The organism is Lysinibacillus sp. K60 (assembly GCF_019731275.1).
Classification (GTDB): domain Bacteria; phylum Bacillota; class Bacilli; order Bacillales_A; family Planococcaceae; genus Lysinibacillus; species Lysinibacillus capsici.
This window is the reverse complement of the sequence record NZ_JAASJR010000011.1, coordinates 1-57,671: the sequence shown is the minus strand read 5'-3', so window position 1 is coordinate 57,671 and position 57,671 is coordinate 1. Positions and strand designations below refer to the sequence as shown.

The 57,671-nt window shown below is 38.1% G+C and carries 52 protein-coding genes, 1 rRNA gene and 2 riboswitches (1 of these 55 running past the window's edge); of the genes, 6 read left to right on the top strand and 47 right to left on the bottom strand.

Annotated features, from left to right (window positions below):
* From HCH28_RS20065 to HCH28_RS20055, 3 genes are all read right to left on the bottom strand, one after another.
* Window positions 1–1,359, bottom strand: the 5' portion of a protein-coding gene (locus HCH28_RS20065; protein WP_221682802.1) for a SpoVR family protein. It extends 45 nt beyond the left edge of the window; only the first 1,359 of its 1,404 coding nucleotides appear in the window; its start codon is at window positions 1,357–1,359; the stop codon falls past the left edge of the window.
* 44 nt (window positions 1,360–1,403) lie between these two features.
* Window positions 1,404–2,561, bottom strand: a complete 1,158-nt coding sequence (yhbH, locus tag HCH28_RS20060) for a sporulation protein YhbH (RefSeq protein ID WP_221682801.1) — start codon at window positions 2,559–2,561, stop codon at window positions 1,404–1,406.
* 282 nt (window positions 2,562–2,843) lie between these two features.
* Window positions 2,844–4,739 (bottom strand): PrkA family serine protein kinase, encoded by a 1,896-nt coding sequence (locus HCH28_RS20055; RefSeq protein ID WP_039884612.1) that lies wholly within the window; start codon window positions 4,737–4,739, stop codon window positions 2,844–2,846.
* Between the two features lie 212 nt (window positions 4,740–4,951).
* Here HCH28_RS20055 and HCH28_RS20050 point away from each other — a divergent pair, with 212 nt between their 5' ends.
* Window positions 4,952–5,947: a M23 family metallopeptidase gene (locus tag HCH28_RS20050; RefSeq protein ID WP_221682800.1), complete on the top strand. Its 996-nt coding sequence runs from the start codon at window positions 4,952–4,954 to the stop codon at window positions 5,945–5,947.
* Between the two features lie 262 nt (window positions 5,948–6,209).
* Window positions 6,210–7,904, top strand: coding sequence for a methyl-accepting chemotaxis protein (locus tag HCH28_RS20045; RefSeq protein WP_221682799.1), 1,695 nt, complete (start codon window positions 6,210–6,212; stop codon window positions 7,902–7,904).
* Between the two features lie 56 nt (window positions 7,905–7,960).
* On the opposite strand, the gene HCH28_RS20040 is transcribed toward HCH28_RS20045, so the two are convergent.
* The 6 genes from HCH28_RS20040 to HCH28_RS20015 form a co-directional block, all read right to left on the bottom strand.
* Complete coding sequence (locus tag HCH28_RS20040; protein ID WP_221682798.1) at window positions 7,961–8,635, bottom strand: hypothetical protein; 675 nt, start codon at window positions 8,633–8,635, stop codon at window positions 7,961–7,963.
* 137 nt (window positions 8,636–8,772) lie between these two features.
* Window positions 8,773–10,263 carry a sodium:solute symporter family protein gene (locus HCH28_RS20035; protein ID WP_221682797.1) on the bottom strand — a complete coding sequence of 497 codons (1,491 nt, stop codon included), beginning with the start codon at window positions 10,261–10,263 and terminating at the stop codon, window positions 8,773–8,775.
* Window positions 10,264–10,283: 20 nt separating this feature from the next.
* On the bottom strand, window positions 10,284–11,036 hold the full coding sequence (locus tag HCH28_RS20030) for an SDR family NAD(P)-dependent oxidoreductase (protein WP_221682796.1): 753 nt from the start codon (window positions 11,034–11,036) through the stop codon (window positions 10,284–10,286).
* A complete protein-coding gene (locus tag HCH28_RS20025) occupies window positions 11,026–12,777 on the bottom strand; it encodes a methyl-accepting chemotaxis protein (protein WP_221682795.1) in 1,752 nt (583 codons plus the stop codon). Before HCH28_RS20025 ends, HCH28_RS20030 begins: the two co-directional genes overlap by 11 nt.
* Window positions 12,778–12,882: 105 nt before the next feature.
* A riboswitch (cyclic di-GMP riboswitch) is annotated at window positions 12,883–12,968 on the bottom strand.
* A 194-nt stretch (window positions 12,969–13,162) separates the two neighbouring features.
* Window positions 13,163–13,357 carry a hypothetical protein gene (locus HCH28_RS20020; RefSeq protein WP_221682794.1) on the bottom strand — a complete coding sequence of 65 codons (195 nt, stop codon included), beginning with the start codon at window positions 13,355–13,357 and terminating at the stop codon, window positions 13,163–13,165.
* A gap of 131 nt (window positions 13,358–13,488) precedes the next feature.
* Window positions 13,489–13,983: a YehS family protein gene (locus HCH28_RS20015; protein ID WP_103118849.1), complete on the bottom strand. Its 495-nt coding sequence runs from the start codon at window positions 13,981–13,983 to the stop codon at window positions 13,489–13,491.
* A 185-nt stretch (window positions 13,984–14,168) separates the two neighbouring features.
* Here HCH28_RS20015 and HCH28_RS20010 point away from each other — a divergent pair, with 185 nt between their 5' ends.
* Window positions 14,169–14,372 (top strand): alpha/beta-type small acid-soluble spore protein, encoded by a 204-nt coding sequence (locus HCH28_RS20010; RefSeq protein ID WP_004225662.1) that lies wholly within the window; start codon window positions 14,169–14,171, stop codon window positions 14,370–14,372.
* Window positions 14,373–14,442: 70 nt separating this feature from the next.
* Here HCH28_RS20010 and HCH28_RS20005 read toward each other — a convergent pair whose 3' ends face one another.
* Both HCH28_RS20005 and HCH28_RS20000 read right to left on the bottom strand, forming a co-directional pair.
* Complete coding sequence (locus tag HCH28_RS20005; RefSeq protein WP_221682793.1) at window positions 14,443–15,639, bottom strand: MFS transporter; 1,197 nt, start codon at window positions 15,637–15,639, stop codon at window positions 14,443–14,445.
* Between the two features lie 303 nt (window positions 15,640–15,942).
* Entirely contained in the window at window positions 15,943–17,280 is a 1,338-nt protein-coding gene (locus tag HCH28_RS20000) for a trypsin-like peptidase domain-containing protein (RefSeq protein ID WP_221682792.1), read from the bottom strand.
* A gap of 293 nt (window positions 17,281–17,573) precedes the next feature.
* Between HCH28_RS20000 and HCH28_RS19995 the strand changes: the two genes are divergently transcribed.
* The gene (locus HCH28_RS19995) at window positions 17,574–17,894 is read left to right on the top strand and encodes a YflT domain-containing protein (RefSeq protein WP_221682791.1); all 321 of its coding nucleotides are present in this window, start codon (window positions 17,574–17,576) and stop codon (window positions 17,892–17,894) included.
* Window positions 17,895–18,133: 239 nt separating this feature from the next.
* Here HCH28_RS19995 and HCH28_RS19990 read toward each other — a convergent pair whose 3' ends face one another.
* From HCH28_RS19990 to HCH28_RS19975, 4 genes are all read right to left on the bottom strand, one after another.
* Window positions 18,134–18,289, bottom strand: a complete 156-nt coding sequence (locus tag HCH28_RS19990) for a hypothetical protein (RefSeq protein WP_162832712.1) — start codon at window positions 18,287–18,289, stop codon at window positions 18,134–18,136.
* Between the two features lie 312 nt (window positions 18,290–18,601).
* Complete coding sequence (locus HCH28_RS19985) at window positions 18,602–19,570, bottom strand: tRNA dihydrouridine synthase (protein ID WP_221682790.1); 969 nt, start codon at window positions 19,568–19,570, stop codon at window positions 18,602–18,604.
* Between the two features lie 306 nt (window positions 19,571–19,876).
* The gene (locus HCH28_RS19980; RefSeq protein ID WP_221682789.1) at window positions 19,877–20,860 is read right to left on the bottom strand and encodes a bile acid:sodium symporter family protein; all 984 of its coding nucleotides are present in this window, start codon (window positions 20,858–20,860) and stop codon (window positions 19,877–19,879) included.
* Window positions 20,861–20,871: 11 nt separating this feature from the next.
* On the bottom strand, window positions 20,872–22,257 hold the full coding sequence (locus tag HCH28_RS19975) for an FAD-binding oxidoreductase (RefSeq protein WP_009374261.1): 1,386 nt from the start codon (window positions 22,255–22,257) through the stop codon (window positions 20,872–20,874).
* Window positions 22,258–22,482: 225 nt separating this feature from the next.
* Between HCH28_RS19975 and HCH28_RS19970 the strand changes: the two genes are divergently transcribed.
* Entirely contained in the window at window positions 22,483–23,208 is a 726-nt protein-coding gene (locus tag HCH28_RS19970; protein ID WP_221682788.1) for a FadR/GntR family transcriptional regulator, read from the top strand.
* A gap of 172 nt (window positions 23,209–23,380) precedes the next feature.
* On the opposite strand, the gene rlmD is transcribed toward HCH28_RS19970, so the two are convergent.
* The 17 genes from rlmD to HCH28_RS19890 form a co-directional block, all read right to left on the bottom strand.
* Entirely contained in the window at window positions 23,381–24,748 is a 1,368-nt protein-coding gene (gene rlmD / locus HCH28_RS19965) for a 23S rRNA (uracil(1939)-C(5))-methyltransferase RlmD (RefSeq protein WP_221682853.1), read from the bottom strand.
* Between the two features lie 109 nt (window positions 24,749–24,857).
* Window positions 24,858–24,980: a cytochrome bd oxidase small subunit CydS family protein gene (cydS, locus tag HCH28_RS25175; RefSeq protein ID WP_004225690.1), complete on the bottom strand. Its 123-nt coding sequence runs from the start codon at window positions 24,978–24,980 to the stop codon at window positions 24,858–24,860.
* 13 nt (window positions 24,981–24,993) lie between these two features.
* Complete coding sequence (locus tag HCH28_RS19960) at window positions 24,994–26,019, bottom strand: cytochrome d ubiquinol oxidase subunit II (protein WP_221682787.1); 1,026 nt, start codon at window positions 26,017–26,019, stop codon at window positions 24,994–24,996.
* A complete protein-coding gene (locus HCH28_RS19955) occupies window positions 26,016–27,362 on the bottom strand; it encodes a cytochrome ubiquinol oxidase subunit I (RefSeq protein WP_016995190.1) in 1,347 nt (448 codons plus the stop codon). Before HCH28_RS19955 ends, HCH28_RS19960 begins: the two co-directional genes overlap by 4 nt.
* Before the next feature lie 218 nt (window positions 27,363–27,580).
* Window positions 27,581–27,823: a hypothetical protein gene (locus HCH28_RS19950; protein ID WP_221682786.1), complete on the bottom strand. Its 243-nt coding sequence runs from the start codon at window positions 27,821–27,823 to the stop codon at window positions 27,581–27,583.
* A gap of 187 nt (window positions 27,824–28,010) precedes the next feature.
* A complete protein-coding gene (locus tag HCH28_RS19945; RefSeq protein ID WP_004225701.1) occupies window positions 28,011–28,925 on the bottom strand; it encodes a diacylglycerol kinase in 915 nt (304 codons plus the stop codon).
* 72 nt (window positions 28,926–28,997) lie between these two features.
* Complete coding sequence (locus tag HCH28_RS19940; protein WP_004225703.1) at window positions 28,998–29,561, bottom strand: thioredoxin family protein; 564 nt, start codon at window positions 29,559–29,561, stop codon at window positions 28,998–29,000.
* Window positions 29,562–29,718: 157 nt separating this feature from the next.
* Window positions 29,719–31,146, bottom strand: a complete 1,428-nt coding sequence (gene gatB, locus HCH28_RS19935; RefSeq protein WP_221682785.1) for an Asp-tRNA(Asn)/Glu-tRNA(Gln) amidotransferase subunit GatB — start codon at window positions 31,144–31,146, stop codon at window positions 29,719–29,721.
* 1 nt (window position 31,147) lies between these two features.
* A complete protein-coding gene (gene gatA, locus HCH28_RS19930) occupies window positions 31,148–32,611 on the bottom strand; it encodes an Asp-tRNA(Asn)/Glu-tRNA(Gln) amidotransferase subunit GatA (RefSeq protein WP_221682784.1) in 1,464 nt (487 codons plus the stop codon).
* Between the two features lie 24 nt (window positions 32,612–32,635).
* Window positions 32,636–32,923, bottom strand: coding sequence for an Asp-tRNA(Asn)/Glu-tRNA(Gln) amidotransferase subunit GatC (gene gatC, locus HCH28_RS19925; RefSeq protein ID WP_004225708.1), 288 nt, complete (start codon window positions 32,921–32,923; stop codon window positions 32,636–32,638).
* 233 nt (window positions 32,924–33,156) lie between these two features.
* Window positions 33,157–34,296 carry a CamS family sex pheromone protein gene (locus tag HCH28_RS19920; protein WP_004225709.1) on the bottom strand — a complete coding sequence of 380 codons (1,140 nt, stop codon included), beginning with the start codon at window positions 34,294–34,296 and terminating at the stop codon, window positions 33,157–33,159.
* A gap of 122 nt (window positions 34,297–34,418) precedes the next feature.
* A complete protein-coding gene (gene ligA, locus HCH28_RS19915; protein ID WP_004225711.1) occupies window positions 34,419–36,422 on the bottom strand; it encodes an NAD-dependent DNA ligase LigA in 2,004 nt (667 codons plus the stop codon).
* Window positions 36,423–36,436: 14 nt separating this feature from the next.
* The gene (gene pcrA / locus HCH28_RS19910) at window positions 36,437–38,689 is read right to left on the bottom strand and encodes a DNA helicase PcrA (RefSeq protein ID WP_221682783.1); all 2,253 of its coding nucleotides are present in this window, start codon (window positions 38,687–38,689) and stop codon (window positions 36,437–36,439) included.
* A 32-nt stretch (window positions 38,690–38,721) separates the two neighbouring features.
* Window positions 38,722–39,411: a heptaprenylglyceryl phosphate synthase gene (gene pcrB / locus HCH28_RS19905; RefSeq protein ID WP_221682782.1), complete on the bottom strand. Its 690-nt coding sequence runs from the start codon at window positions 39,409–39,411 to the stop codon at window positions 38,722–38,724.
* Between the two features lie 111 nt (window positions 39,412–39,522).
* Window positions 39,523–39,843: a YerC/YecD family TrpR-related protein gene (locus HCH28_RS19900; RefSeq protein WP_004225717.1), complete on the bottom strand. Its 321-nt coding sequence runs from the start codon at window positions 39,841–39,843 to the stop codon at window positions 39,523–39,525.
* Between the two features lie 15 nt (window positions 39,844–39,858).
* On the bottom strand, window positions 39,859–40,914 hold the full coding sequence (locus tag HCH28_RS19895; RefSeq protein ID WP_221682781.1) for a DUF3048 domain-containing protein: 1,056 nt from the start codon (window positions 40,912–40,914) through the stop codon (window positions 39,859–39,861).
* A gap of 69 nt (window positions 40,915–40,983) precedes the next feature.
* A complete protein-coding gene (locus HCH28_RS19890) occupies window positions 40,984–42,705 on the bottom strand; it encodes an adenine deaminase C-terminal domain-containing protein (protein ID WP_221682780.1) in 1,722 nt (573 codons plus the stop codon).
* 199 nt (window positions 42,706–42,904) lie between these two features.
* Here HCH28_RS19890 and HCH28_RS19885 point away from each other — a divergent pair, with 199 nt between their 5' ends.
* Window positions 42,905–43,330 (top strand): YgaP-like transmembrane domain, encoded by a 426-nt coding sequence (locus HCH28_RS19885; protein WP_255601702.1) that lies wholly within the window; start codon window positions 42,905–42,907, stop codon window positions 43,328–43,330.
* Between the two features lie 106 nt (window positions 43,331–43,436).
* On the opposite strand, the gene purD is transcribed toward HCH28_RS19885, so the two are convergent.
* From purD to rrf, 15 genes are all read right to left on the bottom strand, one after another.
* Window positions 43,437–44,693, bottom strand: coding sequence for a phosphoribosylamine--glycine ligase (gene purD, locus HCH28_RS19880; RefSeq protein ID WP_221682778.1), 1,257 nt, complete (start codon window positions 44,691–44,693; stop codon window positions 43,437–43,439).
* Between the two features lie 81 nt (window positions 44,694–44,774).
* Window positions 44,775–46,301 (bottom strand): bifunctional phosphoribosylaminoimidazolecarboxamide formyltransferase/IMP cyclohydrolase, encoded by a 1,527-nt coding sequence (gene purH, locus HCH28_RS19875; protein WP_221682777.1) that lies wholly within the window; start codon window positions 46,299–46,301, stop codon window positions 44,775–44,777.
* Between the two features lie 113 nt (window positions 46,302–46,414).
* Window positions 46,415–46,984, bottom strand: a complete 570-nt coding sequence (purN, locus tag HCH28_RS19870) for a phosphoribosylglycinamide formyltransferase (protein ID WP_221682776.1) — start codon at window positions 46,982–46,984, stop codon at window positions 46,415–46,417.
* Complete coding sequence (purM, locus tag HCH28_RS19865; RefSeq protein ID WP_221682775.1) at window positions 46,984–48,039, bottom strand: phosphoribosylformylglycinamidine cyclo-ligase; 1,056 nt, start codon at window positions 48,037–48,039, stop codon at window positions 46,984–46,986. Before purM ends, purN begins: the two co-directional genes overlap by 1 nt.
* 84 nt (window positions 48,040–48,123) lie before the next feature.
* Complete coding sequence (gene purF, locus HCH28_RS19860; protein ID WP_004225733.1) at window positions 48,124–49,548, bottom strand: amidophosphoribosyltransferase; 1,425 nt, start codon at window positions 49,546–49,548, stop codon at window positions 48,124–48,126.
* Window positions 49,524–51,758, bottom strand: a complete 2,235-nt coding sequence (gene purL, locus HCH28_RS19855; RefSeq protein WP_221682774.1) for a phosphoribosylformylglycinamidine synthase subunit PurL — start codon at window positions 51,756–51,758, stop codon at window positions 49,524–49,526. The genes purF and purL overlap by 25 nt, the downstream gene beginning before the upstream one ends.
* Window positions 51,745–52,428, bottom strand: a complete 684-nt coding sequence (gene purQ / locus HCH28_RS19850; protein WP_048394895.1) for a phosphoribosylformylglycinamidine synthase subunit PurQ — start codon at window positions 52,426–52,428, stop codon at window positions 51,745–51,747. The genes purL and purQ overlap by 14 nt, the downstream gene beginning before the upstream one ends.
* Window positions 52,429–52,430: 2 nt before the next feature.
* The gene (gene purS, locus HCH28_RS19845; RefSeq protein WP_016992383.1) at window positions 52,431–52,679 is read right to left on the bottom strand and encodes a phosphoribosylformylglycinamidine synthase subunit PurS; all 249 of its coding nucleotides are present in this window, start codon (window positions 52,677–52,679) and stop codon (window positions 52,431–52,433) included.
* A 2-nt stretch (window positions 52,680–52,681) separates the two neighbouring features.
* A complete protein-coding gene (gene purC, locus HCH28_RS19840) occupies window positions 52,682–53,392 on the bottom strand; it encodes a phosphoribosylaminoimidazolesuccinocarboxamide synthase (protein WP_221682773.1) in 711 nt (236 codons plus the stop codon).
* 129 nt (window positions 53,393–53,521) lie between these two features.
* Complete coding sequence (gene purB / locus HCH28_RS19835) at window positions 53,522–54,817, bottom strand: adenylosuccinate lyase (protein ID WP_016992384.1); 1,296 nt, start codon at window positions 54,815–54,817, stop codon at window positions 53,522–53,524.
* Between the two features lie 13 nt (window positions 54,818–54,830).
* A complete protein-coding gene (purK, locus tag HCH28_RS19830) occupies window positions 54,831–55,955 on the bottom strand; it encodes a 5-(carboxyamino)imidazole ribonucleotide synthase (protein ID WP_004225748.1) in 1,125 nt (374 codons plus the stop codon).
* On the bottom strand, window positions 55,952–56,440 hold the full coding sequence (purE, locus tag HCH28_RS19825; protein WP_221682772.1) for a 5-(carboxyamino)imidazole ribonucleotide mutase: 489 nt from the start codon (window positions 56,438–56,440) through the stop codon (window positions 55,952–55,954). Before purE ends, purK begins: the two co-directional genes overlap by 4 nt.
* Window positions 56,441–56,654: 214 nt before the next feature.
* Window positions 56,655–56,753: riboswitch (purine riboswitch) on the bottom strand.
* Window positions 56,754–56,846: 93 nt separating this feature from the next.
* A complete protein-coding gene (locus tag HCH28_RS19820; protein ID WP_036076850.1) occupies window positions 56,847–57,041 on the bottom strand; it encodes an NETI motif-containing protein in 195 nt (64 codons plus the stop codon).
* A gap of 139 nt (window positions 57,042–57,180) precedes the next feature.
* Window positions 57,181–57,447, bottom strand: a complete 267-nt coding sequence (locus HCH28_RS19815) for a hypothetical protein (protein WP_221682771.1) — start codon at window positions 57,445–57,447, stop codon at window positions 57,181–57,183.
* A gap of 149 nt (window positions 57,448–57,596) precedes the next feature.
* Window positions 57,597–57,671: ribosomal RNA gene (gene rrf, locus HCH28_RS25555) — 5S ribosomal RNA — on the bottom strand; the annotation flags it as partial.

Here is a 57,671-nt window from a genome sequence, read left to right as displayed (position 1 = left end):
CATCGGCTTTTTATCCACATAGGTTTCTAAATGAACAGGACGTCCCCACAGCTGGTAAATATAAGGCAATACATTTTCTAAATAGTGTGGATCTAACTCCATCCCTTCATAGCCATGAACTAAATATAGCTCGCCATTCCTCAAATAATCACCATTTTTTACTACAATGTATGGGAAGCCACCGTTTACACGCATGGATACAAGTTGATCGCGAACCATCTCGTGATCCTTATCCGTTATACGATATTCATTCCCTTTCTTTTGGAATAAGTACAAATCTTCACGCTTCGCTAAATTCTTTGTTAAATAGTTTCGAATAAAGGAAATATCTGATTCTACTTCTCTTACCTCAAAAATCTTTTCACGTCCCGTATTTGGCAAAACACCTAACCGTTTCATTTCCTCAGTAGGGTTATTATAGCGATTTTCAATATCCTCGAAAATTTTAATCCCAAGATAATATGGATTAATCGATGTTTTGGAGGGCTGCACAACCCCCGCATTTAATTTGGCATATTCGATAGTTTCAGCAGTAGTTAACTTTAGCTCCCGCATGATTCGTTGATGCCAGAAAGAGGCCCACCCCTCATTCATTATTTTAGTTTCTAATTGAGGCCAAAAATAAAGCATTTCCTCTCGCATCATTGTTAATATATCTCGTTGCCAGTCTTCCAATTCACGGCTATGCTCCTCTAAGAATAACAACAGGTCCTTTTCTGGCTGAGGAGGAAATTGCTTTAATCTGCGTCGGATGGGTTTATAAACTTTTTCTTTTTCTTCTATACTCCATAAATCATCATACGGTGATTTTGTTGGTGGTTTTTCCTCCTCAAGCTCATCCTCCTCACTCCAGGATAGCTTCGGTCTTAAAATGGATGGATCAATATGTTCTTGAATAGCTAAAACAGCATCTAAAAACTTCTCCACCTCATCTTTGCCATATTCTCTCTCATAGCCAGCTATTCGCTCAGCAGTTGCGGTCATACTTTCTACCATATCTCTTCTTGTATTAGAAAAACGTATATTATTTTTGAAGAAATCGCAGTGTGCTAGAACATGGGCAATAATCAATTTATTTTGGGTTAAAGTATTAGTATCGAGTAAAAATGCATAGCAAGGATTTGAATTAATGACAAGCTCATAAATCTGACTAAGTCCTAAATCATATTGAAGCTTCATTTTATGAAATTGTTTTCCAAAGCTCCAATGGGAAAAGCGCGTGGGCATACCGTAGGCGCCAAATGTATAAATAATATCCGCTGGACAAATTTCATAACGCATTGGATAAAAATCTAAGCCAAAGCTTGAGGCAATTTCGGTAATTTCATCTATTGCTCGATGAAGCTCTTTTGTGTTCATTTTACGCCCCCTCCTTTGAACGTGGTGCTGAGGATACTTCCATGTTACTCTTCACTTTTCTTGAAAAAGCTCTTTAAGGCGTCATACACATCGCCTTTTTTTCTCAAAATATGGTATCTGAATTTAGGATCATCAATTTTTTTATACGTATACATAAGCGTAGAGAATCGGTTATGCTGATTGACCTCACCATAGCCAAACATGCTGGATACGTCCATTAACTCCCCTACTAGCTTCAGGCACTTTTCATTGTCCATCGATATATTTTCACCGTCTGAAAAATGGACAGGATAAATATTGTAGCGAGACGGATGATATTTATCCTGAATTAATTCCAATGCCTTTTTATAAGCTGAAGAACAAATAGTGCCACCACTTTCGCCCTTTGTAAAAAACTCCTCTTCTGTGACAACCTTTGCCTCAGTATGATGGGCAATAAATTCAATTTCTACTGTTTCATATTTTGACCGTAAAAACTTCGTCATCCAAAAGAAGAAGCTTCTCGCACAATATTTTTCAAATGCTCCCATTGAGCCACTTGTATCCATCATGGCGAGCACTACTGCTTTGGATTCTGGTTTCTCCACTTCATCCCATGTTTTAAAACGTAAATCGTCATTGTGGATTGGCGTTATCTCTGCTTTCCCATGCATCGCATTGCGCTTTAATGCATTTAAAATGGTACGCTTTTTATCGACATTACCCATGAGACCTTTTTTTCGAATATCATTAAACTCTATTTTTTCTGTTTTAATATCTGCCTTTTCTTTCTGCTGTAAATTTGGTAATTCTAGTTCATGAAATAAAACATTTTGAATTTCCTCCATACTGACTTCTGCTTCATAATAATCTTGGCCAGGCTTGTCACCCGCTTCTTTTCCTTTACCGGGAGCCTGATTGGCCTTACTGCCATCGCGCGCCACTACATCTCCAACACTACTATCCCCTTGTCCCTGCCCTACATGCTTAGAGTTATCATAGTTATATCGTATTTTATATTCATCAAGTGACCGAATTGGTATCTTAATAACCTCGCGACCATTGGACATCACAATACTTTCTTCGCTAACTAAATCAGGTAAATTATTTTTAATCGCATCTTTCACTTTTTCCATATGGCGTTGTTGGTCCTGGTGCCCTTTACGATGGAGGGACCAATTTTCCTGAGAAATGACAAAGCGTTTATTTTCGTGTTCAGTCATTTTTATCCTCACCCATCTATCAAATTCGCTTTTTCTATACTATGCTTGTGAGCCAAATTTTTGAACTTTTTTCATAAAATCAATTGTATATCTATTAATCACACCTCAATGCGTCCAGCTTTTATTGTCCATGCTCGAAAGTTTCTCTTCAAAGTCTCGGACATCCTCTGGGGCTTTTTGTTTATTCCGTCAAATCATAAATCTCTCCTCCTGATAATAAAAGGAGTGCCCTAAAATTGGGACACTCCTATCTGACTTGGAACAATGAACATCAAGTTATCGTTATCGATTTAGCAAACTTCCTACATACTGTAGCAACTCATTTGCTGATGTTGTATTATAGCCATGTTCATCAACAAGCCTTGCCACAACCTCATTAATCTTCTTCAGTTGCGATTCATCTGGCATTTTAGAAGAAGTAGTAATTTTCACGATATCTTTCAAATCTGCAAATAATTTCTTCTGAATGGCTTCTCGCAATCTTTCATGAGAATTATAATCAAAACGTTTACCTTTTCGTGCATAGGCAGAAATTCGAATGAGAATTTCTTCACGGAATGCCTTTTTAGCATTTTCTGAAATGCCAATTTGCTCCTCAATCGAGCGCATTAATTTTTCATCTGGGTTCATTTCTTCCCCAGTAAGTGGATCATAAATTTTATTTTTATTACAAAATGCCTCTACATTATCGAGGTAGTTGTTCATTAATGTTTTTGCCGATTCCTCATAGGAATACACAAAAGCCTTTTGTACTTCGTTTTTAGCAATTTCATCATATTCTCTACGAGCAACCGCAATGTAATTCATGTATTTTTCACGATCCTCTTGAGAAATAGATGCATGCTGATCTAGCCCATCCTTCAATGCTCGTAAAACATCTAATGCATTTATCGATGGTATCTCTTTGCGGATAATAGCAGAAGAAATACGGTTAATAATATAGCGTGGATCAATACCGTTCATGCCTTCATTCGGGAACTCTTTCTTCAGCTCCTCTAAGTCAACGGAATTAAATCCCTCCACATTTTCTCCGTCGTACAAGCGCATTTTTTTAATTAGATCCACACCTTGTTTTTTCGGAACTTCCAAACGAGTGAGAACCGAAAAGATTGCTGCGGCCTTTAAAGCATGCGGTGCAATATGGACATGGGACATATCGCTCTCTTTTATCATCTTTTCATAAATATGCTCTTCCTGACTAACTTTGAGGTTGTAGGGAATTGGCATAACGATAATTCGAGAATGTAATGCCTCATTCTTTTTGTTGGAAATAAATGAACGATACTCTGTTTCATTTGTATGAGCAACGATTAACTCATCTGCACTAATTAAAGCAAATCTTCCTGCTTTGAAATTTCCTTCCTGTGTTAGCGATAATAAATTCCATAAGAATTTTTCATCTAATTTTAGCATCTCTTGGAATTCCATCATTCCTCTATTGGCCTTATTCAACTCCCCATCAAAGCGGTAAGCACGAGGATCCGACTCTGAACCAAATTCACCTATTGTAGAAAAATCAATACTTCCTGTTAAATCTGCAATATCCTGTGATTTAGGGTCTGATGGTGTAAATGTCCCAATGCCCACACGTTTATCTTCTGAAAAAGTAATACGTTCAATCATTACATTTTCAATGCGTCCATCGTATTCCTTTTCAAGACGCATTGTATTTAAAGGCGATAAACTTCCTTCAATTCTAATCCCATATTCCTCAAAGAACTCATTACGCAAATGATGTGGAATTAAATGGAGCGGATCTTCATGCATTGGACATCCCTTAATTGCGTAAACTGCACCTTCATCTGTTCGCGAATATTGCTCTAATCCGCGTTTTAGTAAAGTAACGATAGTTGATTTACCACCACTAACTGGTCCCATTAATAATAAAATACGTTTTCTAACATCTAACCTGCGTGCTGCTGGATGGAAATATTCCTCCACCAGTCTTTCAATTGCTGTTTCAAGCCCAAAAATTTCTTGTCCGAAAAATTTGTACATTTTTTGCCCATCGCGTTCCTCTACACCAGAACTTTTTATCATATTGTAGACGCGTGAATGGGCTGTTTGAGCAACTTCAGGTCTTTCCCTAATGATGTTTAAATAATCTGCAAATGTCCCTTCCCACTTCAGCCTGTTTTCTTCTTCGCGATAGTTTTTCACTTTATCTAAAATGTTAATAGCCTTCCCTCCATTCAGGGCTTGATTTATAACATAGTATGAAGTTAATGGCATGATGATACCATTACTTTTTCTTTGATGAAGTTTCTTCTTATTATTTCTATTTTTTGGGGCAAAAAAATTGCGGATATATCAACTGTTTTCATACATAGAACCTTACTGAATGAAGATAAAAATTTCGGTTATTCTAACGTTAGAAAGGAGGTCCATCATTGCATCGCCATTTTATATTTCTTTTCACATTTTTATTTTTAGGGATTATGCTGTACCCTTCTGCCTCTTTTGCAAAGGAGGATCTTACAGAAGAAGAAATTTTACAGCAGCGTATGTCCTATTATGTACAATTCGATGAATTACTCATTCCATGGCATTTTTTAGCTGCTATCGATCAGTATGAGAGAAACCTACAATCAGTTCGTAAAGACATCCCTAAACGAGAAGGCTATTTGGCTATCCAATTTTCTGATGAATACTGGTCAGGTGCATTAAATCCTGTAAAGGAAGACACTTCTCCTGAGACAATTAGCTATTTCGGAGGAATGGGCCTTGACGGTAATCATGATGGAATCGCTAGTCCAAAGGATGATGAGGATGTCATCTTTTCGATGGCTAGTTATTTAGGGAAATTTGGAACGACTGATGAGGATTTTAAATTAGCTTTATGGGAATATTACGGAAGCGAAGAAGCAGTCAATCAAATATTTACCATCTCCACATTGTACAGACATTTTAAAACCATTGAACTTGATGCACATACCTTCCCGCTAAATATCCGCTCTGATTACAGTTACCGGGGCACTTGGGGCGCCAATCGCGGTTGGGGTGGACGCCGTATTCATGAGGGAACTGATATTTTTGCCAGCTATGGAACACCTGTATTATCTACCTCTTTTGGAGTTGTTGAGGTAAAAGGATGGAATCAATTTGGTGGCTGGCGTATTGGTATTCGCGACAATCATAATTCCTACCACTATTATGCCCACCTCGGTAGCTATCATAAGGAAATTGAAGTAGGTACAATTGTAAAACCTGGTACTGTTCTTGGCTATGTTGGAAGCTCTGGCTATGGAAAAGAAGGTACATCTGGTAAATTCCCTCCACATCTTCATTATGGTATTTATAAATTTAATGGAAGAACCGAATGGGCTTTTGACCCTTATCCTTCCCTTCTACAGTGGGAGCGCACGGCGAAAAAACAAAAAGAATAGAGAATCCTTTACTTATGGCACTTGAAGCAATTTGCTTCAGGTGTATTTTCTTTCTACATAGGAAATTATACACAAATATATAAATTAGTTGTTAGACATCTATATATATTTAACCATCAATAAAAGGAAAATAATTATATCATTGTACTAAAAAACTATTTTTAAATATTTCTATCGAAAGGCTTATTAATACGCATAATTAGTTATAAAATAATACTTGTGTTGAAAAAATTTCTCAATGAGATAGTAAAGGGATGGGAAAATGAAAGGCATTATCAAGTTTAAAACACTTAAAACTCGAATTTTAAGTGCATTTATTCTTTTGTTAGTTTTAGTAGTTAGCTTTACAACCTACACTTACAATTCCAATACAAATATGGAAAAACAGGCAAAAGATTTAGTAAAAGAAGATTTAGTTGTTTTAAATGCAAGTAAAAATTTAGCACTCTCTATGAGTGTCCGCCTATCTGCAGCGTTAAATTATGTGTTGACAGGTGACGAAAAATACAAAGAATCATTTGATGAGTATCGCAAAATGGCTGAGAAAAATAACGCTATTCTAGACAAATATGAAAAATCAGATGAACGCGATCAACTTGTAGCAATCGCCCGTGATTGGAGTACCCTTGTTAATACAGAGGTATTTGATATCTATCAAAAGGGCAATAAAGAATTAGCTTTAGAAAATTTAATGGATACACATGAACTCGTAACGAAAGTGCGAGATGGTTACGAAAAACTGGCAGATGAACGTGCTAAAGCCATTACAGATGTTGGTAACGATGTTGTATCAACTAGCTCGGAGAATCGAACAATTGGTATCGCCTTTAGCTTGATTCTAACGATAGCTGGTATTCTAATTGCCATTATCACAGCCAGTACGATTTCTAAACCTGTTACAGTCGTAGCTGACCGAATGAAAGAATTAGCAGATGGAAATTTGCAACTAGAGCCTCTACCTGTAAAAACACGAGATGAAATTGGAACGTTAATGGTAGCTGCCAATGACATGAACGAAAAATTAAAACAAACGATCCATTCTATCTACACGGTTTCTGAAACAGTAGCAGCTAGTAGTGAAGAACTTGCTCAATCATCGAATGAGGTACAAGCAGGTACTGAGCAAATTACAGTAACGATGCAAGAGCTTGCATCAGGTACAGAAACACAAGCATCTACCACAGGTGATTTGGCAGAAACAATGACAGCATTTAAGCGTAGCATTCATGAAACTACACAAGAGGGCATTGAATTAAGCGAACATTCTAGTCATGTTCAAAAATTAACGGTTTCAGGGAAAAGTTTAATGGTTCAATCTACCAAACAAATGGCTACAATAAATGAAATTGTATTAGACTCTGTGAAAAAGGTGGAAAATTTAAATGAACAGTCTGCTGAAATATCCAAGCTTGTGTCAGTTATCGATGATATTTCAAACCAAACAAATTTACTTGCATTAAATGCAGCAATCGAAGCAGCACGAGCAGGTGAGCATGGCAAGGGCTTTGCTGTTGTGGCAGATGAAGTCCGAAAGCTTGCTGAGCAAGTACAATTCTCTGTCACAGATATTGCAACAATTGTCCATCGTATTCAAGGTGAGACTGGCAATGTAACATCTGCCCTTCAGACTGGCTATGAGGAAGTAAAAAGAGGAACAACACAACTAGATGAAACAAATGAAACATTTGAAAAAATTTCTGATGCTGTTGGAGATATGATTGATAATATTTCAACCATTTCAACGAATTTAAATCAGCTTGCTCAAAATTCGGAAACCATTAATGCTTCTATTGATGATATGGCCTCCATTTCACAGGAATCCGCTGCTGGCGTTGAGCAAACAACAGCAACTGTTGAGGAAACCGCCGCTACAATGGACGAAATCGCTAGAAGTGCAAATCAGCTTGCTGGAATGGCAGAGGAGTTAAATACGCAGCTACAGCAATTTAAAATTTAATCATCTAAACAACAAAGGCTATCTCAAATTTTTCTATTTTGAGATAGCCTTTTCTCTTATTGCCAATGACTTATGGGCACGCGTTCCAATTCATGACGTTTAATAATAACACTTATCTTTTGAAACCATTTCTCACAAAGCTCCATGGCTTCTTTATAGTCATCTTCCTCTTTTGATATGGGATCTTCACTATTATCCATGAACATATATTCTTGAATAGGCTCTGATAAATGATCTACTACTAGCTTTAACGATAGCTGTGAGATTGTATCTTCTTCTACCTCCTCTTCTTCTACTTCCTCTGCTTCAGCAAGTAAGGAACCACTCATTAGATGATTCTTTGTTCTAACCGTAAATACTTCATCTTCCATGATGGCAACCTCATATATTCTGTTAAATGGAACCTCTATTATTTTTAGTTCTTCGTCTAAAGCTTCTCTTCGTGCGAAAATAAGCGTGTTTGTGTGTTCATTTAACAATAAAGCATTTAAAGCATCATTGGAAACTGTACAATGTGTATGAGGAATAGCCTTTATCTCCTCCTCACTAGCTTCCGTCATGGCTGTCAAAGTTTGTATGGCAATATAACGCTCTTTTAAATAACGGATACACCCTAGACCGACTAAAGCCAGCCCAATTAAAAAAAATAGTTGCTTAATAATGACTAATTCAATGGCATTTGCTAGATAAAGATAGACAATCCCTAATAAAATGAAGAAAATATTTTTCATTCAATTCCCGCCTTTATCAAGATAATCACTAGAAAAATTCAGATGATGTACTAGCAATAGTATTCTTGATTCTATCTTTTCATTCTAATAAAAAACACGAATTCATTGAACTTTACAATGAATCCGTGCTTTTGCTTTTAACGACCAATTAGCTCTTCTTTACTACTTACGTCGTCTAATGTTTTATCTTTTTCTATTTTGTGCATCTCAAGAACATGCTCAGATGGCGGAACGAGTAAGCTCACCACGACAATTGTGATACCAGTTATAACAACACCCGAAAATACAGGAGCCTGCCATAATTCATTTAATAGACCTATGAAGCCTTCTGATTGGATTGTCAGACTAGGTACGAATGTTAGTGATGTCACAATGTAATAAACTAAGCCAACGGAAATACTTGCCCAAACTGCTGGTGTACTGACACGTTTCCAAAATGGTCCTAAAACGATTGGCCAGAATATTGTTACGAATATAATATCCCAAGCTAAATAAGCTAAATCAATTACTTTTTGGAAGCTTACAGCTAGCACTAAACCTAATAAAGCACTGGCTAGAATAATAGATCGTGAAAATCTTAATAGCTTCTTAGGATCAGGATTACGATTAATAAAATCTAAATAAATATTCTTTGTCACAATTCCTGAAGTCGCTACATAACATGCAGCTACTGTAGACATCCCCATGGCTGCCATGGCTGTTAAGAAAATAGCTGCTAATAAAGGCGGAAAATAACCTTGTGCAAAGGTAAGCATCAATGTTTCCGGGTTTGTGCTCTCAGGATAAATAGACTTAAAGGCTTCCCCTAGCATCCCTGGAATCCAGCTAATTGCAATGACAATAATACCAGCAATAATCATACTTCGTTGTGCCACTCGCGGACTTTTCGCAGCAGCTACCCGCTGCCCAAGGTCAACTGCAGGGATATCTCCAAGTGCTAGTACAAGATACAAAGTCCAGAATTCTGCTCCTGCCTTCTCAAATAATGTACTGATATTCCACCACTCAGGATTAAATGTAACGTCTGGATAGTAAAACAAAATAAAAATGGTAATACCCAAAATACCTGCCACTGCAAGCGCACCTTGTACGATTTCAGTATAGGCAACTGCCCATAAACCACCAATAACTGAATAAATAGCCGTTAGTGATACAAATAGAAGCGCCGCAGGTATAAAATCAATTTGCAACAATTGCTGAATAATATAAGTTCCACCAACTGTTAACGCCGCTGCATTAAAAACACCAAAAGCAATTGCCATAACAACCCCTGTATAGGCTCCTAGCTTTTTACTGCCATAGCGTAAACCGTAGTAATCTGCTAATGTCCAGCCCTTTAGACGTCTTAATGGCTTTGTCCAAATGAGTGCTCCAAGAATCATACAAGTCCCTAGACCACCCATTGTTGCCGAACCTTCAAAGCCACCACTTGTATAGCCAGAGCCTACCGCTGCAAAAAAGAAGGGAGCTGCTAATAATGCAGCGACTAAACTACCCGTTACAACGGATAAAGGCATGCTCCAGCCAGCAACAATTAAATCCTCGGCTGTGTTGACACGCTTATAGCCTTTATAGCCAATATAATAGATAAATAATAAGTATAAGCAAAAGATAAAAATATTTAACATTATTTACTCCTCGTTTTCCATTATCCGTTCATTACGACCCCACCATTTGGCGTTAATATTTGACCTGTATAGAAGTCAGCATGATTAGAGGCTAAAAATAATACACTTTTCGCAATCTCTTCTGGTTGAGCTAAACGTTTTAATGGATATTTTGCGGATTCTTCCTCCACATAGTTATCGCCAAACTCTTGTAGAATGTCCGTAAATGTTCCACTAGGAGCAACTGCATTGACAAGTATAGAAGGTGCTAATTCTCTTGCTAAAGCCTTTGTAAAAGCATTGATAGCACCCTTCGCAGCTGAATAATGCGTGAATTCTTCACAACCCAAGCTACCAATATCAGATGAAATATTGATGATTTTTCCTGAATTACGTTCCTTCATTCTTTTAGCTGCTTCACGGCAATTATAGAAACAGCCATATAAATGAACTTTAATCATACGATCCCACTGCTCATCCGTTAATTCTGTAATGCTGGAACCCTGTGCAAATCCAGCGTTATTTACAAGAATATCAAGTTCCCCGAGATGCTCGTCCATAAATTGATGCATCGCCTGTACTTCTTGTGAATTAGAAACATCAGCATGGAATATTAAAGCTTTCCCACCAAACTTTTCTGCTTCTGCACGTACAGCTTCTGCCTCTTGCTCATCCCCAATATAATTAATTAAAATATTGGCTCCATGTTGTGCAAAGCCTAATGCAATGGCTTTACCGATTCCTTTACTAGAACCTGTAATTAAAACATTTTTCCCTGTAAAATTAATGTCCATTATGATCATTCTCCAATTTGAATTTTGCCACAAGACCTTGCAACTCTTCTGCTGTTTTGCCCAGTGATGAAGAGGCATCCTTTACTTCCTGCATGGTAGATAATTGCTCTTGTGTAGATTTCGAGACATTTGAAGAAAACTCTGCTGACTGCTCTGCAGATTGTTTAATATTATTTACAGATGCCGCCACTTCTTCTGAGGATGCAGAAATTTGTTGTGAAGCAGCGGAAATTTCACGTATTTGGCTAGCTACTTCTTCTGATGAAGTAAGAATTTCTTTAAAGATTTCGCCTACTTCATTAGTAAATGCCATCCCTACCTTAACATCCTCTTTGCCTTTTTCCATAACCGTGATAGAAGCGTTTGAATCAGATTGAATAGAACTAATTAAATTGTAAATTTCTGTTGCTGATTGAGAGGATTGTTCAGCTAAGCGTCTCACCTCATCCGCAACAACGGCAAAGCCTTTACCATGTTCACCTGCTCGTGCCGCTTCGATGGCAGCATTTAATGCTAATAGATTTGTTTGATCGGCAATAGCAGTAATTAAGCTAACAATTTCACTTATTTTTTTCGTATTAACATGTAGTCCATTAATGGTTGTCCCTATTTGTTCAACAGAATCATTAATTAACTCCATTTGAGCAATAACTTGTTGGACAACTTCATTGCCTCGTTCAGAAGCCTGTGATGCTGAAATAGAGGATTCCGCAGCTACATTTGCAGAATCAGCAATTTGCTGAATACCTGTTGCAGTTTCTTCCATAGCAGCGGCTGTTTCCTCTGTCATGGTCATCGAGGCCTCAGCATTTTGAGTAATTTGATTCATGTCTAGTGCAATATTTGTTGAGCTGTTATAAGTTTCACCAGCATGCACCGTTAATTGATTGGCTGCTGAAGAAACGTGATTGGATGTATTGCGTATGTTTAAAATAATATGTTGCAAATTAGCCACCATTGTACGAATGGATTCAGATAATTTACCAATTTCATCCTTCGATGTCTCTAAATCAACATCTATTAATTCACCATTTGCCACTTGATTGGCAACGTTCACTACTTTTTTCAGTGGCTTTAATAGTCGATCTATAATTATGTAAACTAAAACTAATAAAATTAAAATGCCGATAATGGCAATGACAATTTGCTTAATCACACTTGTTTTAATAATCGTATTGATATAATCAGCAGAGTAATCAATCCCTAATAGGGCAATCAGTTGGCCATTATCATCTTTAATAGGACTAAAAACCGTTCTCCAAGAACCAAAAGGATCCTCGAAAATAGCAGTTACCTCTGTACTATTATTTTCAATAGCTAATTTTGCTGTTTCTACATGTTCATCCGCTAAATCAGTAAAAATTTCACCAGCTTCATATACTTCATTTAGATTAGAGGTATAGCCAATTGGATTGACGCCACCCTCATCCTTGACATCCCAAATATAACTCCAGCTCATAATACCTTGCTGGTCCTGAATCATATCAAGTTGCTTTTGGATCTTTGTAAACTTTGCGTTTGTTTCCCCTTTTTCGGACAGCAAATCTTTTACTTCATCACTGTCTAAGTTCATAGCTGTTAATAAACCAACACTTTTTAATTCTTGCTCCAAATCTACATTCATCCGATTATTCAATTCACTAATACTTTGCGTCGTAATAATGGCGATAAGCAGTAATACAACGATAGAGACTGTTAGTAAAAGCTTATTTTTTAATGATGTGTTTTTTAACAACGTCATTTCCCCTTTTCCTCCTTTGAACTTTACTTGCAAAAAAATGCCTATTTCAAAAGAAATAGGCATAAAAGAACAAAAACTAGAATGAGAATGATACAACTAGCACTCTTTTGCAACCCAGCCGTCATAGCATTTATTGCCTTAGACCTGTAGCTTTGCGTCTCTACTTTTCAGTAAATTTGCCTATATTTCCCTACCAAAATTAACACAGTAGGTAAAAGTAGTCAATGCTCTCTAGTTAAAACATACATATTTTATACTAGCTGTTCCTTCATTATTAATTATAGAAATTTTATTCATCTATTGAACAAACTAAAAACAGCTACAACCTCAATTAGCGTTGTAGCTGTCAACTTTCATTTCACTTACCCCTAAGTGTTTGAATAAATTATACGTTTTGTGTGACAAGTAATACGGATGGTATAAAGGATAATGCAAACATAGCGATATACCATACGGAAGTACGACGTAATGAAAAGCGCACTTTTTTCCGTTCCGCATAAAAAATATCTAACATAACTGCAACAATAAAAGGCATTGTAATACATGCAATAGCTACTAATAAGATGTCAATATAAATCATACAAGCACCCCTTTGTCTGTGAACAATTTTCATCTTTTTTGTGAACATTTTGTGATAAATTTATTGTACACAATTTCGTCACAAATTGTCAACGAGTTTCAAAGAAAAAAATGGCACTTTATGATTGTGCATTATGCTCTATATTTATATGTTAAGCCCCTTAAAAAATTTCGTACGAATGAATCGCCACACTCTTTATAATTACGATGACTTGGATTTCTTAAAATAGCACCTAATTCACCTTTTGTTACTTTAATGCCTCCGTCATATAAAATTTCAAGCATCTCCTCAGTTGTTAAAGCTAAAGCAATTTTTACTTTCTTTAGTAGCATATTATTTGGGCTTTCTTTACCTGACACAGGTAACGGTCCAACAGCCTGTCCTTCCCTTGGTTTCTGAGGCCCGCGTTTAAAAGTAATTAATCCATTTAAAAATGCCTCTAACATTTTATTATTACATTTGATGTATTCTTCTGGCGCTTCTTCCTCATCATTAATCTTAATTAGCATATTTAATACTTCTTCCTTTGTATAATCCATGCCACCAAGTTTGAAAATTTCTACCATATCTACATTTTTTATATCGAACGCATAGCGTAAACGAATTAAGATATCATTATTCGTCATTATATGTTCCTCCTTTAATTAACCTTATATAGTAAAGAGCCAGGCTTAATTATAACAGAGAGTTTGCTGATTATTGCTAGCTTTCCACAAGTTGTTGTTGTTAGCAAATAGCGTGTGCATTTCCTACTTTTTAAATGTATGAAAAATTTAATCGCAACCATTCTAAGGTCAAGGAGGTGAGAACAATGGCTAACAATAACCGCAGTTCAAATAAACTTCTAGTACCTGGTGTACATGAGGCAGTCAATCAAATGAAATATGAAATTGCACAAGAGTTTGGCGTTCAGCTTGGGCCAGAAGCATCTTCTCGCGCAAATGGTTCCGTTGGAGGAGAGATTACAAAGCGCCTTGTTGAAATCGCTGAAAAACGTTCAAAAGGTTTATTATAATTAAATACTAATAAGAAAAGAACGAATCCCATTTGCAGAAGTGGAATTCGTTCTTTCGTGCTCGATAAAATTATGCTGTTTGCAATCCCTTACCTGAGCTCTTAAGCGTTAGCATGACGATAAAGGAAATACAATACAGCGCTGCTAAGTAAATCATAACGACAGTCATATCGTAGCTTTGTAAAATAAAGCCGACAAAGATTGGTGAGAATCCACCTATAGCTCGTCCAAAATTAAAAATGGTGTTTGTTGCTGTACTGCGAATTTGTACTGGATAAAAGCTACTAATTAATGCACCATACCCTGCAAACATTCCATTAGAAAAGAATCCTACAACCGCACCGCCTACTAATATCGCTACTGCACCTGTTGCAAACGAGTAAAGGAATACAGCACCTGCAGAGGCTACTAAGAAGATACCGAAAGTTCGCTTTGCTCCAAAACGATCCATAAATCTACCAAACGTCAGCATTCCAATAATCATGCCAACTGCGGTACTAATTGTCCACAATGCTGAACTTGAAACCGATAAACCTTGCGATTTCTGTAACATCGAAGGTAGCCAAATCATCAGACCATTATAGCCTGCAATTTGAACAGTAGCCATTAGAATTAGGGAAAGTGTTGTCATGGTGATACGAGGTGAAGCAAATAATTGTGCTAATTTCCCGTTCTCTTTCTTATTATTTTGTTGTTTCTGCGCAGCTAACCATTCTGGTGACTCATCAATATTTTTACGTACGATAAAGGCGAAAATAACTGGTAGTAATCCTACAAAAAATAATGCACGCCACCCTAAAGTTGGTAAAATAATAGCACTTAATAAAGCAGCTAAAATTACCCCATATTGTGCACCTACACTGACATAAGAGGATGCTCTGCCTTGTTTATTCTTTGGCCAAGCCTCCGCCACAAGCGCCATCCCAATACCATATTCTCCGCCAGCACCTAAACCAGCGATAAATCTATAAACATAAACTTGTTCAATACTTGTTGCTACTCCTGTTAAGGCCGTTCCTATGGCAAACAGAATAATCGTATACGTAAATACTTTTACTCGACCATATTTATCTGCTAACACACCGAAAACAATACCACCCAGTAGCATCCCAATATTCGTGATGGATGAAATCAATCCACCTGTTGCAAGATCAATATTAAATTCTGCAATAATCATTGTCATAGCAAAGGAAATGAACATAATATCCATTCCTTCTAACGTTAGCCCTGCTACTGAAGCGACCACGGTTTTTTTACGATAATCCATTCTTTTTAGCCTCCAATTTTCTAGTTGTCGATCTCTTTTAGTGAATGGATTATAGCTGTCTTGTCCATTCTCTTTTGAAGCCTCACAGGACTCCCTTTAAAAGAGGAGTATGGAACAATAATAAAAGCCCTTCCGTCACAGAGGACAAAAGGGCATGACAAAGCAAAGATATTAGCTTAAAAATATCACATAGCCCTTTTCAGCCTCTCTGGACCGTATTAAAGGATTTATATATCGTTCATTTATACCGTTCTACATTCTATAAGATTACCAAATAAAAAGCAATGGTGGAATAGTGGAAATTCAACTCGGTATTTCTATAAAGTTTTGAGCAAACTGATAAATTAGATTGGCAGGTACAGCCAAATTAAGGTTTTGACCATCATCGAAGCCTGCAGTAATCAGACCAACCAATTGACCATACATATCCAATAAGGCCCCACCCGAACTGCCATTTGATATAGCAGCTGTAAATTGAATCATAGACATTTGCCGTATATCACGAAAACCAGAAACAATCCCATCAGAAACCGAGTTAAACAATCCTAAAGGACTGCCAATCGCCACAATTTTTTGCCCTCGAACTAATTGTCCATCCATTTTAACAGGTAAAGGGTGGCTTCTTCTGTCTACCTTCAAAATAGCCAAATCATGCATATCATGATATTTCACAAATTGATGGGTTATATACTCGTTGGTATCATTTTCATAGAGCACAGAATAATATTTTCCACCACCCACAACATGCAAGTTTGTTAAAATATATCCATCTTGGTGGAGAATAACACCAGAGCCATAGCATAAAACCTTATCATCCTCCCCGAAGGTCTTAATCATCACAACAGATGTGGCTAAGGAGGCTAATTGCTCATAGCTCCACTCTTCTGTTACATTCGTTTTTTGAACAGGGATGTTCAATTGTCTTGAAGTACTTTTAATAGGCAATGTTATTTCCTTTTCATAGAAATGACGACACATATGTAAGGTAGATGACGCTTCTATTATAGGGTATAAATTGGCAATATCTCCTTTAGGATTCATGTAACAAATATCGCACCCCAGTGACGATAAGAAATATAAAAATAGTAATTCATGCTGCGTAATGTCACCTATAAAAACAATTTTTTGGGACATTGGATTTTCCTCAGAAAAAATTTGTGGTAAATAATAATCCATCCAATACAAAAATTTAACTGCAAAATTTTTTAACAACGTTTCATTAGGATAAGGCTGATTTTCTTTAAATAGTTGAATCATCTGTTTAAAGCTTAGCTTTTTTGTCCATTCAAGTTGATCACTCGCTAATTTACTGCACAAAGATAGCTTATACAGTAATTGCGGGTTTTCAGCAGCAGTCTGCCACCTTCTCCAACTTTCTGACAATCTATCTACATCTTCCTTATTACGAATGACCTCAAGCTTATGCAGTCGTAAATAAAATACGCTTTGCTTGGAGAAATACTCCTCCATTTGTAAAATCTCATCTTTATAAAAATCTACCGAATCAGGTATACCGATATAGCGTAGAAAAACAACTTCCTTCGTAAGGGAATGATTGTTGTGATGAATTTGCATAAACTCCTGAAAAGTATTTACTGATTTATTATATTTAATTTTTAACGGTCTAGTTGTCACAATCATCTTCATACAACTCCTATAAGCTCGTCATTACATATAATGGTACTCACTATACAATTCTCTGATGTTTCTCTAAATCCTCTATTGATGCAAACAAAAAAGTCCTACTCTATAAAGAATTGGACGTAGCTTTAGAATAAAGATTTAGAATAACAACTTCCATTGTTTTCGAGTTGTTCATTAGTATTCCATTAGTTGTTCATGCCACTCTAACATAATTAAAAACAAAAAAGATGTTTTATTCATTTAATTTAGTGGAATAGATTGAATGTGAACATATATAGGAGGGATCATTAATGACAGTCAAATTGACAGTAGAAAACGTAGTACAGGCGAAAAAAGAAGTGGAGAAATTAGAAGCGCAAGGGTATCTTCGAGATAACATTTACATCTTTGCGCACTATGAAGAACGTGAAGATGATATTAACGAAGCACTTGGGACTGAAGAAGCTGGTATTAGCGAGCAAGGGTTCCTGACTTCGATGAAGAACCTGGTGAATTCCCGTGGAGATGAACTCCGCAACAAGTTAGCTTCTGTCGGATTAAGTGAATCGGAAGCTGCTCAATTCGAAAAGGAACTGGATACAGGTAAATTGGTCATAGTTGCCAATAAGTAAAAACAAACCCAGGAAACCAATCCTGGGTTTGTTTTTCATTTTACAAGTCCTCCTCGTATTTCATCGACTCTGTATTCCACAAAGCCTTTCAACCAAGTCAGCATAAAAACCTATCCTTCTTTATTGTCAATAATCTGCTCGAGGAAATTATCATCTTCTTCATTAAAGAGTCTTCTTCAACAATATGGTCCTATTCATAAAGAATTAGAGCCACAGTTTAATGACTCTAATTTTTATGTCTATTCTTTACAAAAATCGACAAATTTTTTTGCCTGTATTAAGGACATATCTGTTTGTTCTCTCACAAACTTCACCGCTTTAATTTCACCGACGGACTTTATTTTTTCTTTTACTAAGGCAATCAGTTCCTCATTATAGATTTTAGTATAATCCATTTTTCCGACCTCCTCTAATCTATAATACCTTATACGACTATTTTAACCATTTAGTTTCAATATATATTAATACCACTAAAAGGGATTTGTAAAAATAAGGATAAATCAATTATGAGGGTTCATATTACTAGATAAAAACTACATTTAAACAGAAGCGCATAAAAACAAGAGCCCTCCCCCTAGCATTTGAAGCCAAAACCTCCATAGCGATAAATTGAAAGGAGCAAAGAAAGGGAAATCTCATCCCAAAATCTTTGCTCCTACTTCTACTGTTATTTACTTGACTTTATTGGTGGTTTCATCATTTCATTGTCATTCAATATTGTTTGATTCAAAGTTGTCTAGCAATACACGCACTTCATCCGTTGATTTTGTGTTCATCAATTGACTTCTTAATTCACCAGCTCCTCTGAATCCTTTGACATAAATTTTGAAGAAGCGATGAAGCCCTGTGATGGAACGTGGTAGTTCTTCCGAGTATTGATCTTGAAGATCGAGCTGCAGTCTTAAAAGATTAAGATATTCTTTACTGCTATGCTCTTTTGGCTCTTTTTCAAAAGCAAAAGGATTTTTAAAAATACCTCGTCCAATCATCACGCCATCAATACCGTATTGTTCAGCTAGCTGCAGTCCCGTTTGACGGTCAGGAATATCTCCATTGATCGTGAGTAGCGTATTAGGTGCAATACGATCACGTAACTTTTTGATTTCTGGAATGAGCTCCCAATGCGCATTTACTAGGCTCATTTCCTTTCTTGTTCGTAGATGAATCGAAAGGTTCGCTATATCCTGCTTTAAAATATGCGTTAGCCACTCTTCCCACTCATTTACATCCTTGTAGCCAAGTCGCGTTTTCACGCTAACAGGCAGTCCGCCCGCTTTTGCTGCTTGAATCAATTCTGCCGCAACATCTGGTCGGAGAATTAGGCCACTCCCCTTCCCTCTTGATGCTACATTTGGTACAGGGCAGCCCATGTTAATATCAATACCTTTAAATCCTAGCTCTGCCATGCCAATACTCATTTCACGGAAATACTCGGGATTATCTCCCCAAATATGTGCCACCATTGGCTGCTCATCTTCTGTAAAGAGCAAACGGCCACGCACACTTTTCTTTCCCTCTGGATGACAGTAGCTATCCGAATTTGTAAACTCAGTAAAAAACACATCTGGTCGACCTGCTTCACTTACAACGTGACGAAATACAACATCTGTCACATCTTCCATCGGTGCCAATACAAAAAATGGCCGTGGTAAATCACGCCAAAAATTATCGTTCATGTTATTTCCAATTCCTCTCACTATGGACATATTGATACATTTGCCTCATTACCTAATAGAGGTAGAAGTATTCTTTATCAAGAATTAATGTAAAAATCAACAATGTTTATTTTAACGAAAATCCGTCCTAAATGATATTTTAAAAAATAAAAAAGCAGATGGATAGCTTGTTTCTATCTCATCTACTTTTATTATACCTAATTTTCATTTCTATATTTTTTCGAATGGATCAATTTGTGAGGTGGATTTAAACAAAATAGATAATATGACTGCAATACAAGCCGTAGACATCGAATATTTACTCTCCTATATTTGAGTTCTGCCGTTATCTTCTTGTATCTGTTTAGTATGTTGTACCTTTAGTATCTCTGGTTTTTTTGACCAATAGGTAGCGAGAATTGGACCAGAAATATTATGCCAAACAGCCCCAAGTACACTAGGTAAGGCCGCTAAGGGACCGAAGTGGGCAGTGGCTAGCGCTACACCTAGACCAGAGTTCTGCATTCCAACTTCTATTGAAATAGCTCTTCGATTACTTTCATCGAGGCCTAATAGACGAGCTGTTATATAACCAAATAACAATCCGAATGCATTATGAAGCACTACAGCTGCAAAAATAATGGAGCCTGCCGAAGCGATGGTATCAACATTACCAGCAACAACAGCGGATACAATAATCATAATAGCAACTACTGAAATAAGAGGAATCACATTAATACTTTTTTCTACGATTTGAGGAACAACTCTTCTTATAACAATCCCTAGGATAATAGGGAAAATAATTACTTGAATAATTGAAGTAAACATTGCTATTGGATCAACTGGCATCCATTTACCTGCAAGTAATAATAGGATGAGTGGTGTGGCAATTGGAGCTAATAATGTCGAAAAGGATGTCATTGTGATGGACAAAGGTACATTTCCTTTAGCTAAATACACCATGACGTTTGAAGCAGTTCCACCAGGTACAGATCCAAGAAGGACTAGCCCTGCAGCTAATTCTGCCGGCAAGTTCATTATATAAGCAATTAAAAAAGCGGCAAGTGGCATGATAACATATTGAGCACATACACCAATAATGACTGGTACTGGATTCGTTATAACCAATTTAAAATCAACTGCTTTTAACGTTAGACCCATGCCAAACATAACAATGCCTAGCAAAATCGTGATATACCCTCCAAATATTAAAAAGGGCTCCGAAGCTATAAAAGCAATAACAGCAATACAAATAACCCAGATGGCGAAATATTTTCCAGCTATCGTACTAATCGCTTCTAAAATTTTCATAATTCCACTCCCTATATTTTTATTTTCAATATTTTATTCGGATTGAAAAGTGTGTCAGGGTCAAGTGCTTGTTTAATCTTTTCCATCACTAGAAGTGCTTTACCGTGTTCTTTCTCTTGATATTTCTGCTTACCAATGCCCACACCATGTTCTCCTGTACAAGTTCCTCCTCGTTCAAGTGCATACATCACAATCAATTCATTCAATTCATCAGCTTTCTTTATTTCTTTTGGATCATTCATATCAATCATTAATAGTACATGGAAATTGCCATCACCAACATGTCCAACAACCCCACCTGTAAGCGCTAACATATCAAGTGCTTCTCTTGCATGTTCTATAGCACCTGCTAATTCGGATATCGGTAAGCAAACATCGGTTACCATTAGTTTTTTTCCTGGGTGTCCATGGACATAGGCGTAAGCTAAATTATGGCGAGCTTCCCATAGCTGATTTCGGGCTGCATTATCCATCTCAAATTCAATATTTTCACAATTATGAGCCGCTACAATCTCTTTCATAAATTCTACATCTTGCCTTAAGCCAGCCTCATTCCCCTCAAACTCTAAAAATAAGGTTGGTTGTTCCTCATAAGCTGTTTGACTATACAAGTTCACTTGCTTCATTGAGGGTTCATCTACAAGTTCGACTCTTGCAATGGGAATTGCCGCTTGTAGAATACTCACCACTCCTTCCACAGCATCATTCACTGTTTTGAAGGACGCTCTAGCAGCCATTACACATTCAGGAATACCATAGACTCTTAACGTCAATTCAGTAAAACAACCAAGTGTTCCCTCAGACCCAACGAAAAGCCCATTTAAATGATAGCCTGATGAAGATTTTTCTGCTAAATTTCCTGTATGAATCACTGTTCCATCTGAGAGAACAACTTCTAAATCTCGAACTTGATCGCGCATAGTTCCATATTTAACAGATGTTGTCCCACTAGCATTTGTTGCCGCCATTCCTCCAATTGTTGCATCTGCTCCTGGGTCTACAGTGAAAAATAATCCATATTTCTTCAATTCTTTATTTAACTGAGAACGCGTTACCCCTGGTTGAACTTTCACAAGAAAGTCCTTCTCTCTAACTTCTACTATTCTGTTCATAAGTGAAAAATCAATCGTTATCCCATGATTATAAGGGATGACATGTCCTTCTAAGCTTGTTCCTCTTCCAAATGGCACTATCGGTACTTTGTATTGATTTGCTATGTTAATTATTTTACTCACTTCTTCTGTCTTTGTCGGAAACACCACAATATCAGGAAGACTGGCGCTATGATAGGATTCATCACTGCTATGCTGTTCTAAAATCGTTTGATTGATTGTCACTTCAATTTCTGGAAGAACACTTCGTAGAGCCATCACTAATTCTTCATTTGTAGTAATCATTTTTTCCTTCCCCTTTTACTCTCATAGTATTTTGAGTGTTTAATTGATAAATTTATATGTCATACCAATTTTCTATATTCTTTTAATTGGTCCAACCTTTTTACATTGTACTAAATATTCAGAAAATATCAACTATTAATTTTTTTCTTAAATTGATAAACATGCTGTATTTCTGTATGATTAAAGCGTTTATAGTACTATGTATTTAAGGTGGTGAGATAGGTAATGCCTCAACCAAAGAAAAAAGCATATCAAGTTATCGTTGATCAAATAAAGGAATATTTTTTAAATGGTGAATTACAGCCTGGGGATAAACTCCCGACAGAAAGAGAATTAGCAAGTCGTTTTAATGTCAGTCGAACATCGGTGAGAGAGGCACTTCGAAAACTTGAAATAAAAGGATTTATTGAAATTAAACAAGGCAGTGGTAGCTTTATTAAAACTGCTGAATCCCATACTTTAAGCGAAGAGCTTTCCTCTACAATAATAAATACTGAAAAAAAATTAATTTATGAAATGTTGGAACTTCGCCAAGCACTTGAAGTAGAGTGTGCCTTTTTAGCTTCACGACGAGCTACTTCTGTAGACTTAGAACGAATTAGCAAAGCATTAGACATGATGGATCAAGGTAAAAATGATGTAGAATTAGGAATTCAAGCAGACCTAAGTTTCCATCTTAATATTGTACTTGCTTCACATAACTCAATATTTTTACAATTATTTCAAACCCTTAGTGAGCATATGCAAGATACAATCCGAGCTACCCGTAGACAACGCTTGGAAGATTCGGAACGAACGCAAGAGACCATCGATGAACATAAAAGAATTTACTTAGCCATCGCTTCTGGAGATGCGAACCAAGCTAAGCAACTCATGGAAAACCATATCACGCAAATAAGACGAGAATTGACAGAGTCTCTTTTAAGTCATATTGGAGAAAAAAACAATTAAAACCCTAGATACGCATAGATGATATGTAGCATATTGAAATTAATGAAAAAAACTCGGATTCGTATTTGATCGAATCCGAGTTTTTATTGATAAACAAATAAAAAAGATTATTTTAACTGAAATCCGTCCTAAAACGATAATTTTTTATTGTGTAGGTGAGTTTAGTAATGTGTTAGTCGTTTAACTTCAACCATGCTACTGCTTCACAATGCGTCGAATGCGGGAACATATCCACTGGCTGGATTTCCTGTGTGTGATAGCCGCCATCCTCTAAAATGCGAAGATCGCGTGCTAGTGTGGCTGGATTACAGGATACGTAGACCACTCGTTTTGGTCGTTGCTCTAGAATAGTAGTTAGCAGTGCTTCATCGCAACCTTTGCGCGGTGGATCAACTACTAGTACGTCTGCTTCCTTGCCTTCTTTATACCATCTTGGGATAACTTCCTCTGCTGGGCCTGCTTCAAAATAAGTATTTGTAAAGCCATTAAGCAGTGCGTTGCGTTTGGCATCTTCAATCGCTTGTGGGACAATTTCCACGCCCATGACGGCCTTTGCTTTTTGAGCAAGGAATAAAGAAATCGTACCAATTCCACAATACGCATCAATGACACGTTCATCTCCCTGCAAGCCAGCATAATCTAGTGCTTGCTTGTAGAGGACCTCTGTTTGCTCTGGGTTGACTTGATAGAAGGAACGAGCAGAGATTTCAAAACGTACGTCACCAATTGTATCAATAATAACGTCTTTACCCCAAAGGTTGATTGTGTCATCACCAAAAATCACATTGGTTTTCTCACTATTCACATTTTGCATAATCGATGTAACGTTTGGCACTAGCTTTTGGATTACTGCAATAGCTGCCTCTTTTTGTGGAAACTTTTTCCTTTTAGTTACAAGGACAACCATGACTTCGCCTGTTGCTTGTGCTTTACGGATAACGACATGACGCAACATCCCATCATGTGTATGCTCATTGTAAGAGCTAATGCCTAAAGTTGCTAATTCCTTTTTCAAGCCTGCAAGAATTGCATCTGCTTCTCCTGTTTGAATTAAACAGCGATCCATATCCACAATGCTATGCGTTTTTGTTTTATAAAAGCCTGCAATCGCTTGTCCTGCTTCATTTTCAGAGAAAGGAATTTGGGCTTTATTACGGTAGTGCCAAGGTTCTTTCATACCTTTTACTGGGTGAACAGGTGCATTAATTTTACCAATCCGCTGCATCACATTGCGCACCATATTTTCTTTCCATTTTAGCTGTCCCTCATAGGATAAATGCTGTAATTGGCAGCCGCCACACTGCTTGAAGTAATCACATGGAGCTTCAACACGGTCTGGAGATGGCTTGATAATATCTATTACCTTTGCAAAGCCATAGTTTTTTAATGTTTTTAACACATGGATTTCGGCCGTTTCGTTTGGCAGTGCGCCTTGTATGAATAGTGGATAACCTTCAACCTTTGCGACACCATTGCCATCATGCGTTAGATCTTCTATATAAACTGAAAGTCGTTCATTTTTTTTCACGGGTGCTGACATTCGTACATCCTCCATTTCAATCTCCTTATTGTAGCATGTGTTGGCGAATGAAAAAAGAACAAGACTTGGCTGTTGCGTGTCTCTGCTAATCAACTTGAAAAAAGAGTCGCTATTCGCGACTCTTTTCCTGCTCTTTTGTAATATGATAATCCCTTGGTGCCCACCAAAATGCACACAAGATCCCAAGAATGACGACAATAAAAGGTGCATAAAAAATTAAAAAACTTTGCATATGTGCTTTCCTCCTATGCGTGATTGTCTTCTTTTCCTGTCACATATTTTTTATTGAATAAGAATAGTTTCATCAATAAATAAAGTGAAGGAAGAAGAAGACACAGTCCTAAAATAAATGCGATAACTAAAGCGATCGCCATTTGTGTGCTTGTAAAGCTATCGTAAATGGTTAAATACGGGTACAGTAGGTATGGATATTGAGCTATTCCATAAGCAAAGAAGGCTACGGCAAATTGAGCAATCAGAAGCCCAACTGCAAGTCCGTACTTTTTACGCATGGCAATGAGTACGACTGTGACAATAAATAAGACAGCTGAAATCGCAAACATCCACCATAAATTTACCATATGACTGTAGCTCTCTGGATTGATGGATTTCATTTCATACATAATGCCTAGCGCACTAATCATTAGCGGTGCTGCCCACACAAGAGCATATTTTCTCATCAGTTTCGTTGCTTCGATATCATTTGCTTTATGCGCGTACCATGTTAAGAATACGGCTGAAATATACAATACAGCAGCGATACTTAGTACCACAATGCTCCAAGCAAATGGACTTGTATATAAAGTCCAGTAGTTCAGCACAGGCTGCCCATCAATTACATCAACATAGCCTCCACCAGCAATAGCAAAGACAACGGATAAAGAAGCGGGAATTAATAAACCTGCTACACCATATGTCAGTGTATATCCGATATGGCCTCGTGTACCATACGATTCAAAGGCATAGTAGGAGCCTCGAATTGCCAATAGTACAAGCGAAATACTAACGGGCACAAGTAAAATCGTTCCGTAATAAAAAGCGGTTTGCGGGAAAAATCCTACTATTCCTACAAAGAAGAATACTAAAAAGACATTGGTAACTTCCCAAACAGGCGATAAATAACGTTTAATAATATTTGTTAAAATATGATTTTTTCCAATAAGTAGGCTGTATGCATTAAAGAAGCCAGCACCAAAATCGATCGATGCGACAATGACATAGCCAAATAGGAATATCCATAATACTGAAATACCTAAAATCTCTAACGTCATAGGATGTCACCGCCTTTTTCAGAGTGGCGATCTTCAATCTCGCGTTCGATTGGGTTCTTTTTAAACATTCTTACCAATACGACAATACTTCCCACTGCTAATACTGCATAGACGCCTGCGAATAAAAGCAGCATTAAATCCACATGGTCGCTCGTCGTAGCTCCCTCAGGTGTACGCATTAATCCATAAAGTATCCATGGTTGACGTCCAACTTCGGCAAGCCACCAACCTGCTTCAATCGCGATAATTGATAGTGGTCCTCCCGCTACGATTATCCATCTATACCATCGTGAATGAATAAACTGCCAGCCCCGTGCTTTCCCTACAACATAAAGTAATGAAACTAGCACCATAAACATACCAATGGAAACCATGATATCAAAGAGATAGTGAATATAGAGTGGCGGTAGATCCTCTTCCTCAAATTGATCTAAGCCGATTACCTCTGCATTAGGATTAAAATGTGCAAGAATGCTTAAAGCATACGGAATTTTAATAGCATATTTAACTTCTTCTCCATCTAAGACACCAAATAATACAAGTGAAGCCTTACCTTCTGTTTCAAAATGCCATTCTGCTGCGGCTAGTTTTTCGGGTTGATATTCGGCTAAGTATTTTCCTGAAAAATCTCCAATCACAGCGGCTGCAATGGAGAAAATCAAGCCAATTTTCATTAATAAAAGTAGTGATTTTTTATGGTATACATGCTTCGAACCTTTTAACATCCTAAATCCTGCAATAGCTGCTAGCACGAATGCCGATGTCATGTACGCTGTCACAAGTACATGTGCAACCTTTGTTGGCATGGCAGGGTTAAACATTGCAAGAAAAGGTTGAATATTAACAAGTTCTCCATCTACGATATCAAATCCTCTTGGTGCGTTCATAAAAGCGTTAACGATTGTGATAAAGACTGCCGACATCGATGCTCCTACAGCAACAGGGATTAACAGAAGCATATGCTTTTTCTGACTATCAAAGCGATCCCAAGTATATAAATAGATGCCCAAGAATATCGCCTCAAAGAAAAATGCAAACGTTTCCATAAAAAGTGGTAACGCAATTGTTTGACCAGCGAGTTGCATAAAATTAGGCCACAATAATGATAGTTGTAAGCCGATTGCGGTTCCAGTTACCACACCGACTGCTACAGTAATGACAAAACCACGGGCCCAACGTCTTGCCATTAAGATATAATGTTCATCATTCTTTTTATACCCAGTCCATTGAGCAATCATAATCATTAACGGGACACCCACACCAATTGTTGCATAAATAATATGGAACGATAATGTTAACTCCGTTAATGCTCGGCTCCAATAGACCGCTGATTCATTAATCATCTCATTGCCCCCTTAACTTCCAAATATTCTTCCAAGAATAGAAAGTAGCATAATGATTGCAACACCAAAGCTTAGCCATATAAGCTTCTTTTCTTGTGACTTATACAAAGGCAACACTTCCTTTCCCTTATCCATACCCCCATTTTCCACTATTCCAACGAAAAAAACCTTAATAACGGACCGAAATTTCAGTCTATTATTAAGGTTTCAAATTTTGTTCAAGTAATATACGCACATTTGCCAAACATTTTTCTAATTTCATTCACAATCTTACTTCTAAAGCTTATTTTATGGAATTTAGCCAGTTTTATTCTAGTGATGGAATTTTCGTTAAGAGGATTTGGAGTGGTATCCTTACCTTTTAGAGCGCTTTTTACTTCCTTTGGAGCGGCTTCCTCATCTTTTTGATCACTTTTCACTTCATTTGGAGCGGCTTCCTCATCTTTTTGATCACTTTTCACTTCATTTGGAGCGGCTTTCTCACCTTTATGAGCACTTCAATCGCCTTCTCTAGAGGAGTCCTCACCTTTTGAAGTGTTCTAACTAGACATCTTTTCGAGTGACGTCACCTAACTTCAAGCAACCAATCATATAGAAATACAAAATAAAGCTCATCCTCAATAAAATCGGATGAGCTTTTCGGGTTCATTAAATACGGTCTTCCTCTCGAATATCTGCGAGTGGAACAAAGATTTCGATGTGACGCTTTAGGTTTTCAAATGTAGCGGGAGCGTCTCCGCCATATTCGCCATCGAGATTAAGGTGGACCTCATTTTCTGTAGTAACTTTGACAACGCTAGCTTTTTTGTAGATGACACGATCATCATTTAAATGTTCGCCTCTTAATGCCATAGCAGCTAGTTGAATAAATTCAGGAAGACTTACCTTCTTTAGCACTATTAAAGTAAAGTAACCATCATTAATGCTTGCATCAGGAGCTAGTTTTTCAAAGCCGCCTACTGAATTCGTTAACCCACATAGGAACATCATAGCGTCGCCATCAAATACTTCGCCATCATATTCAATGCGCATATGTGAGGCTTTGATGGATGGAATCATCTCAACTGCCTTTACATAATAGGCTAACTGACCAAGCATTGTTTTCATTTTGCTTGGTACTTCGTAAGTTAGCTCTGTAATACGTCCGCCAGCAGCAATATTGATGAAATAGCGTTCCCCATTTAAGAGACCAACATCCACTGGTAATGTGTCGCCTTGAATAATAATGTCTACTGCCTCTTCAATATTTCGAGGGATATGCACGGCACGGGCAAAATCATTTGTAGTGCCCATTGGAATTAGACCAACTTTCGGACGGTTTTCAAATGGACTTACACCTGAAACAACTTCATTTAATGTGCCATCTCCACCAACTGCGATGATGATATCAAAACCGCGTTCTACCGCATTTTTTGCTGCAAGCGTTGCATCACCTTCACATGTTGTTGCGTGACAGGATGTCTCATAGCCTGCTACCTCTAGTTTTTCCAACACCTCTGGTAGATGTTTCTTAAACACTTCGCGTCCAGATGTAGGATTATAAATGATTCTTGCTCGTTTCATAACATACCTTCCTGCTTCATAAGATTCTACTTCATTCAACGATTTATAGGTTGAAATGTTGCAATACTCTTGTTATTTTTGTAATGCTTCTGTTACTTGCTTCTTAAAGTCCTCATAAACATATGTCCAATATGTTTGATTGGATATATTTTCCTCACGAATTTCTGCATAAAGAGTCTTTTGTGCCTCTTCAAAGGTTGGATCTTCTTTATCTGGTAAGCTTGCTCGTTTCGTTACGACGAACTCTTGTAATTCTGGTGCACGTGGTCCCCATTTTCCAATCACATCTCCTGCATCATCTAACAATAGATAAATCGGAATTGCACGGCCACCGTTTGTTAAATAACGATCAATTAGCTCTGTATCAGCATCACGGAAAACGGTACGCATATCTAATCCTGCTGCTTCAGCAATACGACGAATAATTGGATTATTTAACATTGCGTCTCCGCACCAATCCTCTGTAATTGTTAAAATTTTAGGTTGTTTTTCTTTTAATAACCCGATAAAACCATCGTTTGTTGGTACTTCAAAGCCATCATAAATACGAAAGCTTTCTTCTTTTAACGTCGTCATGTTCTCCATATATTGTTGTATTGATATAGCTTCATTAAAATACTGTTGTTCTGTTTTCATTGGCTCGTCCCCCTTATTATTGTCTATTCTATATTTTGCTATGAATACTCTTTTTAAACAACTATTAAGTTTCGTAAAATGCAAATTTGTTACATTTTTGAAAATTAATAGCCGAGGGAGCAATGAAGCTCTCTCGGCTATTATGTTACAACGAGTATTATCGTTTGGCAATTTCTTGTTGTAATAATTTATTAACCATTGGTGGGTTAGCTTGACCTTTTGTTGCCTTCATAATTTGACCAACTAAGAAGCCAATCGCACGGTCTTTACCATTTTTGAAGTCCTCGATAGATTGAACATTGTTATCTAAAACTTCTGTTACGATTGCTAGTAATGCACCTTCATCAGAAATTTGCACTAAGCCTTTTGCTTTCACAATATCCTGCGCAGAGCCGCCATTTTCTACTAATTCAGCAAATAATTTTTTACCGATCTTAGAAGAAATTGTACCGTCCGTGATTAATTTCACCATTTCAGCAAGGTTTTCTGGTGTTAATGCAGTATCTTTTAGATCTTTTTGCTCTGCGTTTAAATAAGCAGAAACATCACCCATTAACCAGTTAGCAGAAAGCTTAGCATCTGCCCCCTTTGCTACCATTGCCTCAAAGAAGTCTGAGATCTCTTTAGAGATAACAAGAACTCCAGCATCATAAGGTGTTAAGCCTAGTTCTTCAACATAGCGTTTTTTACGAGCATCTGGAAGCTCTGGAATTTCAGATTTCACACGCTCTAACCATGCATCATCAATTGAAAGACGAACTAAGTCTGGCTCTGGGAAGTAACGGTAGTCATCTGTTCCCTCTTTAACACGCATTAAAATTGTTTTACCTGTTTTTTCATCAAAACGACGTGTTTCTTGCTCAATCACGCCACCAGATAATAATACATCTGCTTGACGTAATTCTTCATGCTCTAAACCACGACGAACATAGTTGAAGGAGTTCAGGTTTTTAAGCTCTGTTTTTGTACCAAATTCTTCTTGACCATAAGGGCGAAGAGAAATATTGGCATCACAACGTAGTGAGCCTTCTTCCATCTTACAATCAGATACGTCAGTATATTGAATAATCGATTTTAATTTTTCAAGATATGCATATGCTTCGTTTGGTGTACGAATATCTGGCTCAGAAACGATTTCAACAAGCGGTGTTCCTTGACGGTTAAAGTCAACTAGTGAATGGTCACCAGCATGTGAAAGTTTACCAGCGTCTTCTTCCATATGAAGACGCGTGATACCGATACGTTTTGTATAGCCGTCTACTTCAATATCGATCCAGCCGTTTTTACCGATTGGTTTATCGAATTGTGAAATTTGATAAGCTTTCGGATTATCTGGATAGAAGTAGTTTTTACGGTCAAACTTTGTTTCTTGCTCGATTTCCATATTGAGTGCCAGTGCTGCACGCATAGCGAAATCTACTACATTTTTGTTCAGGACTGGTAGGACCCCAGGATAGCCTAAATCGATTACTGTTGTATTTGTATTTGGTTCAGCACCAAAGTGAGCTGGTGCTGGTGAGAAGATTTTTGAGTTTGTCTTCAACTCAACGTGTACTTCTAAACCAATGACTGTTTCAAAGTTCATGTTATTTTCCCTCCCACATTTGAGGAACTTCTTTATGGAACTCAGTAGCTTGTTCAAAAGCATGAGCCACACGGTAAATAGTTGCTTCATCGAAATATTTACCAATTATTTGTAAACCTAGTGGTAGACCGTTTTCAAAGCCACAAGGAATTGAAATTGCTGGTACACCTGCTAAGTTCATCGGGATTGTTAAAATATCGTTTGCATACATTGTCATTGGATCATCAACATTTTCACCAATCTTGAATGCTGGTGTTGGAGCTGTTGGTCCAATGATAACATCAAAGTCTTCAAATACTTTATCGTAGTCTGCTTTGATCAGTGTACGTGCTTGTTGTGCTTTTTTGTAGTACGCATCATACGTACCTGCACTTAGTGAGTAAGTACCTAACATGATACGTCGTTTTACTTCATCACCAAAGCCTTGAGCACGTGTTTCTTTATAAAGGTCCATTAAATTTGTCACGTTTTCTGCACGGAAACCATAGCGGATACCATCGAAACGAGATAGGTTAGAAGACGCTTCAGAAGAAGAAAGGATATAGTACGCAGCTAGTGCATATTTTGAGTGAGGAAGTGATACCTCTTCTACAGTAGCGCCTAAGCCTTTTAATACCTCTAATGCTGCAAGCACTGATTGACGAGCTGCTTCACCAACGCCTTCACCAAGGAATTCTTTTGGCACAGCAATACGTAAGCCCTTAACATCACCAGTAAGAGCTGAAGCGTAATTTGGCACCTCAACATTCGCAGAAGTCGAATCATTTGGATCTAATCCAGCGATAGCTTCTAGTAATAGCGCATTATCTTCAACATTGCGTGTAATTGGTCCAATTTGATCTAGAGAAGATGCGAATGCAACGAGACCAAAACGAGATACACGACCATATGTAGGTTTCATCCCTACAACACCACAGTAAGCTGCAGGTTGACGGATTGAACCACCTGTATCTGATCCAAGAGAGAATGGTACTTCACCAGCTGCTACAGCTGCTGCAGATGCACCTGAAGAACCTCCTGGTACGTGGTTTAAGTTCCATGGATTTTTTGTTGTTTTATAGTATGAGTTTTCGTTTGAAGAACCCATTGCAAATTCATCCATGTTTAATTTACCAACTGTAATCATGCCAGCTTCACGTAGCTTGTTGACAACAGTTGCATCATAGATTGGCATAAAGCCTTCTAGAATTTTAGAGGCACATGTTGTTTCTAAGCCTTCTGTTACGATGTTGTCTTTCACACCGATCGGTAGACCGAATAATGGTCCACGCTTTTCAAATGGTACTTTATCCATTTCAGCAGCTTGAGCAGTTGCTTTTTCTTCGTTTGAAGCAAGGAATGCTTGTACATCGCCATCAAGCTTTGCAATACGCTCGTATGCTTCTTTCGTTAAGTCAGCGATTGATAGGTTACCCGCTTTAATTTCTGCTTGTAACTCCTTAGCTGAACGTTCAAATAGCGTCATGAGGAATCCTCCTATGTTTTAGTATTACATGATAGCTGGTACTTTTACTTGACCATCTTCTTGTTCTTTTACGTTTAACATCATTACTTCTCGGTCTAAACCTTTTACTGCTACATCTTCACGCATTACGTTCACTAATGGTAAAACGTGCGTTGTTGGTTCAACATTTGTTGTATCCAGTTCATTTAACTGCTCCGCAAAGTCTGTAATTTTGCCAAGCTGTTCAGCAAATTTCTCTGCTTCTTCTTCTGTAATTGCAAGACGTGCTAAATTTGCCACGTGCTTTACTTCTTCTTTTGTTAATTTAGCCATTTTTCACACCTCCGAATACTTGTTCAATTCATTGTTTTTATTGATAACAATAGGGTTGAATAAAGTTAACCATGCCAATAATCATAACATTTTTCATTTTAAAAATCACAACTTTCACTAAAAATATAGAAACTTTCACTACTATAACAAAGTGTTGTCTCTATCATACTGTTGTGTTCCTCTATTTCAATCCATTACCATAAAAAATATAGTCAGCTCAAAGGCTGACTATATTAATCATAGATATGCACGTAAGGGTCCTTGTCATTGGCCTTTTTGATGATTAATGCCTCAGGACCATTCACTGAAGTAACACTCACTTCCACATGAATATTATCAAATTGATTGATTAAAATCCCTGTTAAATATTGTGTAAATCCTATTATCTCTGCTTTGCCGAAAAATTGGATTGGGATTTCAATCGAAAGATTTTGTATTTGTTTATTACGATAGAAACCAGTACCGATCACACTTGTATAGTTAGAAAAATATTTATCAACATCTTGTTTGAAGTTCTTGAAGTTATTATTGACATCTCGGTATACATCTTGTGAATCATCTGTTGGGAACAAGACGTAATTTTCATCTATACCTTCCCAATCAGCGATGCTGTTCTGCCCAGCTTTTGCTACACCATAGCTAAAGTATGTCCCTGGAATAATTTGATTACGGGCTTGCTGCTTAAACAAACCGACCACAATCGGTACATCCTTTAACTCTTCACGTGAACGTAAACGAGAAACGATTTCAGCAGCCATTTTTTTGCCTTGCTCAATAAGAGTAGACTCTGAAATTGGTTCCTCGTAATATTCCCCATACTGTTCTTTTTGATAATAATAGATAGAATTTAAGGCAAGACCGATTGAAATCCCACCTAGTTTCACTTTATTATCCTTCGTTTTTGTTAAGTAGTTTTGCTCTACAATATGGGATAAATAAACTGGAGCCTTTGTTGCTCGCTCCTCAGGTGTCATTGTGTCTGTTGTCGGTGGATTTAATCCATCCTCTGTTTGTGAACTACGAGCAAGCCAAGAGCTTACTGTACTTTCAGCTAAATATTGACCTTCTTGGAAGTAGTAGTTTTCTGTGTCGAACTCATTTTGAGATAAACGCATTAAACCTGATTCAACTTCCTTCATATCATATTTCGTATAAATGTTAGAAACCACTAGACCTCTACTTGCACTCTCTTTATAAGGGATAAGCGTCTTATAATAAGATTCATCAATTTGTATGCTTGGAATAATTGTTGTTTCAGCTTTTTCTTTCTGTTGCGTTTCCTGTGTAAGCTCTGTCTCCTTCTTGTCAGAAGGCACACAGCCGACTAGCATTGCAGCAGCTACGATTGCTGGAATGAGTCGAAAAGACTTCATTATTTAGTGCTCCTTTACTAATAGTCAATTTTAGGTCGACGAAACTACTCGACGCCTTGATGTAACGATTGTGCACCAGATATCGCTTCCTATTCATAAAAAGGGAGGATATCATGCACTTATTAGATGAGGTTAAGTTGTTCAATTAAGTTATCTTCAGTCCAAACTTCGATACCCAATTGCTCAGCCTTTGTTAGTTTAGAGCCTGCATCCGCACCTGCGATCACTAGATCTGTTTTTTTGCTGACACTACCCGTGACTGTACCACCTAACTCTTCTATTTTCGCTTTTGCTTCGTTGCGTGTCAATTGCTCAAGTTTACCAGTTAAGACAATTGTTTTACCTGCAAAAGGACTATCACCTATCGCCACTTCTACTTTTTTACCTTTGTATGTCATATTCACGCCTGCATCAGCAAGACGCTCAATGACTGCTCGTGCATCTTCATTTGAGAAATACTCCACTAACGATGAAGCCATTTTATCTCCAATTTCATAAATTGCCACAAGCTGCTCCTCTGTTGCAGCCATCACGGCTTCCATTGAACCAAATTCCTCTGATACGATTTTGGCTGCTTTTTCACCAACATGACGAATTCCTAGTCCAATTAACAAACGCTCCATCGAATTTTCCTTCGATGCTTGAATAGCATTTACTAAATTAGTTGCTGATTTTTCGCCCATACGTTCCAATTCCACAAGTTGCTCCACCGTTAAATGATACAGGTCAGAAACATCATGTATTAAATCTGCACGCAATAATTGCTCCACTACTTTATCCCCAAGACCGTCAATATTCATCGCGTTTCGAGAAACAAAATATTTTATGCTTTCTGCGATTTGCGCAAAGCAGGCAGGATTTACACAGCGCAAGGCAACTTCGCCTTCAATACGAATCAATTCACTATCACAAACAGGGCAATTTTTTGGCATGACAAAAGGGACTGAATCCTCAGGACGTTGTTCTATAAGCACACCTACAACTTGGGGAATAATGTCACCAGCTTTTCGAATAATAACTGTATCTCCAAGACGAATATCCTTATCTCGAATTAAATCTTCATTGTGTAAAGAAGCACGTTGAACCGTCGTTCCAGCTACTTGTACGGGGGTTAAAATCGCTGTAGGCGTAACAACACCTGTACGACCTACTGTTAAATCAATATCAAGTAACGTTGTAACAACTTCCTCTGCTGGAAATTTGTAGGCAATTGCCCAGCGTGGACTCTTTGCTGTATAACCTAGTTCATCTTGCTGAGCATAACGGTCAACTTTAATAACAATTCCGTCAATCTCGTAAGCTAATTTTGGACGGTTTTCTGTCCAATGTTCTATAAAGGCCATTACCTCTTCAATCGTAGAGCATCGTTGGCGTTCTTTATTTGAAGGGAAGCCTAGGCCTTCTAAATAATCAAGCATTTCTGCATGACCGTCGATACCATATACTTCACCGTCTCCACCAATGGCATAGATAAACGTTGATAATTGGCGACTGGCCGCAATTTTAGGGTCTAATTGACGTAATGAGCCAGCAGCAGCATTACGAGGATTAGCAAACAACTCCTCACCATTGTCAGCACGTTGGGCATTTAAGTTTTCAAAAGATTTTTTCGGCATATATGCCTCACCACGTACTTCAATCGTAATGGGTTCCTTTAAACGAAGGGGAATCGCACGGATTGTCTTTAAATTGGCGGTAATATCTTCTCCTACCACACCATCTCCTCTTGTAGCCCCTTGTACAAACATGCCATTTTCATATTTTAATGAAATAGCCAAACCATCTATTTTCAGCTCACATACATAAGAAAATTGATCTCCGATAGCCTGACGTACTTTACGATCGAATTCTCGTAAATCCGCTTCATTAAAAGCATTTGAAAGACTAAGCATCGGGTAATCATGCGTCACTTTTTTAAAGCCCTCTACCACTGCTCCACCAACACGCTGCGTAGGAGAATCGGGGTAAATAAGGGATGGGTTTGCTTCTTCTAATGCAATCAGTTCCTGTAATAGCTGGTCATAGACACTATCTGCTACGACAGGTTTATCTAACACATAATACGCATAACCATATTCATGCAATAATTTATTTAACTCCGCTATACGCTGTTCTATTTCGTTCATTTACGTTCCTCCGCTTACGCTTTTTCAATAGGTGCAAATTGAGCAAGTAATCGCTTTATACCAATTGGTTGTGGGAATGCGATATCGAGCTCTGTACTATCACCTTCACCTTTTACACTAACAACCATACCTGTTCCCCATTTTTTATGAATCGCCTTATCTCCAGCCTTCCATCCAAATTGATCTCCGCCCGTTGCTTGTAAACGTGCTGTGGCAGGTTGTGTTTGCTGAATAGCACCAAGTGTACGCTTTTGATGGCCACCGGTTGAACGATTGTTAGTAGCAAATGGTACTGTTGATGTTGTCCCTGCCTTAGAAATTGACTCTGTAATATCTTGAGAAATTTCACCTAAAAATCGGGAGGCATTATTAAAGCTTGAACGACCAAAAATCGTACGGCTTTGGGCACAGGTTAAATATAGACGTTCCTCAGCACGGGTCACACCTACGTACATAAGGCGGCGTTCCTCTTCCATTTCATCTTGATCGTCTAGTGAGCGGGAATGTGGGAAAATGTTTTCCTCCATACCGATTATAAAGACAACTGGGAACTCTAAGCCTTTAGCTGCATGCATCGTCATTAAAATAATATTGCCTTTGGATGCATCCTCTTTGTCGAGTGCATCAATATCAGCTATAAGGGCTAAATCTGTTAAAAAGGCAATTAAGCTTTTATCATCACTGCGCTCTTCAAAAGCCTTTGTGACAGATAAAAACTCTTCAATATTTTCTAAACGGCTTTCTGCTTCAATTGTTTTTTCGTTTTGTAACATTGCTCGATAACCCGATTTATCAATAACTTGCTCCACAATTTCAGTGACAGACAGATATTCCTGCATTTGTGTAAAGCCTTTAATCATGGCATAAAATTGCTCAGCCGAATTTGCTGCTTTCCCTGATAGTCCCATGAAAACAAGATCATTCATCGCGTCAAAAATCGAACGATCCTGATCTATTGCATAACGTGCCATTTTTTCAAAGGAAGTTGCACCAATACTGCGCTTTGGCTCATTAATAATACGTGCTAGTGATAAATCATCATCATTATTAGCAATAAGTCGTAGATATGCTAGTAAGTCCTTTATCTCTTTTCGATCATAGAACTTTGTTCCGCCTACTATTTGATAGGCCATATTGGACTTAACAAGTACTTCCTCCATTACACGAGATTGAGCGTTTGTACGATATAAAATAGCAAAGTCATCAAAGGAACGATTTTCTTTTTCAATTAACTGTTGAATCGTTTGTACAACAAATTGCGCTTCCTCCTGCTCGTTATAAGCTTTATATAGTGCAATCTTTTCACCTTCTGAATTTTCTGTGCGTAATTCTTTTGGGTAACGTGTTGTATTATTTTGAATGACGTCATTGGCTGCTTGTAGGATGCGTTTAGTTGAACGATAATTTTGCTCTAGCATAATCACCTTTGCAGTAGGATAATCCTTTTCGAAGGATAGGATATTCCCAATATCTGCACCACGCCAACGATAAATAGACTGATCGGAATCACCTACAACACAGATATTTTTAAATTTCTTTGCTAGTAACTGTACAAGTAAATACTGAGATTTATTGGTATCTTGATATTCATCGACATGAATATATTGAAATTTATTTTGATAATATTCAAGCACTTCAGGTACACGTTTAAACAACGTAATCGTCGTCATTATTAAATCATCAAAATCAAGGGATTGGTTGCGGCGTAATCTTTTCTCATAGCCTTTATAGACACGTGCAACTGTTTGTTCATAAGGGTTTTTATCATTCATTTGTCCAGCGTAATCATCCGCTGCTATACACTCGTTTTTTGCCGCACTAATAGCATTTAAAATTGCTCGTGGCTCAAAACGTTTTGGGTCAATATTTTCTTCCTTCATCACATTTTTGATGACTGAAAGCTGATCCGTAGAATCTAAAATAGAGAAATTACGAGAAATGCCTAGTTGATCGATATTACGACGTAAAATCCTTACACACATGGAGTGGAAAGTCGATACCCACATACTATCGCCAGTACCATTGCCAAGAATGCCATCAATACGATCACGCATTTCTCGTGCTGCTTTATTTGTAAATGTAATCGCTAAAATTTTAGAAGGATATACTTCCTTTTCGATAACTAGGTAAGCAATTCGATGTGTTAAAACTCGCGTTTTTCCTGACCCAGCACCTGCCATAATGAGTAATGGTCCTTCAGTTGTTTTAACTGCTCTTTCTTGTTCAGGATTCATGCCTGCTAGTAAATTTTTTGTTAACTGTTCCATTTCGCACCGCCTTACAAACATTTGTTCTAAAATTATAACGTATTTTTAACAGCCTTAACAGTCGCAAGTGCAGCTTTTAAATCTTCGTAGATAATATTTCCAACTACTACCGTATCAGCAACGCGTGCCATTTCCTCTGCTTGCTTTGCAGATTTTATGCCACCACCGTAAAAGAGTTTGGTATGCTTCAGTTCGTTTTTCACAGCACTGACTACCTCTAGATTGCCATACATTCCACTGTACTCTAAATAAAAAACAGGTAGTTTAAAGAAATTCTCTGCCATGCGTGCATAAGCTACCACATCATCAATCGTTAAATCTGTTTTCGCACCCGTTACATGGGCTACTTTACAATCAGGATTTAAAATACAATATCCTTCCGCTACTAATTCATCCCATACCATAATATCGCCGTATTCTTTAATAGCCTCATGATGTAAATTTTTAATCCATTTTGGATCATCACTATTTAATACCGTTGGGATGAAATAATAGTCGTAACCTGGTGTTACCGCATCGATCGTAGAAATTTCAAGCGCTATCGGCACCTCAAAACGACGCACTCGAACAAGTAAATCTAATACCCCATCCAACGTTACATTATCAGTTCCCCCAACTAAAATAACATCTGTCCCAGACTCGCAAATTTTTTCTAATGCTTCATCGGAAATGTCCTTCGCTGGATCTAGCTTGAACACATGTCTCCATTCCAAATAATCCATCTATGTTTACCACCTATCATTTTCTATCTATTCGTTTACAAGTATAGCTTATGATTCACGACAAAAAAATGAAAAAGACCGAGTAGAACTTCTACTCAGCCTTTTTTCTGACTATTCTTTTGGTGCTTGGAATGGTTTTTCATCAGGATACAAACGACCTAACATTTCATCATATGTATCATTCCCATAATCGAAGCAGCGACGCACGCGCGAAATAGTTGCAGTACTTGCCCCTGTTTCCTTTTTAATGGATTCGTAGGTTTTCTTTAATCGTAATAAATGTGCAACCTCAAAGCGTTGTGCCAACGATTGTATTTCACTAATCGTACATAAATCATCAAAAAACTTATAGCATTCCTCGATGTCCTTCAACTCTAACACTGCTTTAAATAATTGATCTGTTTGATGCCCCCGAATTTTTTCGATTTGCATGCAATTTTCCTCCCTTTAAGGCTGCGTTTTCACCATTGCTTGTAACCCTGGCGAAGCTGGTACGAAATGAACCCACGACTTTCCTGGTACAAGCTTTACAGGATCCCCTGTTTGCTCTACAGCCATTGGTATTCCATTAACATTAGCCCATTTGACTTCCCTCAAATAGCCATTTTGAAATACATACGCATTTCCACCAGACGTTAAATCAATTGCTTGGCGACCAATATCATCGATTGTTTGGTGATCCATTTCGAAAAATAGAACATTTGCCAATGACACTGTTTCGCCTGTTAACATATCTTTTGTGTCCACGCTAGCCGATTGTCGTTCATAGTGATTAGTTTGATGATCATACACATACGCGTTATGGAAATCTTCATTATTTCCGTAATAAATGTCAACTTGACTTGTTTCAATACCTATTTTACCACGTTCATCAGGTTCATAAAAAGCCTGAAGTACTTTTTCACTGTAATTCATTGAAGCGCCTACCATTTCAGCACCTTTTAGAATGTTGTCTGATGTAATATAGGAATTGTGTGGCGCAACGCGGTCGTTAGAACGTTTAAACAGAATACCATCATAAGCCATACCGTTGATATTGTCGACGATACGATGATCAAGCATTGTTTTCGCCTCTGGACTATAGCCATGTGCTACATAAAAGGCATCAAATCCCTTGGCCATATCGATAAAATAAGAGCGTGCACTACGAACCGGCCCAATATTTTCTGGCAGTTCACTTTGGTATACTGCTAAAAAGCGTGTCACATTACCTTCTGCAAGCATTTCATAAATGATATCCGCCGCAGCTAAGCCTGATTGTGGACGTGCCGCTGGATGATTATTAATGGTTACGATAATTGGTCGCTGTGTAATTTCTTCTTGTACAGCCTCCCCAGTAAGTGGTGCAACAAAAGCTGATTGTTGCACAGGCTCCTCCACTACTGCTTCTTCCTCTACAATTGGTTCTTCATCCTCTTTGACTTTTGGTGTATCCTTTGAACATCCCCCGATTACCAAAGCACTAAATGCAAAAGCAATCCATAATTTTTTCGATTTGAACACAAGCATATCTCTCCTTTGAACAATTACACATATTTGTAATTGTTTAAACAACTGAAACACTTTTATGAATTAGCGCATAACAGCAGGTAATAATAACTTATTCTTCATCACATCGAAAATTCCTTGTGGTGTTATACGAATATATGGTAAATGAGTAGATTGTAAAAATAATAATGTATAAATGGCATCTCCTAATTGATAGCCTCTATCTGCTAAAGCTTGTTTTAATGCCTTTTCTTTGTCTGTTAAAGTGAATAAATCTCCATCATACAAAAGTCCACCAATTGTTAATGGAATATCTGCTATAACTTCTCCTTTTTCAACGAGAACAATACCCCCATTCATTGCTTTCATTTCTTCGAATGCTTTCATCATATCGTCTTTATTTTTTCCAATTAACAATATGTCACCCGTGTTGGAATAAGAGGATGCAAAGCCTTGGACATCTGTTGCAAATCCTTTAATCATTGTATTTACATGCCAGTTGCCTTTTCGATTAATGAGCATTAAATAGCACTCATCATGATTTCCCAATTGCCCTTCTTTAGCAATTAAAGAATTATAAGGCTTTGTAATCACATCATTAACTAATTGAATCCCAAACGGCATAGAAAACTGGAAATCCTGTGAATCTAATGAGAAATCTAAATCTAACGTTGGGATGGCTGAATAATCAATTGTCGCCATTCTATGCACCCGATCCCCATCACGCTTCAACCAGACACCCTTTGATAAGACACTTTCTGGAACAGGATGATATTCATCTTGTAAAATATTGAGTGAAGCAAAACGCCCTGTTGCGATAAAACCATGTAAATTAGACATGTTGTAATAACGTGCTACATTATAGGAAGCCATTTGGTAAGCATCAATAGGAGATACCCCTGCATCTAAAGCTACTTGAATGCATTTATCCATCACACCATCCTCATGGAATGAAGGTGTTGAACCGTCTGTTGTCATCATTAAATGATCAAAGATTGGAAGTTCTTTTTCTACTATTCCTTTTAGTAGATGTGGTAAATCTGGTCGAATGGAAGAATGACGTAAAGTTACAGCATAGCCCTGCATAATACGACGCTCTACCTCTTCTACTGTCATTGCCTCATGATCACCATCAGCACCAAGCAGTTTCATGCGTGCCAATGTTCTTTCTGAAGCTCCAGGGAAATGTCCTTCAATTTTTTTTCCCAGTCCCTTAGCCATTTGCATACGATAAAGCATTTGATCGTCACCATGCAACAGCTTAGGCCAGCCTGTCAACTCTCCACCAAGTAAGACATCACTTCGCTCTAACCACTCTAATATAGAAGTATTAGAGAAAACCTCTTCCTCTTGCTCCAATTCAGTTTGTGAGTCAAAGCGAGTCCACCAATAAAAAGAAAACGGTAGCTTTTTCAAACTCTCTAAAATTGAAAACGCTTTCTTATTTTCTAAATTTAAAACAAAGCTTAAATTATCCGAAATAAAAGTTGTTGTCCCAAGCTGACCACAAAAATCTGCAAATGACTGTGGATGATAAAGCTGGAATGGGTGTACATGTGGCTCAATATAGCCAGGTACGATTGTTTTTCCTGTACAATCCACCACTTCTGTTCCTTCTAATAAAGGAGGCATTCTGTCACCAGCATAGACAATGCGATCTCCCAAAATCCAAATGTTTCCTACTATGAATTGCTTTAACATACTATGCAAATAACGTGCATTCTTCAGCACGATATCTGGTGCCTTTTTCCCATCGATTACTGCTAATTGTTGACGTATTTTTGTTATTTTCCATACTGGATCCATGCTATTCGCTCCTTCCTAAATTACGTAATTTTTCATTGTGTAAATCCAACTTGAAATCACATACTACTACTGCATAATCGCATATTTTCAAAAAAATTATGCTTTATGCAATCATCTTGTTTCAATCGTAACACAGCACTTTCATAAAGCAAAGTGCACCTCGCTTATTTTTTCCACAATGACTAAAGGAGGAAGTATGATGATGCAGCAAGCAAATTTAAGCGAAAAGAATGCATTTTGTCGTTTTGCCATGGGGACGAGTTTGACCGCATTTGGTATCGCTAAAGTTTCTAGAAATCCTAATTGTACAAAAGGTCGATTAATGATTGCATTAGGTGCCATGAAAATGGCCGAAGGACTTTTTAAATATTGTCCAACGAAAGCAGTTTTAAGCTCCAATATGCAGAATGCCATGAACACCTCTATGCAAAGTATGTTCAGCGGGCAAAATTCTATGTCTACTGAACAAATCGATAAGCTCATGAAGGATTTTTCCTCTGCTATAGCTGGTAATTCTTCAGGTTCACAAGCTACTGCTTCAAAACAATCTGACACCAGCACTTCAACTCAAAATTCCTCAAAGAGTAGTGATTCTTCAACGAATAAAGCTCAGAATCCTTCTTAGTCAAAGGAGCCGTCCCAATCTATTATTGAGACGGCTCTTACCTCTTACGTTTTGAAACAACAAGAGGTTTCAAAAGACGATAAAAAATATTTAGTGAAAATAATAATTACTTAAATGTACGCCAGCCAATATCTTTACGGAAGAAAAAGTGATCCCATGTTTCCGTTGCAATACCTTCATAAACCTTTTCCTGTGCTTCTTGTAAAGTAGCTGCTTTTGCACCAACTAACAGTACACGTCCACCATTACCAACGAATTGACCGTCTACTAATTTTGTACCTGCATGGAAAACTGCATGTGATGTCGAAAGTGTCTCTAAATTTGGTAATACCTTACCTTTTTCAACGTCTCCTGGGTAACCCTCTGCTGCAATGACTACACCAAGCATTGCTTCTTCTGACCATTGTAAATCAAAAGGCTGTTCATCCATTAACGCCATCATAAATGCACCAAAATCTGAAACCATACGTGGCAATACAACTTGCGTTTCTGGATCACCAAAACGAGCATTAAACTCTATGACCTGAGGGCCTTTCTTCGTTAAAATTAACCCTGCGTATAAAATACCTGTAAAGGAAGCACCATCTGCCTCCATCCCTTTAACAGTTGGTTCTACAATAGTTTGAAAAGCACTATCTACTACCTCTTGTGGAATTTGTGGTACTGGTGAATAAGCACCCATACCTCCTGTATTTGGTCCTTTATCACCGTCATAAGCTCGTTTATGATCTTGTGCAATAACCATCGGATAAATTTGTCCTTTGTGTACAAAAGACATAAAGGAGAATTCTTCACCGTCTAAAAATTCCTCAACGACAACACGTGAAGAGGATTCACCAAAACGTTGGTTTCCAATCATATCCTGTACAGCTTCAATTGCTTCTTCCTCTGTCATTGCCACGACAACGCCCTTACCAGCCGCTAAACCATCAGCCTTAATGACAATAGGCGCCCCTTGTTCTTTAATATAGGCTATTGCTTTTTCTGCTTCAGTAAATGTTTCATGTGCTGCTGTAGGAATATTATATTTATTCATAATTTCCTTAGCATAGGATTTACTGCTTTCTATTTGAGCAGCAACTTTTGTAGGACCGAATATACGTAAACCTCTAGCTGTAAAGAAATCGACAATGCCTTCAGCAAGCGGCTGTTCTGGGCCAACAAATGTTAATGCAATATCATTTTCCTTGGCAAATTGAGCGAGACCTGCGAAATCCATTGTATCAATAGCAACAACTTCTACTTCGCCCCGCATCCCATCATTTCCTGGCGCTACGAACACGTTGTTCACTGATGGAGAAATGCTGAATTGTTTAGCGATTGCATGCTCACGACCACCGCTTCCGATTACTAATACATTCATTTTAGAGAATCCTCCTCTTTGTAAGTAAGACCGAGATGAACCAACATCTCGGTCTGTTTTCATTTCTATATAATTCAACAATTAATGTTTAAAATGACGTACACCTGTGAATACCATCGCAATGCCGTATTCATTTGCTTTATCAATGGAATCTTGATCTTTAATGGAACCACCTGGTTGAATAATTGCTGTAATTCCTGCAGCTGCTGCCGCCTCCACAGTATCGCTCATTGGGAAAAATGCATCTGATGCTAATGCAGCACCTGTCGCTTTTTCTCCAGCTTGTTCAAAGGCAATTTTAGCTGCACCTACACGATTCATTTGCCCTGCGCCAACCCCAAGAGTCATTTGAGAATCTGTTACAACAATCGCATTGGATTTCACATGTTTGACAACAGACCAACCAAGTTGCAATGCTTCCCATTCTTGCTCTGTTGGTTCGCGATCTGTCACCACTTTAATATCCGCATTGCCAAAGCCATAACGATCTGGCTCCTGTACAAGAAGCCCACCCTCAACTGATACTACATTGAATGAATCTTGTTTCGCTTGCTCGAAAGGAATTGTTAGTAAGCGAATATTTTTCTTTTTCGTTAAAATATCTAATGCTTCTTGTGAGAAAGCAGGTGCAATAATAATTTCTAGGAAAATATGACTTAGCTTCTCAGCAGTTGCTGCGTCCACTTCCATATTTAATGCGATAATACCGCCAAAAATAGATGTTGGATCTGCCTCATATGCTTTATCGAATGCTGCCTCTAACGTGACACCTGTGCCAACACCACATGGATTCATATGTTTCACGGCTACAGCAGCTGGCATTTCAAATTCTTTTACAATTTGCAATGCTGCATTACCATCTTGAATATTATTGTAAGATAACTCTTTACCATGTAATTGTGTAGCATAAGCTAATGAAAAGTCAGAGCCAAGACGCTTTTGGTAGAAGGCCGCTTTTTGGTGAGGGTTTTCGCCATAGCGTAAATTTTGCTTTAATTCATATGTCATCGTTAAGCTCTCTGGGAACTCTTCTTCAGTCAGATAGTTTGAAATATAAGAATCATAAGCGGCTGTGTGACGGAAAACTTTCGCAGCTAGTTTACGACGTGTTTCAATTGTTGTAGCACCGTCCGCTTTAAGTTCCTCTAATACTGTTGCATAGTCATTGCTGTCCACGATTACTGTTACATATTGATGGTTTTTTGCAGCAGAACGTAACATTGTTGGACCACCGATATCAATGTTTTCAATTGCATCATCCCAAGTTACATTAGGCTTTGAAATTGTTTCAACAAACGGATAGAGATTAACACAAACAATTTCAATTGGTTCAATTCCATGCTCATTCATCTGTGCTTGATGAGAGACATCATCAAACTTTCCTAATAGACCACCGTGAATCATTGGATTTAAAGTTTTCACACGACCATCTAAAATTTCAGGAAACTTCGTTACTTCATCTACTGCTGTTACAGCTACCGCATTATCCTGTAACATTTTTTTTGTACCGCCAGTTGATAAAATTTCATAACCTAATGCTACTAATTCCTTTGCAAATTCTAAAATACCATCTTTATTGGAAACACTGATTAATGCACGTTTTGTCACAACAATATCCTCCTAATTTTTATCGTGCTGTCCACGAACTGACTTGCTTCAATAGATTAATAGAGTTAGGTCTTACTTGTTGAGTAGGATTCTCGACCTAACTCCCTCTTCAGTTACTGTAATAATTGCTTTAATGCCTTTGTATATAATAAATGCTCTTGTTTATGAATTTCAGCTTCTGTTGCCTCGCGATTTCCTTCAATGACAGGTACCGCTGCCTGAGCGATAATTGGTCCAGTATCCATACCTTCATCAACAAAATGCACAGTTACACCTGTTATTTTCACACCATGATTAATGGCTTGTCCAATAGCGTCCTTTCCAGGAAAGGCAGGCAATAGGGACGGGTGAATATTAACTATTCGCTGTGGAAAGGCTGCTAATAATACGTCACTGATTAATCGCATATACCCAGCAAGCACAATCCATTTCACATCGCACTCATGCAAAGCTTCGATAATAGCTGTCTCATAAGCTGTCTTCGAGACAAACTCTTTTGGATTCAATGCTAACACTGGAATCCCAAAGTTTTCAGCACGCGTTACTACAAATGCTCCAGGCTTATCTGTGACCACAAGTGCGACCTTTGCATGGAGTTCACCACGTTCAATGGCCTCTTGAATGGCTTGAAAATTGCTACCGCTACCTGACGCGAACACGGCTATTTTTGTTGGTGCAGTCATTACACTAAACTCCCATCATGTGAGCCATTAAATACTACTCCGTCACCTTTAATAACACGTCCGATTGTATAAGCCTTTTCACCATTTGCTTCAACTGCAGCGATTACTTTATCAGCTTCAGTTTCTGGCACAGCTATTACAAAGCCAATACCCATGTTAAACACATTATATAAATCTTTATCTTCTAGCTGACCTTTATCTTTTAGGAATTCAAAAATACGTAATACAGGCCAAGAACCTAAGTCGATTTCCGTTGCTAGTCCCTCTGGCATCATGCGTGGTAGATTTTCATAGAAACCGCCACCTGTAACATGTGCACAGCCATGTACATCTGCTGCCTTTAAAGCTGCTAGCACAGGTTTAGCATATAGCTTTGTTGGCACTAGAAGCGCCTCACCGATTGGGCCTAGATCTTCATAGCCTTCTACAATAGCATCCACAGCATATTGATGATCTGCAAAGACAATTTTACGCACTAAAGAATAACCGTTTGAATGTACACCACTTGATGCAATCCCAATAAGTACATCGCCTTCTACAATTTCTTCACCTGTTATGATAGCAGACTTTTCACAAGCGCCTACCGCAAAGCCAGCTAGATCATATTCATCTTCTTCATAAAGTCCAGGCATTTCCGCAGTTTCGCCACCTATTAGGGCCGCACCTGATTGCACACAGCCATCTGCAACACCTTTGACAATTTGTTCGATTTTTGCTGGCTCTGCTTTTCCAAGAGCTACGTAATCTAAAAAGTACAGTGGTTCTGCTCCTTGGGCAACAATATCATTTACACACATTGCTACACAGTCCACACCGATTGTATCGTGTTTGTCTACCATGAAGGCTAGCTTTAGCTTTGTTCCAACACCATCTGTCCCTGAAATAAGAACAGGTTCTTTAAGATTCAGTTCTGACAAGTCAAACATGCCACCAAAACCACCAAATGTCCCCATTACACCTAGACGGTTCGTACGTTCAACATGAGACTTCATTCGTTTTACGGCTTCATAGCCCGCTTCAATATTTACACCTGCTTGTTCATATGCCTTTGACACGCAGAGTTCCTCCTTATCATCCAAGTCGCCTAAGTTTCCTAGATAGAAATGACTGTAAGACACTAATTTGTTGCGATGTTGTTCTTAACGTAATAATTCTTTTTCATGTGGCAAAATCGTATCTGGGAAAATCTCTGTTGGATATTTGCCTGTAAAGCATGCAAGGCAAAGTCCTCGGTTTTCATCTTCGTATGGTCGTGCAATTGTTTCTACCATCCCCTCAACAGAAAGGAATGTTAGAGAATCTGCTCCAATTGCTTCACGAATTTCATCTACATTATGACTAGAAGCAATCAGTTCTTCATGCGTTGATGTATCAATGCCATAATAACAAGGGTTTGTCATCGGTGGTGATGAAATCACAACATGAACTTCCGCTGCGCCAGCATCTTTAAGCATTTTGACAATGCGACGAGATGTTGTACCACGAACGATAGAATCATCTACCATTACTACTTTTTTTCCTTTTACGACTTGAACTACAGGTGAAAGTTTCATTTTCACACCACGTTCACGTAACTCTTGTGTCGGCTGAATAAACGTACGACCAACATAACGATTTTTAATAAGACCTAATTCATAAGGAATTCCACTTTCTTCTGCAAAACCAATCGCTGCGGAAATACTTGAATCAGGAACACCTGTTACAACATCTGCCTCAATATGCGCACACTCACGAGCAAGCTGTTTACCCATACGTTTTCTTGCCATATGAACGTTAATACCATCAATATCCGAATCAGGACGTGCTAAATAAACATATTCCATCGCACACATCGAACGTTTATCCATATCAGCAAAACGATCTGATTTTACGCCCTCATCATTAATAATGATTAATTCACCTGGTTCTACCGAACGAACAAATTCTGCACCAATTAAATCGAATGCACAAGTTTCAGAAGCAACCACCCAGCCATCTCCTAGCTTTCCAAGAGATAGTGGACGTAAACCATGTGGATCACGTGCAACAAGCATTTCATCCTTTGTCATAATTAAGAAAGAATAGGCACCCTTTAAAAGAGATAGGGCATTTTTCACCTTCGCACGGAATGGTGAATGCGAACTTTTCTTAATAAGATGCGCCAACACTTCTGTATCAGAGCTAGAGTGGAAAATGCTACCTTGTCGCTCTAAATATTGCTTTAAATGTGTCGCATTGACTAAGTTACCGTTATGGGCAATAGAAAGGCTACCAGTTGAGGAGTGGAATAATAATGGCTGTACATTTTCGATACCGCCACCACCAGCAGTCGTATAACGAACATGCGCAATAGCTGCTTTGCCGTTCACTGCTTTTAATTTATCTTCGTTGAAAACATCATTAACTAGTCCTTCGCCTTTCACCGCGCGAAGATGCTGTCCGTCTGAAACGACAATTCCAGCGCCTTCTTGTCCACGGTGTTGAAGAGCATGAAGCCCGTAATAGCTAAGGTGTGCTGGATTTGGGTTACCCCAAATACCAAACACCCCACATTCTTCGTTTAAGCCTCTGAGTTCAGCAAGCATGGGATTGCTCCTTTCCAATTAGAACGGAATTCCTCCACTGTACCTTCTACAAGCACACCTTTGTCCCCGTTGATTTTCACAAGTGCATCGTTTGTTACGACACCAATTCTTTGAGCATCTTTCATGATTTCTACAAATGCTGCAGCATTTTCTTCTTTAACTGTGACAACAAAACGAGATTGACTCTCACTGAATAGCGCAGTTGTTGCAGAGCCTGTTAATGTTACATCCACACCAAGACCGTTAGCGCCAAATGTTGTTTCAGCAATCGCCACAGCTAGACCACCCTCTGCTACATCATGCGCAGATTGAACAAGGCCTGCTTTAATCGCCTTTAATAAAGCTTGCTGACGTGTCGCTTCAACCTCTAAATCAATAGCTGGCGCTTTCCCTGAAATAACACCATTATTTAAAAGTTTTTGAAGCTCTGAACCGCCAAATTCTGTTTTCGTCTCACCAATGACAAAGACAAGATCTCCTGCTGCCTTTACATCCTGTGTCGTTACATGTGCTAAGTCTTCAATAAGACCAACCATACCAATTGTCGGTGTTGGATACACCGCTTCACCTGAACGTTCATTATAAAGAGAAACGTTACCTCCGATTACTGGAGCATTTAATGCCGTACAAGCTGCCGAAATACCATCCGCAGATTTTTCAATTTGCCAGAAGATTTCTGGTTTCTCTGGATTACCGAAGTTTAAGCAATCTGTAATCGCAAGTGGCGTACCACCAGTTGCCACGATATTACGAGCTGCTTCGGCTACTGCGATAGCACCACCCACTTCTGGATCTAAATAGATATAACGTGAGTTACAGTCTGTTGTCATTGCCAACCCTTTATTTGTGCCACGTACTCGAATAACGGCAGCGTCAGAGCCTGGTTTAACAACTGTTGATGTACGTACCTGATAATCATATTGATCGTATACCCATTCTTTAGAAGCAATTGTCGGTGCTTTTAATAAAGCATTAAGTGTTTCTTTGTAATCTGTCACAGCAGGTTCAGTATTTTCGATTGCTTGGAACTGAGCATAGTATGCAGGTTCTGCAGATGGTTTATGATAAACAGGTGCATCTTCTGCTAATGCGTCTGCAGGTACCTCTGCCACTACTTGTCCTTTGTGTAGCAGACGAAGCATTTTATCATCTGTAACGCGACCAATCGCTACTGCATCTAAATCGTATTTATCGAAAATCGCTTTAATTTCATCTTCGCGACCTTTTTTCACCACTAAAAGCATACGTTCTTGAGACTCAGACAACATCATTTCATACGCTGACATTCCTGTTTCACGCTGAGGCACTAAGTCTAAGTTCATTTCTACACCAGAACCAGCCTTAGAAGCCATTTCTGCTGAAGAAGAAGTAAGACCAGCTGCACCCATATCTTGAATACCAACTAGAGCATCCGATTTTACAACCTCTAAACAAGCTTCAAGTAAAAGCTTCTCCATAAATGGATCTCCAACTTGTACTGCTGGACGTTGGTTTTCTGATTCCTCAGTTAATTCCTCAGAGGCGAATGTTGCACCATGAATACCATCACGGCCTGTTTTTGCTCCAACATACATCACTGTATTACCTACACCAGCTGCAATGCCTCGTTGAATATCCTTATGATCAATTAAACCGACACACATAGCATTCACAAGAGGATTACCTTCATAGCAAGGATCAAATTGAATTTCGCCACCTACTGTTGGGATTCCGATACAGTTACCATATCCTGCGATTCCCGCTACTACTTCTTCAAATAGATATTTACCACGTGCTGACTTTAATTCACCAAAGCGTAAGGAGTTTAACATAGCGATTGGACGTGCACCCATTGAGAAAACGTCACGGATAATACCACCCACACCCGTTGCAGCCCCTTGATAAGGTTCTATTGCAGATGGATGGTTATGTGATTCCATTTTAAACACTACTGCTTGTTCGTCACCAATATCAACAATACCTGCACCTTCACCTGGTCCTTGTAGTACCTGTGGCCCTTTAGTAGGGAATTTACGTAGTACTGGCTTTGAATTTTTGTACGAGCAGTGTTCAGACCACATTACTGAGAAAAGACCTGTCTCTGTCCAGTTAGGTAGACGTCCTAAAATACCTTCTACCATTGCAAATTCTTCGTCTGACATCCCCATTCCAGCGTATAGCTTCTCATCTTTAATCTGCTGTGCTGTTGGCTCAAACTTAGTTGTTGACATGATTTTCCCTCCACTGCTTCACGATTGATTTAAATACTGCTAGACCGTCTGCGCCGCCCACCAGTGCATCAACAGCTCGCTCTGGGTGTGGCATCATCCCTAATACATTGCCGCGCTCGTTTATAATCCCTGCGATATCTTCTAAAGAACCGTTTGGATTGTCACCTGAGTATGTGAATACGATTTGATTATTATCTTTTAGTGATTGTAAAGTTTCCTCGTCACAGTAGTAGTTACCTTCACCATGTGCGATTGGAATATTGATGATTTGACCTTGCTCATATTGATTTGTGAATAATGTATTGTTGTTTTCAACTTTAAGCTGCACTGTACGGCACATAAATTTTAAGTTTTTATTGCGCAATAAAGCTCCTGGCAATAAACCTGCTTCCGTTAGGATTTGGAAGCCATTACATACACCTAATACAGGTTTACCAGCATCTGCTGCCTTCTTAACTTCTGTCATAATGTTAGATTGATTAGCCATTGCACCACAACGAAGATAATCCCCATAGGAGAATCCTCCAGGTACTAATACACCATCAAAACCACTTAGATCTGTTGCTGTATGCCATACATATTCTACTTCTTCACCTAGCTCGTCTTTAATCGCATGATACATATCGATGTCACAGTTTGACCCAGGGAATACGAGTACTGCGAATTTCATGATTAAATAGCCTCCTCGACTTCGTAACGGTAGTCTTCAATTACAACGTTCGTTAAAACCTTTTCACACATTTCTTTTACTAGAGTATCAATGTCACGTTCTGTATCTTTAATTGATAGTTCAAGATATTTACCGATACGTAAATCTTCTACTTCACCGTAGCCCATCTTAGCTAAAGAACCTTGTACTGCAGAGCCTTGAGGATCAAGAATACTCTCACGTAATGTTACATAGATTTTTACTTTTTTCATTGTTATTTGCCTCCGAGTCTAGAAAGTATAATAGTATAAACTTCAGTTAAATTACCAAGGTCACGACGAAAAACATCTTTGTCTAACTTTTGCTTCGTTGTTGCATCCCAAAGTCGGCATGTATCTGGTGAAATTTCATCTGCCAATAATACATGACCATCCATATCACGGCCAAACTCTAATTTAAAATCAATCAATGTCACATTGACATCTGCAAAGATCGGCTGTAGCACTTTGTTAACGGCTAATGCACCATCATAAATAGCTGTTACTTCAGTTGGTGTGGCAAGTTCAAGAACATCAATATGTTCTGTTGTAATAAGTGGGTCGCCTAAATTATCATCTTTATAATAAAATTCAACGATTGGCCGTTTTAAAGATGTCCCCTCTTCAAGACCCAGACGCTTTGCTAAACTTCCAGCAGCAATATTACGAACAACTACCTCAGTCGGAATAATTTCTACTTTTTTTACAAGTTGTTGTGTATCGGATAATTGTTTTACGAAATGTGACGCAATTCCGTTAGCTTGTAATTTTTCGAAAATTAATGAAGTAATGCGATTATTTAAAATGCCCTTACCTTCAATTTCCTCTTTCTTTTCACCATTGAATGCTGTTGCACTATCCTTGTACTCAACAAGTAGCACATTTGGCTCCTCTGTTGTGAACAATTTTTTTGCTTTACCTTCATACAAAAGTTGACCTTTAGTCATTTCGTTTTCCCCCTGATATTATGAGATACGCTTGTAATAATGTTCAGAATTGAACCGTATCTCTACGATTCAACTCTGAAACTTTTTACTGGTGGCTCTAACATTTATTAGTAGATGGCTAAATAAATATTAGTTAAGTCCTAGTCGTTCAAAAATCATATCAACATGCTGTAAGTGGTAGTTGTAATCAAAACAATCATCCAACTCTTCTTTTGTTAAATAAGATGTGATTTTTTCACTTGCATCGACTAATGTACGGAACTGAACTTGCTCGTCCCAAGCCTGCATTGCTAAAGGTTGTACTGTATCATAAGCTTCTTCGCGTACTAGTCCTTTATCAATCAATGCTAGTAAGATGCGTTGAGAATAAATAAGACCAAATGTACGATCCATATTACGTTTCATGTTCTCAGGGAATACTGTTAAATTTTTCACAATATTACCGAAGCGATTTAGCATATAGTTAAGAGTAATAGTTGCATCCGGTAAAATAACACGCTCTGCAGATGAATGTGAAATATCACGCTCATGCCATAAAGCTACATTTTCATAAGCAGTCACCATGTAACCTCGCATTAAACGAGACATACCAACCATGTTTTCAGAACCGATTGGATTACGTTTATGTGGCATTGCTGATGATCCTTTTTGACCTTTTGCAAAAGCTTCCTCCACTTCACGTGTTTCAGATTTCTGTAGTCCACGAATTTCTGTTGCGAATTTTTCAATTGAAGTAGCGATTAAAGCTAATGCACCTAAATACTGAGCATGGCGGTCACGCTGTAAAGTTTGTGTTGAAATCGGTGAAGCTGCAAGGCCTAATTTGTCGCAAACATATTGCTCAACACGAGGATCAATATTGGCATATGTTCCAACTGCTCCAGACATTTTTCCTGTTTCAATTACTTTTGCAGCTGCTTCAAAACGTTCAAGGTTACGCTTCATTTCCTCATACCATAAACCAAGTTTCAAACCGAAAGTTGTTGGTTCTGCGTGAACACCGTGTGTGCGTCCCATCATAACTGTATGTTTATGTTCTTTTGCCTTAGCAGCAATAATATCAATGAAATTTACGATATCTTTACGTAAAATATCATTTGCTTGTTTGATTAAATAAGAAAGTGCTGTATCTACTACGTCAGTAGAAGTTAAACCATAATGTACCCATTTGCGCTCTTCTCCAAGTGTTTCAGAAACAGCACGAGTAAAGGCTACAACGTCATGACGAGTTTCTTGTTCAATTTCCAATATACGATTCACATCAAATGAAGCATTTTCGCGAATTTTAGCAACATCCTCTTTTGGGATATCCCCTAACTCTGCCCATGCTTCACAAGCTAAAATTTCAACCTCTAGCCAAGCTTGGTATTTATTTTGTTCTGTCCAAATTGCGCCCATTTCGGGTCTTGTGTAACGTTCAATCATCGCGTATCTCCTTCTATTCTGACCAAATGCCAGAACTCTCGATTTGTTGTAGTGTAGCTTCTAAGTCTTTTGTCATAATCGTCACATGGCCCATTTTACGGTTGACCTTAGCTTCAGCTTTCCCATAAAGATGTATGGACCATTCAGGATATTTAGCAATTGAGTTACTGAGTGGCACGACATGCTGCCCTAATACATTGACCATAATGGACGGTGCCCATAGTTGTGGCTTCCGTAACGGCCATCCACAAACAGCACGAATATGCTGATGGAATTGTGAAACATTACATGCTTCAATTGAATAGTGACCAGAATTATGAGGTCTTGGTGCTAATTCATTGATAACAATACTACCATCTTCTAATACAAACATTTCTACCGCTAGCGTTCCTACTAAATGTAAATAGTCTGCAATTTTCAAAGCTTCTCGTTCTGCAGCTTGAGCTGTGCTTTCAGTTATGCGAGCAGGTACTATTGTCTCGTGAAGAATATGATGAACATGAATGTTCTCTCCAACTGGCTGGCAATACGATTCACCATGACCATTTCTTTGAACAATGACCGATACTTCCTTTACGAAAGGAACAAATCCTTCTGCAATACATTGCGAATGCGTGAATAATTCTTTCGCTAAAGGCAAATCTTCAGTTGATTTTAAAAGCTGCTGTCCCTTGCCATCATAACCACCTCTTGCTGTTTTGACTATACAAGGATAACCAATCGAATCAATATTGGCTACTAATTCTTCATAAGTTTTTGCAACAATATATGGTGCTACTGGGCAACCAGCTTTCACAATAGCCTCTTTCTCTGTTATACGGTTTTGTGTAATACGTACCAACTCTGCTCCTTGAGGAACATAAGCCATTTGTGATAAACGCTTTAAGCCTTCATAATCAATATTTTCAAATTCATATGTGATAATATCACTTACTTCTGCAAGTTCTTCTAAAGCAGCTTCATCATCATATGGAGCTACAATGCGAATATCTGCTACCTGCCCACAAGGTGAGTCCATTGCTGGTTCAAGAACAGCCACTTTAAAACCAGACTCCTTTGCAGCAAGTGCCATCATTCGACCAAGTTGTCCTCCGCCGATAATGCCTATCGTTTGTCCAGGATAAATAATCTTCGTCACACTAAGTCACCTGTACTTTCTAAAACTTGCTGCTTTGTTTCTTCACGTCTAGCATCTAATTTATTAGCAAGCTCGGCATCTGTTATTGACAAAATTTGAGCTGCAAGTAAACCTGCATTCGTCGCTCCTGCTTTGCCAATCGCTACAGTTGCTACAGGCACGCCACCAGGCATTTGAACGATGGATAATAGTGAATCAAGTCCATTAAGTGCACGTGATTGAACAGGTACACCGATGACAGGTAGTGTTGTTTTAGCTGCTACCATTCCTGGTAAATGTGCGGCACCGCCTGCTCCAGCAATAATTACTTGTATTCCTCGCTCGCGAGCTGCCTCTGCATATTCAAACATTAAATCAGGTGTACGATGTGCAGATACAACTTTCTTTTCGTACGGTACTTGTAATTCATCTAAAATATCACATGCATGTTTCATTGTTTCCCAGTCACTTGAACTACCCATAATGACACCGATTTTCGGATTCATAAATTGTCGCTCCTTTTAAACGATAGAAAAATGATCAATTATTTATTGTGCTAGCCTCTATTTGAATAGCTACTGCAATTCTTATTTACAAAGAAAATCCCCAAATAAACTACTCTCTACCGGTACACGTGAAAGCAGTTTACTTGAGGATTATTCGGACAAGGTCGTCTCCATGTACATAGTACATAGCTGTACAAAGACCTTCTCACCATACGCCAAAAGTGCTTTCCCGCATAGTCCAGCATTTACGGTGCCGGGTAGAGACACTAGAGCCAATCCTCTAGCATATATGTGGGATCTATTTGTTTTTCCTTCTCACATTTTAACAAGGGATTGTCTTATCGTCAATCCAAAAATGCGAACATTTTTTATTAGGTTAAAAAAATTGTTCGGTTTTTAGTCAAAATCATTCGATATCTTGAGCAGGTATACCTTTAAACTGAATTTTTTGGCGCAGATAAGCTGGCTCACCATCTACGATATGAAAAAGTGGCTCTTCTTTTCGTCCTATGACCATAAAGCCATCTTTCCGCATTCTTGCCAAACAATCCTCGATTGACTCGTTTTCCTGTACCTCATACCAAATTTGCTTTTTTCCCAACTTGTTCTTCCTTTCCATTGTACATATTCATTCACAATCAATTTGTAATTTATTATACCTTTTGTTGCTTATAGAAGTATGTAAGAACTTAAATAATTAGAAAAAACTGCAGATTCCTCTCCGCAGTTTTGATGAATGCTCATGGAACATAAAATGCCTTTAAATAGATACAAAAAAATAATAGCAGTAGGAACAAATGAAGGACAACAAGAACCATACGATATCCTTTGATGCCAAATAGGGCACTGGTGATGCCTAAACCACCTAAAATAAACGGCATAAACATATTTACACGATAGAGAAATGTAAAAAGGTTTCCATACCATTTGGTTGAATCATAGCCAAACATAAAGAATATAAGTAGTAGACTTGAGATCGAAATCGCAGAAAAAATGTTCTGCCTCATTTTGATTCCTCCATTATTAAATCCAGAATGTATCTAGGTGAAAGAATTTCCCTTTAAATCCACTTGAAAATATTAAATATATTATAGCATTTTATGAATAGTTGACAAAATAAAAAAAAGCCATGGAATAGATCCATGACTTTATAATTGCCTAGCGACGTCCTACTCTCACAGGGGGAAGCCCCCAACTACCATCGGCGCTAAAGAGCTTAACTTCCGTGTTC

What these genes read in the sequence shown, in the direction of transcription:
- HCH28_RS20030 (WP_221682796.1), bottom strand. Translation starts at nt 11,036, where the DNA reads ATGGACATTAATTTTACAGGGAAAAATGTTTTAATTACAGGTTCTAGT.
- HCH28_RS20000 (WP_221682792.1), bottom strand. Translation starts at nt 17,280, where the DNA reads ATGATTGTGACAACTAGACCGTTAAAAATTAAATATAATAAATCAGTA.
- purE (WP_221682772.1), bottom strand. Translation starts at nt 56,440, where the DNA reads ATGAATCCGAAAATCGGTGTCATTATGGGTAGTTCAAGTGACTGGGAA.
- HCH28_RS19975 (WP_009374261.1), bottom strand. Translation starts at nt 22,257, where the DNA reads ATGATTACTACAAATGAAGAATTAGTGATGGCTCTACGAAGTGTTCTT.
- HCH28_RS19885 (WP_255601702.1), top strand. Translation starts at nt 42,905, where the DNA reads ATGATGCAGCAAGCAAATTTAAGCGAAAAGAATGCATTTTGTCGTTTT.
- HCH28_RS20010 (WP_004225662.1), top strand. Translation starts at nt 14,169, where the DNA reads ATGGCTAACAATAACCGCAGTTCAAATAAACTTCTAGTACCTGGTGTA.
- HCH28_RS20005 (WP_221682793.1), bottom strand. Translation starts at nt 15,639, where the DNA reads ATGGATTATCGTAAAAAAACCGTGGTCGCTTCAGTAGCAGGGCTAACG.
- rlmD (WP_221682853.1), bottom strand. Translation starts at nt 24,748, where the DNA reads ATGTCAGCACCCGTGAAAAAAAATGAACGACTTTCAGTTTATATAGAA.
- HCH28_RS19945 (WP_004225701.1), bottom strand. Translation starts at nt 28,925, where the DNA reads ATGAAACGAGCAAGAATCATTTATAATCCTACATCTGGACGCGAAGTG.
- HCH28_RS20020 (WP_221682794.1), bottom strand. Translation starts at nt 13,357, where the DNA reads ATGATTTATATTGACATCTTATTAGTAGCTATTGCATGTATTACAATG.
- HCH28_RS20040 (WP_221682798.1), bottom strand. Translation starts at nt 8,635, where the DNA reads ATGAAAAATATTTTCTTCATTTTATTAGGGATTGTCTATCTTTATCTA.
- HCH28_RS20025 (WP_221682795.1), bottom strand. Translation starts at nt 12,777, where the DNA reads ATGACGTTGTTAAAAAACACATCATTAAAAAATAAGCTTTTACTAACA.
- HCH28_RS19890 (WP_221682780.1), bottom strand. Translation starts at nt 42,705, where the DNA reads ATGGATCCAGTATGGAAAATAACAAAAATACGTCAACAATTAGCAGTA.
- purF (WP_004225733.1), bottom strand. Translation starts at nt 49,548, where the DNA reads ATGCTTGCTGAACTCAGAGGCTTAAACGAAGAATGTGGGGTGTTTGGT.
- pcrA (WP_221682783.1), bottom strand. Translation starts at nt 38,689, where the DNA reads ATGGAACAGTTAACAAAAAATTTACTAGCAGGCATGAATCCTGAACAA.
- gatC (WP_004225708.1), bottom strand. Translation starts at nt 32,923, where the DNA reads ATGGCTAAATTAACAAAAGAAGAAGTAAAGCACGTGGCAAATTTAGCA.
- ligA (WP_004225711.1), bottom strand. Translation starts at nt 36,422, where the DNA reads ATGAACGAAATAGAACAGCGTATAGCGGAGTTAAATAAATTATTGCAT.
- purN (WP_221682776.1), bottom strand. Translation starts at nt 46,984, where the DNA reads ATGACTGCACCAACAAAAATAGCCGTGTTCGCGTCAGGTAGCGGTAGC.
- HCH28_RS19990 (WP_162832712.1), bottom strand. Translation starts at nt 18,289, where the DNA reads ATGGATTATACTAAAATCTATAATGAGGAACTGATTGCCTTAGTAAAA.
- HCH28_RS19955 (WP_016995190.1), bottom strand. Translation starts at nt 27,362, where the DNA reads ATGATTAATGAATCAGCGGTCTATTGGAGCCGAGCATTAACGGAGTTA.
- purQ (WP_048394895.1), bottom strand. Translation starts at nt 52,428, where the DNA reads ATGAAATTCGCAGTACTCGTATTCCCTGGGTCAAACTGTGACATCGAT.
- purC (WP_221682773.1), bottom strand. Translation starts at nt 53,392, where the DNA reads ATGACTAAAGGTCAACTTTTGTATGAAGGTAAAGCAAAAAAATTGTTC.
- gatA (WP_221682784.1), bottom strand. Translation starts at nt 32,611, where the DNA reads ATGACGCTATTTGAACGTTCAGCTAAGGAGTTACAAGCAGAAATTAAA.
- pcrB (WP_221682782.1), bottom strand. Translation starts at nt 39,411, where the DNA reads ATGGATTATTTGGAATGGAGACATGTGTTCAAGCTAGATCCAGCGAAG.
- HCH28_RS19995 (WP_221682791.1), top strand. Translation starts at nt 17,574, where the DNA reads ATGACAGTCAAATTGACAGTAGAAAACGTAGTACAGGCGAAAAAAGAA.
- HCH28_RS20015 (WP_103118849.1), bottom strand. Translation starts at nt 13,983, where the DNA reads ATGACGAATAATGATATCTTAATTCGTTTACGCTATGCGTTCGATATA.
- HCH28_RS19815 (WP_221682771.1), bottom strand. Translation starts at nt 57,447, where the DNA reads ATGAGGCAGAACATTTTTTCTGCGATTTCGATCTCAAGTCTACTACTT.
- cydS (WP_004225690.1), bottom strand. Translation starts at nt 24,980, where the DNA reads ATGCAAAGTTTTTTAATTTTTTATGCACCTTTTATTGTCGTCATTCTT.
- HCH28_RS19960 (WP_221682787.1), bottom strand. Translation starts at nt 26,019, where the DNA reads ATGACGTTAGAGATTTTAGGTATTTCAGTATTATGGATATTCCTATTT.
- HCH28_RS19940 (WP_004225703.1), bottom strand. Translation starts at nt 29,561, where the DNA reads ATGAAAACAGAACAACAGTATTTTAATGAAGCTATATCAATACAACAA.
- HCH28_RS19970 (WP_221682788.1), top strand. Translation starts at nt 22,483, where the DNA reads ATGCCTCAACCAAAGAAAAAAGCATATCAAGTTATCGTTGATCAAATA.
- purS (WP_016992383.1), bottom strand. Translation starts at nt 52,679, where the DNA reads ATGAAAAAAGTAAAAATCTATGTAACATTACGTGAGAGTATTCTTGAT.
- HCH28_RS20045 (WP_221682799.1), top strand. Translation starts at nt 6,210, where the DNA reads ATGAAAGGCATTATCAAGTTTAAAACACTTAAAACTCGAATTTTAAGT.
- yhbH (WP_221682801.1), bottom strand. Translation starts at nt 2,561, where the DNA reads ATGACTGAACACGAAAATAAACGCTTTGTCATTTCTCAGGAAAATTGG.
- HCH28_RS19920 (WP_004225709.1), bottom strand. Translation starts at nt 34,296, where the DNA reads ATGAAGTCTTTTCGACTCATTCCAGCAATCGTAGCTGCTGCAATGCTA.
- purB (WP_016992384.1), bottom strand. Translation starts at nt 54,817, where the DNA reads ATGATTGAACGTTACACAAGACCCGAAATGGGCGCAATTTGGACAGAA.
- purL (WP_221682774.1), bottom strand. Translation starts at nt 51,758, where the DNA reads ATGTCAACAACTAAGTTTGAGCCAACAGCACAGCAGATTAAAGATGAG.
- HCH28_RS19985 (WP_221682790.1), bottom strand. Translation starts at nt 19,570, where the DNA reads ATGAACGATAATTTTTGGCGTGATTTACCACGGCCATTTTTTGTATTG.
- purD (WP_221682778.1), bottom strand. Translation starts at nt 44,693, where the DNA reads ATGAATGTATTAGTAATCGGAAGCGGTGGTCGTGAGCATGCAATCGCT.
- HCH28_RS20035 (WP_221682797.1), bottom strand. Translation starts at nt 10,263, where the DNA reads ATGTTAAATATTTTTATCTTTTGCTTATACTTATTATTTATCTATTAT.
- HCH28_RS19900 (WP_004225717.1), bottom strand. Translation starts at nt 39,843, where the DNA reads ATGCAAATCGAAAAAATTCGGGGGCATCAAACAGATCAATTATTTAAA.
- gatB (WP_221682785.1), bottom strand. Translation starts at nt 31,146, where the DNA reads ATGAACTTTGAAACAGTCATTGGTTTAGAAGTACACGTTGAGTTGAAG.
- HCH28_RS19980 (WP_221682789.1), bottom strand. Translation starts at nt 20,860, where the DNA reads ATGAAAATTTTAGAAGCGATTAGTACGATAGCTGGAAAATATTTCGCC.